Source organism: Rhodospirillales bacterium (assembly GCA_028824295.1).
Lineage (GTDB): Bacteria > Pseudomonadota > Alphaproteobacteria > TMED109 > TMED109 > VXPW01.
Window position 1 is genome coordinate 115,344 of record JAPPED010000001.1, and the last position, 57,186, is coordinate 172,529.

57 protein-coding genes, 1 tRNA gene and 1 pseudogene (2 of these 59 running past the window's edge) are annotated in these 57,186 nt (G+C 63.5%); 19 read left to right on the forward strand and 40 right to left on the reverse strand.

The window, feature by feature from the left end; genetic code table 11:
- From gltA to glpK, 18 genes and pseudogenes are all read right to left on the reverse strand, one after another.
- Positions 1-709: the 5' portion of a citrate synthase gene (gltA, locus tag OXH60_00560; protein ID MDE0710611.1), read on the reverse strand. The gene continues 593 nt to the left of window position 1, outside the view; 709 of the gene's 1,302 nt are visible here — the first part of the coding sequence; it begins with the start codon at positions 707-709; the stop codon falls past the left edge of the window.
- 103 nt (positions 710-812) lie between these two features.
- Entirely contained in the window at positions 813-1,190 is a 378-nt protein-coding gene (gene gloA / locus OXH60_00565; GenBank protein ID MDE0710612.1) for a lactoylglutathione lyase, read from the reverse strand.
- A gap of 26 nt (positions 1,191-1,216) precedes the next feature.
- Entirely contained in the window at positions 1,217-2,383 is a 1,167-nt protein-coding gene (gene lpxB, locus OXH60_00570; GenBank protein MDE0710613.1) for a lipid-A-disaccharide synthase, read from the reverse strand.
- Between the two features lie 4 nt (positions 2,384-2,387).
- Entirely contained in the window at positions 2,388-3,233 is an 846-nt protein-coding gene (lpxI, locus tag OXH60_00575; GenBank protein ID MDE0710614.1) for a UDP-2,3-diacylglucosamine diphosphatase LpxI, read from the reverse strand.
- 5 nt (positions 3,234-3,238) lie between these two features.
- Positions 3,239-4,054 (reverse strand): acyl-ACP--UDP-N-acetylglucosamine O-acyltransferase, encoded by an 816-nt coding sequence (gene lpxA / locus OXH60_00580; protein ID MDE0710615.1) that lies wholly within the window; start codon positions 4,052-4,054, stop codon positions 3,239-3,241.
- Positions 4,051-4,533 carry a 3-hydroxyacyl-ACP dehydratase FabZ gene (gene fabZ / locus OXH60_00585; GenBank protein MDE0710616.1) on the reverse strand — a complete coding sequence of 161 codons (483 nt, stop codon included), beginning with the start codon at positions 4,531-4,533 and terminating at the stop codon, positions 4,051-4,053. Before fabZ ends, lpxA begins: the two co-directional genes overlap by 4 nt.
- Positions 4,530-5,576 (reverse strand): UDP-3-O-(3-hydroxymyristoyl)glucosamine N-acyltransferase, encoded by a 1,047-nt coding sequence (lpxD, locus tag OXH60_00590; GenBank protein ID MDE0710617.1) that lies wholly within the window; start codon positions 5,574-5,576, stop codon positions 4,530-4,532. The genes fabZ and lpxD overlap by 4 nt, the downstream gene beginning before the upstream one ends.
- Positions 5,577-5,582: 6 nt before the next feature.
- A complete protein-coding gene (locus tag OXH60_00595) occupies positions 5,583-6,158 on the reverse strand; it encodes an OmpH family outer membrane protein (GenBank protein ID MDE0710618.1) in 576 nt (191 codons plus the stop codon).
- Positions 6,159-6,228: 70 nt separating this feature from the next.
- Positions 6,229-8,520, reverse strand: coding sequence for an outer membrane protein assembly factor BamA (bamA, locus tag OXH60_00600; protein ID MDE0710619.1), 2,292 nt, complete (start codon positions 8,518-8,520; stop codon positions 6,229-6,231).
- A 14-nt stretch (positions 8,521-8,534) separates the two neighbouring features.
- A complete protein-coding gene (gene rseP, locus OXH60_00605) occupies positions 8,535-9,635 on the reverse strand; it encodes an RIP metalloprotease RseP (GenBank protein MDE0710620.1) in 1,101 nt (366 codons plus the stop codon).
- A gap of 14 nt (positions 9,636-9,649) precedes the next feature.
- Complete coding sequence (gene dxr / locus OXH60_00610; protein MDE0710621.1) at positions 9,650-10,813, reverse strand: 1-deoxy-D-xylulose-5-phosphate reductoisomerase; 1,164 nt, start codon at positions 10,811-10,813, stop codon at positions 9,650-9,652.
- Position 10,814: 1 nt separating this feature from the next.
- Positions 10,815-11,609 (reverse strand): phosphatidate cytidylyltransferase, encoded by a 795-nt coding sequence (locus OXH60_00615; protein MDE0710622.1) that lies wholly within the window; start codon positions 11,607-11,609, stop codon positions 10,815-10,817.
- Positions 11,602-12,360: an isoprenyl transferase gene (locus tag OXH60_00620; protein ID MDE0710623.1), complete on the reverse strand. Its 759-nt coding sequence runs from the start codon at positions 12,358-12,360 to the stop codon at positions 11,602-11,604. Before OXH60_00620 ends, OXH60_00615 begins: the two co-directional genes overlap by 8 nt.
- Positions 12,357-12,914 carry a ribosome recycling factor gene (gene frr, locus OXH60_00625; protein MDE0710624.1) on the reverse strand — a complete coding sequence of 186 codons (558 nt, stop codon included), beginning with the start codon at positions 12,912-12,914 and terminating at the stop codon, positions 12,357-12,359. Before frr ends, OXH60_00620 begins: the two co-directional genes overlap by 4 nt.
- A 5-nt stretch (positions 12,915-12,919) precedes the next feature.
- Positions 12,920-13,753, reverse strand: coding sequence for a UMP kinase (pyrH, locus tag OXH60_00630; protein ID MDE0710625.1), 834 nt, complete (start codon positions 13,751-13,753; stop codon positions 12,920-12,922).
- Between the two features lie 41 nt (positions 13,754-13,794).
- A complete protein-coding gene (tsf, locus tag OXH60_00635; protein ID MDE0710626.1) occupies positions 13,795-14,718 on the reverse strand; it encodes a translation elongation factor Ts in 924 nt (307 codons plus the stop codon).
- Positions 14,719-14,954: 236 nt separating this feature from the next.
- Positions 14,955-15,680 (reverse strand): annotated as a pseudogene (gene rpsB, locus OXH60_00640) (30S ribosomal protein S2).
- Between the two features lie 193 nt (positions 15,681-15,873).
- The gene (gene glpK, locus OXH60_00645) at positions 15,874-17,373 is read right to left on the reverse strand and encodes a glycerol kinase GlpK (protein ID MDE0710627.1); all 1,500 of its coding nucleotides are present in this window, start codon (positions 17,371-17,373) and stop codon (positions 15,874-15,876) included.
- Positions 17,374-17,795: 422 nt separating this feature from the next.
- On the opposite strand from glpK, the gene OXH60_00650 reads away from it, so the two are divergent.
- Entirely contained in the window at positions 17,796-18,536 is a 741-nt protein-coding gene (locus tag OXH60_00650; protein ID MDE0710628.1) for a hypothetical protein, read from the forward strand.
- 131 nt (positions 18,537-18,667) lie between these two features.
- Here the strand turns inward: OXH60_00650 and OXH60_00655 are convergent, their stop codons facing one another.
- Positions 18,668-20,350, reverse strand: coding sequence for a thiamine pyrophosphate-binding protein (locus OXH60_00655; GenBank protein MDE0710629.1), 1,683 nt, complete (start codon positions 20,348-20,350; stop codon positions 18,668-18,670).
- Positions 20,351-20,471: 121 nt separating this feature from the next.
- On the opposite strand from OXH60_00655, the gene OXH60_00660 reads away from it, so the two are divergent.
- Positions 20,472-20,561 (forward strand) — tRNA-Ser (locus OXH60_00660).
- Positions 20,562-20,569: 8 nt separating this feature from the next.
- Here OXH60_00660 and OXH60_00665 read toward each other — a convergent pair.
- The 8 genes from OXH60_00665 to OXH60_00700 form a co-directional block, all read right to left on the reverse strand.
- Positions 20,570-21,550 carry an aldo/keto reductase gene (locus OXH60_00665; protein ID MDE0710630.1) on the reverse strand — a complete coding sequence of 327 codons (981 nt, stop codon included), beginning with the start codon at positions 21,548-21,550 and terminating at the stop codon, positions 20,570-20,572.
- A 31-nt stretch (positions 21,551-21,581) separates the two neighbouring features.
- Positions 21,582-22,862, reverse strand: a complete 1,281-nt coding sequence (serS, locus tag OXH60_00670) for a serine--tRNA ligase (GenBank protein ID MDE0710631.1) — start codon at positions 22,860-22,862, stop codon at positions 21,582-21,584.
- 11 nt (positions 22,863-22,873) lie between these two features.
- Positions 22,874-23,764 carry a twin-arginine translocase subunit TatC gene (tatC, locus tag OXH60_00675; protein ID MDE0710632.1) on the reverse strand — a complete coding sequence of 297 codons (891 nt, stop codon included), beginning with the start codon at positions 23,762-23,764 and terminating at the stop codon, positions 22,874-22,876.
- Between the two features lie 9 nt (positions 23,765-23,773).
- Positions 23,774-24,310: a Sec-independent protein translocase protein TatB gene (tatB, locus tag OXH60_00680; GenBank protein MDE0710633.1), complete on the reverse strand. Its 537-nt coding sequence runs from the start codon at positions 24,308-24,310 to the stop codon at positions 23,774-23,776.
- 30 nt (positions 24,311-24,340) lie between these two features.
- Positions 24,341-24,589 (reverse strand): twin-arginine translocase TatA/TatE family subunit, encoded by a 249-nt coding sequence (tatA, locus tag OXH60_00685; GenBank protein ID MDE0710634.1) that lies wholly within the window; start codon positions 24,587-24,589, stop codon positions 24,341-24,343.
- An 84-nt stretch (positions 24,590-24,673) separates the two neighbouring features.
- Positions 24,674-25,753: an ABC transporter ATP-binding protein gene (locus OXH60_00690; GenBank protein MDE0710635.1), complete on the reverse strand. Its 1,080-nt coding sequence runs from the start codon at positions 25,751-25,753 to the stop codon at positions 24,674-24,676.
- 226 nt (positions 25,754-25,979) lie between these two features.
- A complete protein-coding gene (locus tag OXH60_00695) occupies positions 25,980-27,662 on the reverse strand; it encodes an iron ABC transporter permease (protein MDE0710636.1) in 1,683 nt (560 codons plus the stop codon).
- 2 nt (positions 27,663-27,664) lie between these two features.
- Entirely contained in the window at positions 27,665-28,693 is a 1,029-nt protein-coding gene (locus OXH60_00700) for an extracellular solute-binding protein (GenBank protein ID MDE0710637.1), read from the reverse strand.
- Positions 28,694-28,901: 208 nt separating this feature from the next.
- Here OXH60_00700 and OXH60_00705 point away from each other — a divergent pair, with 208 nt between their 5' ends.
- Positions 28,902-29,378, forward strand: coding sequence for a nuclear transport factor 2 family protein (locus OXH60_00705; GenBank protein ID MDE0710638.1), 477 nt, complete (start codon positions 28,902-28,904; stop codon positions 29,376-29,378).
- Between the two features lie 233 nt (positions 29,379-29,611).
- On the opposite strand, the gene OXH60_00710 is transcribed toward OXH60_00705, so the two are convergent.
- From OXH60_00710 to OXH60_00720, 3 genes are read right to left on the reverse strand one after another with little or no spacing between them, the layout of a single operon-like run.
- A complete protein-coding gene (locus OXH60_00710; GenBank protein ID MDE0710639.1) occupies positions 29,612-30,862 on the reverse strand; it encodes a molybdopterin molybdotransferase MoeA in 1,251 nt (416 codons plus the stop codon).
- Positions 30,852-31,361 carry a molybdopterin-guanine dinucleotide biosynthesis protein B gene (gene mobB / locus OXH60_00715; protein ID MDE0710640.1) on the reverse strand — a complete coding sequence of 170 codons (510 nt, stop codon included), beginning with the start codon at positions 31,359-31,361 and terminating at the stop codon, positions 30,852-30,854. Before mobB ends, OXH60_00710 begins: the two co-directional genes overlap by 11 nt.
- Complete coding sequence (locus OXH60_00720) at positions 31,358-33,010, reverse strand: 4Fe-4S binding protein (GenBank protein MDE0710641.1); 1,653 nt, start codon at positions 33,008-33,010, stop codon at positions 31,358-31,360. Before OXH60_00720 ends, mobB begins: the two co-directional genes overlap by 4 nt.
- Positions 33,011-33,338: 328 nt before the next feature.
- Here OXH60_00720 and OXH60_00725 point away from each other — a divergent pair, with 328 nt between their 5' ends.
- The 3 genes from OXH60_00725 to OXH60_00735 are packed head-to-tail and all read left to right on the forward strand — an operon-like array spanning position 33,339 to position 34,956.
- Entirely contained in the window at positions 33,339-33,791 is a 453-nt protein-coding gene (locus OXH60_00725; protein MDE0710642.1) for a DUF3305 domain-containing protein, read from the forward strand.
- Positions 33,788-34,312: a DUF3306 domain-containing protein gene (locus tag OXH60_00730; protein MDE0710643.1), complete on the forward strand. Its 525-nt coding sequence runs from the start codon at positions 33,788-33,790 to the stop codon at positions 34,310-34,312. The genes OXH60_00725 and OXH60_00730 overlap by 4 nt, the downstream gene beginning before the upstream one ends.
- Positions 34,309-34,956 carry a molecular chaperone TorD family protein gene (locus OXH60_00735; protein MDE0710644.1) on the forward strand — a complete coding sequence of 216 codons (648 nt, stop codon included), beginning with the start codon at positions 34,309-34,311 and terminating at the stop codon, positions 34,954-34,956. Before OXH60_00730 ends, OXH60_00735 begins: the two co-directional genes overlap by 4 nt.
- On the opposite strand, the gene OXH60_00740 is transcribed toward OXH60_00735, so the two are convergent.
- From OXH60_00740 to tpiA, 6 genes are read right to left on the reverse strand one after another with little or no spacing between them, the layout of a single operon-like run.
- Entirely contained in the window at positions 34,950-35,393 is a 444-nt protein-coding gene (locus tag OXH60_00740; protein MDE0710645.1) for a DUF4396 domain-containing protein, read from the reverse strand. The genes OXH60_00735 and OXH60_00740 overlap by 7 nt on opposite strands.
- Positions 35,394-35,402: 9 nt before the next feature.
- Positions 35,403-36,692: a phosphopyruvate hydratase gene (gene eno / locus OXH60_00745; protein ID MDE0710646.1), complete on the reverse strand. Its 1,290-nt coding sequence runs from the start codon at positions 36,690-36,692 to the stop codon at positions 35,403-35,405.
- Positions 36,692-37,522: a 3-deoxy-8-phosphooctulonate synthase gene (gene kdsA / locus OXH60_00750; protein ID MDE0710647.1), complete on the reverse strand. Its 831-nt coding sequence runs from the start codon at positions 37,520-37,522 to the stop codon at positions 36,692-36,694. The genes eno and kdsA overlap by 1 nt, the downstream gene beginning before the upstream one ends.
- Entirely contained in the window at positions 37,522-39,174 is a 1,653-nt protein-coding gene (locus OXH60_00755; GenBank protein ID MDE0710648.1) for a CTP synthase, read from the reverse strand. Before OXH60_00755 ends, kdsA begins: the two co-directional genes overlap by 1 nt.
- 57 nt (positions 39,175-39,231) lie before the next feature.
- Positions 39,232-39,579: a preprotein translocase subunit SecG gene (gene secG, locus OXH60_00760; protein MDE0710649.1), complete on the reverse strand. Its 348-nt coding sequence runs from the start codon at positions 39,577-39,579 to the stop codon at positions 39,232-39,234.
- Positions 39,576-40,355, reverse strand: a complete 780-nt coding sequence (gene tpiA, locus OXH60_00765; GenBank protein ID MDE0710650.1) for a triose-phosphate isomerase — start codon at positions 40,353-40,355, stop codon at positions 39,576-39,578. The genes secG and tpiA overlap by 4 nt, the downstream gene beginning before the upstream one ends.
- Before the next feature lie 100 nt (positions 40,356-40,455).
- On the opposite strand from tpiA, the gene OXH60_00770 reads away from it, so the two are divergent.
- The 9 genes from OXH60_00770 (at position 40,456) to gltX (ending at position 50,281) form a co-directional block, all read left to right on the forward strand.
- Positions 40,456-42,351, forward strand: a complete 1,896-nt coding sequence (locus OXH60_00770) for a SurA N-terminal domain-containing protein (protein MDE0710651.1) — start codon at positions 40,456-40,458, stop codon at positions 42,349-42,351.
- A gap of 14 nt (positions 42,352-42,365) precedes the next feature.
- On the forward strand, positions 42,366-43,874 hold the full coding sequence (gene trpE / locus OXH60_00775; GenBank protein MDE0710652.1) for an anthranilate synthase component I: 1,509 nt from the start codon (positions 42,366-42,368) through the stop codon (positions 43,872-43,874).
- Positions 43,875-43,902: 28 nt separating this feature from the next.
- Positions 43,903-44,487 carry an aminodeoxychorismate/anthranilate synthase component II gene (locus OXH60_00780; GenBank protein MDE0710653.1) on the forward strand — a complete coding sequence of 195 codons (585 nt, stop codon included), beginning with the start codon at positions 43,903-43,905 and terminating at the stop codon, positions 44,485-44,487.
- Positions 44,484-45,512: an anthranilate phosphoribosyltransferase gene (gene trpD / locus OXH60_00785; GenBank protein MDE0710654.1), complete on the forward strand. Its 1,029-nt coding sequence runs from the start codon at positions 44,484-44,486 to the stop codon at positions 45,510-45,512. Before OXH60_00780 ends, trpD begins: the two co-directional genes overlap by 4 nt.
- The gene (gene trpC, locus OXH60_00790) at positions 45,509-46,315 is read left to right on the forward strand and encodes an indole-3-glycerol phosphate synthase TrpC (GenBank protein ID MDE0710655.1); all 807 of its coding nucleotides are present in this window, start codon (positions 45,509-45,511) and stop codon (positions 46,313-46,315) included. The genes trpD and trpC overlap by 4 nt, the downstream gene beginning before the upstream one ends.
- Positions 46,312-46,791, forward strand: coding sequence for a cyclic pyranopterin monophosphate synthase MoaC (gene moaC / locus OXH60_00795; protein MDE0710656.1), 480 nt, complete (start codon positions 46,312-46,314; stop codon positions 46,789-46,791). Before trpC ends, moaC begins: the two co-directional genes overlap by 4 nt.
- Positions 46,788-48,005: a molybdopterin molybdotransferase MoeA gene (locus tag OXH60_00800; GenBank protein ID MDE0710657.1), complete on the forward strand. Its 1,218-nt coding sequence runs from the start codon at positions 46,788-46,790 to the stop codon at positions 48,003-48,005. Before moaC ends, OXH60_00800 begins: the two co-directional genes overlap by 4 nt.
- A 118-nt stretch (positions 48,006-48,123) precedes the next feature.
- Positions 48,124-48,777 carry a transcriptional repressor LexA gene (lexA, locus tag OXH60_00805; GenBank protein ID MDE0710658.1) on the forward strand — a complete coding sequence of 218 codons (654 nt, stop codon included), beginning with the start codon at positions 48,124-48,126 and terminating at the stop codon, positions 48,775-48,777.
- A 106-nt stretch (positions 48,778-48,883) separates the two neighbouring features.
- On the forward strand, positions 48,884-50,281 hold the full coding sequence (gltX, locus tag OXH60_00810; GenBank protein MDE0710659.1) for a glutamate--tRNA ligase: 1,398 nt from the start codon (positions 48,884-48,886) through the stop codon (positions 50,279-50,281).
- 11 nt (positions 50,282-50,292) lie between these two features.
- On the opposite strand, the gene OXH60_00815 is transcribed toward gltX, so the two are convergent.
- Positions 50,293-51,054 carry a glucose 1-dehydrogenase gene (locus tag OXH60_00815; protein ID MDE0710660.1) on the reverse strand — a complete coding sequence of 254 codons (762 nt, stop codon included), beginning with the start codon at positions 51,052-51,054 and terminating at the stop codon, positions 50,293-50,295.
- 721 nt (positions 51,055-51,775) lie between these two features.
- Here OXH60_00815 and OXH60_00820 point away from each other — a divergent pair.
- On the forward strand, positions 51,776-52,870 hold the full coding sequence (locus OXH60_00820; GenBank protein ID MDE0710661.1) for an Ldh family oxidoreductase: 1,095 nt from the start codon (positions 51,776-51,778) through the stop codon (positions 52,868-52,870).
- Positions 52,867-53,337 carry a hypothetical protein gene (locus OXH60_00825; GenBank protein MDE0710662.1) on the forward strand — a complete coding sequence of 157 codons (471 nt, stop codon included), beginning with the start codon at positions 52,867-52,869 and terminating at the stop codon, positions 53,335-53,337. Before OXH60_00820 ends, OXH60_00825 begins: the two co-directional genes overlap by 4 nt.
- On the opposite strand, the gene OXH60_00830 is transcribed toward OXH60_00825, so the two are convergent.
- From OXH60_00830 to msrB, 3 genes are read right to left on the reverse strand one after another with little or no spacing between them, the layout of a single operon-like run.
- On the reverse strand, positions 53,334-54,497 hold the full coding sequence (locus OXH60_00830) for a DegT/DnrJ/EryC1/StrS family aminotransferase (GenBank protein MDE0710663.1): 1,164 nt from the start codon (positions 54,495-54,497) through the stop codon (positions 53,334-53,336). The genes OXH60_00825 and OXH60_00830 overlap by 4 nt on opposite strands.
- Positions 54,497-55,480, reverse strand: coding sequence for a Gfo/Idh/MocA family oxidoreductase (locus OXH60_00835; GenBank protein MDE0710664.1), 984 nt, complete (start codon positions 55,478-55,480; stop codon positions 54,497-54,499). Before OXH60_00835 ends, OXH60_00830 begins: the two co-directional genes overlap by 1 nt.
- A 30-nt stretch (positions 55,481-55,510) precedes the next feature.
- A complete protein-coding gene (gene msrB / locus OXH60_00840; protein ID MDE0710665.1) occupies positions 55,511-55,942 on the reverse strand; it encodes a peptide-methionine (R)-S-oxide reductase MsrB in 432 nt (143 codons plus the stop codon).
- Between the two features lie 333 nt (positions 55,943-56,275).
- Here msrB and OXH60_00845 point away from each other — a divergent pair, with 333 nt between their 5' ends.
- On the forward strand, positions 56,276-56,731 hold the full coding sequence (locus OXH60_00845; GenBank protein MDE0710666.1) for a MaoC family dehydratase: 456 nt from the start codon (positions 56,276-56,278) through the stop codon (positions 56,729-56,731).
- Positions 56,732-56,881: 150 nt separating this feature from the next.
- Positions 56,882-57,186: the 5' end (the start) of a hypothetical protein gene (locus OXH60_00850; protein MDE0710667.1), read on the forward strand. It continues 313 nt past the right edge of the window; only the first 305 of its 618 coding nucleotides appear in the window; its start codon is at positions 56,882-56,884; its stop codon lies beyond the right edge, outside the window.

Sequence of the window (57,186 nt, forward strand, 5' to 3'; positions counted from 1 at the left end):
CGTTCTGCTCATGATCGGCGTGGAGGATGAGAATTCGATTCATCGCCCGCGCCAACACGTCGTCGATGACGTACTCCTCGGCTGGCACCGCAAACATCATGTGCAAGAAATTCTCCGCGTAATCGAGGTCATTGCGCGGATAGATAAAGGGCTGGCCGATCGAATACTTGTAGGCCATCGTGGCAATCGTCGGGATTTTTGCGATCAATCGGTGCGAAGCGACCATCCGCTGGTGAGGGTCGGTAATGTCCGTACTGTCGTGATAGAAGGCTGATAACGCTCCGACAACGCCGCACAAGATCGCCATGGCATGGGCATCGCGTCGAAAACCCCGAAACAGATATGTCAGCTGCTCGTGCAGCATGGTATGCCGACTAATCGTGTAGGCAAAGTCCTCGTTACTGGCCGGGTCAGGCAATTCACCTCGTAAAAGAAGGTAAGCCACTTCCAGGAAATCGCAGTGCTGAGCCAGATCCTCGATGCGATAGCCGCGGTGCAGCAGTATTCCGCGTTCACCATCAATGAACGTGATTTTAGATTCACAAGAACCGGTCGAGGTGTAGCCCGGGTCGTACGTAAACACACCGGCACTGCCATAGAGGGAACGCACATCGACCACATCGGGCCCGATCGTTCCCGATAGTTCCGGCAACTGAAGACTTCGGCCGTCACTAAGTGTCAGTTGCGCCGTCCGTCGTTCCGTATCCATGGCCATGTGTCTCTCTCTCACGTCCAGGCGATTAGCAATCCAGGATCAAGCAGTACCGTACCTAGGCCCCCAGACGGGGGCAAATGAACGACCGTGCAGCCGCTCACCGTTCAATCAATTCGATCTTGTAACCATCTGGATCTTCGACGAATGCGATCACCGTACTGCCGTGCTGCATGGGGCCGGGCGGGCGCGGGATGCGAACTCCGTCAGCCTCGAGGCGCTCGCATGTCCCGTAGATGTCCGGGACACCGAGAGCGATGTGCCCCCACGCGTCGCCCTGGGCGTAGTCTTCTTCTTGGTCCCAGTTGTGGGTGAGTTCTAGGACCGTGTGGTCTTCCTCGGGGCCGTAGCCCACAAACGCAAGCGTGAAGCGGCCGCCCGGGAAGTCCTTGCGTCGGAGCACCTGCATGCCCAAGGCACCGGTGTAAAAGGCCAGCGAGCGTTCAAGGTCGCGGACACGGATCATCGTGTGAAGCATGCGAAAGGTGTCTGGACGGGCTGCTGTCAACGGTTTTCCCCCTTCTGTGGATCCGGCTGGGGATCAAGCGTAGCAAGGATTGCCCGGGCTGCACGCTGGCTGGGTGGCAGGTCGCCATTCCGGAGATCCTCGATGGCAGCTGACGTGATTTCGATTTGCCGCGCCCGCGCCTTTGGGTTTTGCAGGAGCGAGTCAACCGCGCGCGCCAGTCGATCCGGGCGGCAGGACCGCTGGAGAAACTCCGGGATCGCCTCGACATCCCGCATCACATTGATGAGATTCGCGTACTTGATGGTCGCCATCCGCTGGACAATCTCCCAGGTGACAGGAGCCATTCGGTAGGCGACCACCATGGCCGTCTGACAACGCGCGAGTTCGAGGGTCACGCTTCCTGACGCTGCCAAGGCGACATCGGCAGCCGCATACCAACGCCGCTTGTCGGAGTCCCCGTCGACAAGGATGGCGGGCAAGCCGGAAAACTCGGATTCGATTTGTCGCTTCCGCCCCGGAGCCACGCCGACAACAATCCGAAGATCATGTCGGCGCTGCAGGAGGATTCGAACGCAGCTTGCGAAACGTGGCGCCAGCCGTTGCACCTCCCCTGCCCGACTTCCCGGTAGGACCAGAAGAACCGGTGCGTCAGCGCTGATCCCCCACCCTTGGCGAAAGTCGGGAGACAGGGTGGGAATGGGCGTTTCCACGACCGGGTGTCCGACAAACGTTGCCGGCAGCCCTTCTTGTTCGAAGTAGGGAGGTTCGAAGGGGAACAAGGTCAGCATTCGATCTAGGAAGCGGGCAACCTTCCGAGCTCGTCCGGGTTTCCACGCCCATACCGTCGGAGCGACGTAGTGGATGAGGGGAATCCCTGCCCCACGAAGCCGCGCACCCAACCGGAAGTTGAAGCCGGGTGCATCGATGGTCACCACGGCATCGGGTCGAAGCGCACGTACCTGTGCTTCCACGCTGCGCAGCCGGCGGAGAACACGTGGCACACGCGGCAGGACTTCCGCAATTCCCACTAGGGCGATTTCATCGGCCGGAAACAACGGCGACAAGCCGGCAGCCTCCATCTTGGGTCCACCGACCCCGTTTAGACGAAGCGCTCCTGCCGTCTCTGCCGTCAGGGCTTGAATCAGGCGTGCTCCGAGCTCGTCTCCCGAAGCCTCACCGGCAACCAGATATACGTGCGGCACCGGATCAGTCGTCGACGCGGCAGCCGAGCAGGAAAAGGCCGTGCGCGTCGGCGCGCCGGATGACTTCTTTCCGGCGGATGACAAGGACAGAACCGGCCTCCACGGCGATTCCGGCAAGTCCGGCCGCCGCGACGTCAGCCACGGTGTCAGGACCAATTGTCGGTAGGTCGACGCGCCGCTCCTGACCTGGTTTGGCGACTTTCACGAGCACTCCACCGCTTCCAGCCCGCCGTTGCAGCCCGGCCCGGCGAACCATGGCAGCTGTCCCTTCGGAAGCCTCAACCGCCAGCACATGACCACCCTGGACCACGGCGGCCTGGCCGACGTCGACCGCTCCCAGAGCACGCGCAACGGCGGTTCCCCGGGCGATGTCAATGTTGTCCTGTTCGTCCGGCTTGCTCGTGGACCAGAGGCCGATCGGGGCCAAGAGTTCGTTCACGAGACTGTCGGCCCCGACGATCCGAAATCCCTCACGCTCAAATTCGTCGACGATGGCGCGCAGCAGCCCGTCGTCGCCCAGCGCGAACCGGGCTGCCCGGGCAAGTACGCGCAACGCACGGGCATCCGGGCGGAGTTCAGCCAGCGACGGGCGCCGCACGTGTCCTGCCAGCACCACGGTCTCGACGGCGGCGTCGCGAAGGATTCCGAGCAGTTCTTCGGATGCCCCGAGACGGACCCAGGCGTCGGGTTCGAACCCGCTCGCAGATTGATCTGCCTGCCCTGCCAATGCCAGCAGGAAATACGGTCGGCCGCCTGAACGGCAGGCCTCGGCGACCAGCCCCGGCAACAACCCTCCGCCGGCAACGATCCCAACCGGAGACCGAGCGTCTTCAGCGCCGGCGTCGGACACGGATGTCAGAGGCGGCCGTCTCGGGGCAGGCACATACCGCGCCTGGCGAGTTCCGGCACGTGTTCGATCTCACCGCAGAAGCGCACAATCTCGGCAACTCTTTCAGATCCGTCGAGTTCGATCTGAAGATTCGCAACCTGCAGACGGAACAACTCGTCGCCGGAGAACAGAAACCCGTACGCCTTTCGCAAGTCGTCAATCTCGTTTTTGCTGAAACCTGCCCGTTGCAGTCCGATGATGTTGAGCCCCCGCAACCACGCCCGGTTGCCGGTCGCCAGCACATAGGGGATCACGTGTTTTTCGACGGCGGAGCAACCGCCGATGAAGGCGTACGCTCCGATGCGCACAAACTGGTGCACACCAGTCAGTGCGCCGATCTGGGCGAAGTCACCGATGACCGCGTGACCACCGACCTGGGCACCGTTTGCCAAGACCACGTAGTTGCCGATCGAACAGTCATGGGCGACGTGAGTGCCAACCATGAAAAGCACGTTGCTGCCAATCCGCGTTACCCCTCCGCCCCGGGGGGTGCCGGTATGGAGGGTGACGTGTTCGCGCATCACATTGTTGGAACCAATCTCAATCCGCATCACATCCTCCACCGGAGGTCTCACCTGCGCGGGACAGCCGATGGCAACGAAGGGATAGATCAGATTGTTGGTGCCCAGAGTCGCGTTGCCATCGATCGCGACGTGCGAGATGAGGCGGGTACCGGACCCGATCCGCACCCCTGGACCGATGGTGCAATACGGCCCGATGTCCACTCCGTCAGCTATCTCTGCCTGCGAGTCCACCACCGCAGTGGGGTGCCAGCGCTTCATCCGTCTTCGGTCCACTGGTCACGGTGCCGGATCATTGCGGTGAGGACCGCTTCCGCCGCGCGTTCCCCGTCGACTTCCGCCGTAGCCCCGACGCGCCAGACATTCTCACGGATTCGCTGCTTCTCCACGCGAATCCAAAGCTGATCGCCCGGTACCACGGGGCGACGAAACCGGACGTTGTCAAGCCCCATCAGGTAGACGATGTGATCCTGTCCCTCTTTGCCGATCGAGCGAACGGCGAAGACGCCGGCCGCCTGTGCCATGGCCTCAACGACCAATACGCCCGGCATCACGGGATGCTCGGGGAAATGCCCTTGGAAGAAGCCCTCATTGATCGTCACGTTTTTCAGCATCACCGCGTGCTCGTATGCGACATATTCGGTGATCCGATCGATGAGCAGAAACGGATAGCGGTGCGGAATCGCCTCCAAGATGGCTGAAAGGTTGGCGCTCGCTTCTTGTTCGCCCGGCTTCCTCATGATCCGGCCCCCCCACCTGTCTGCCTCCGACGCGTTGCCAAGCGCTCAAGAGCGATCGTCTGACGAAGATAGCGGGCTAGCGGGACTGCGGGCATCCCGGCAACCTTGGCGTCGTTATCAAGATCGCGCGTGACCCCGGCCTTGGCGCCGATCTGGCACCTGTGCCCAACGGTGATGTGGTCGGAAATCCCGACCTGGCCGCCCGCGGCGCTAAACGCGCCGATGGAACTGCTGCCGCCGATACCGCATTGACCGGCAAGTACGACGTGCGGCCCCACCTGGACGTTGTGGCCGACGTGGACGAGATTGTCGAGAAAGGCGCCTTCGCCGATCACCGTGTCTCCGAGAGCTCCGCGATCGATACAGGTGTTCGCCCCGATATCGGCCCTGTCTTCAATACAGACCCGGCCAAGCTGAGGTACTCGTTCGTATCCCTCATCCGTACTGGCGAGTTCGAGCCCGAAACCATCCTGACCAATTCGAGCACCTGCGTGTATTCGGACGTCAGCGCCAATCACCGCACACACGATCGTTACATTGGCGTCGACCCGCGTACGCGGTCCCAGCACAACTCCTGGACCGATCGTCGTATTGGCTCCTACCCACACTCCAGCGCCGATTTCAGCGTTCGCTCCGATCACTGTCCCGGCCTCAATGCGGCAGTCCTGACCCAACGATGCATCAGGATCAATAACCGCCCGTTCGCTCACGCCGGGCTGCAGCGGCGGCGGCGGAAACAACACCGCGGCCATACGAGCAAACGCCAGGCGGGGATTAGCCGCCGTCAAGCAGGCAATTCCACGGGGTATTTCCACCGCCAATGCTGGGGTCGTCACACAAGCGCCCGCATCAATCGAGAGCCGCCGAACTGCTGATTTGGAAACGCAATAGCTCAAGGCGTCAGCGGCAGCGCCCGTGCCGTGCGAAACTGTGGCGATCAGTCGGTTACCATCGTCTGGGCGCACCAACTGGGCCCCTCCCACTTCCGCGAGTACTGCGAGCGAGAGCGGCCCTCTGGATGAGAAAAAGCGTGAGTCCGGCATCGTCGATCAACCGTCCTCGCCCTCGACCTCCTGCGTAGATCCGGCCTCAGGAATCTCGAGTTGTGGGACCCGCTCGTTGAGTCGTTCGACTACTTCATCCGAGATGTTGATCTGTTCCGCGGCGATCACGAGTTGGGAGGCATCGAACACCAGCGCGAAATTCCGTTCCAGTGCGATCTCTGCAACGATCCGTACCGTTTCCTCCTGAACCTGCTGCTGACTTTGGGCCATGATCTCCTGAAGTTCCTGGCTGCGCTCGTTCACCCGCTTCTGCAAGCCCTCCACCTCACTGCGAAAACTGGCTTCCTCGACCGCATATTCTTGCGGAGACAACACCCCGCGTTTTTGCGAGAGCTCCTCTTGCTGTTGGCGCAAACGTTCCTCGGCGGCCGTGATTTCCTCTCGATAGAGCTGCTCACGGGCATTGACCTCTTCCCGCACCCCGTTCAGCGCGGTGGAAAGGCGGAAGATGCGATTGATGTCAATAAGGCCGATCGCAAAGTCTTCGGGCACGGCAATGGTGGGCGGCGGGGAGGCCTCGTCTTCCTGGGCTTGCGCCGCGATGGCGTGCGCGACCAACACGGCAGCGGCCAGAGCCCGTAGGCAGGGATGTAGCATGGGGAATCCTTCAGGGAAAATTGCAGGTACGAGGTCAGAACGTGCTGCCGAGACTGAAGAGGATTGTTTCAGTCCGATCGTAAGATTCTTTGGCCAGCGCAGTCGTCCAGTCGATCCGGACCGGTCCTACCGGAGAACTCCACGACAGGCCCACTCCAGCAGATGCCCGCGCCGAACCGGAATCCACCACGGTTCCCCCGTTGGTGACGACCGTTGCACGATCAATCCCCGTCAAGGTTCCTACGATACCGAATATGCGTCCGTGCATTCCGAGTTCCCGCGGCAGGCCGAGGTCGACTTTCAGTTCGGCCGTCGCTGTCGCAAACATGTTTCCGCCCAGGCCGCTGGAGCGCCCGGTTCCTAGGTAGCGTGGGCCGATACCGGCGTACTCGAACCCCCGGAATGTTCGGTCGCCCAGCAGAAATCGATCGTAGATGCTGACGTCCTGGCCGATCCCCTCGATGAATCCGGCGCTCACCAGCAATCCCAAGACCCACTCGTCCCACAGGACATCGGTGTAGTAGCCGCCGTTCAGGGTCACTCGGGCGTGTCGATCGTCGCCACCAAGGCCGGCCAGGGTTGTCGAGAGACCAACGTTGTATCCCTTTGAGGGAAGCAGTGCGCTGTCGCGGCGATCGTACGTCCACGAGGAAGTGACGGCGGAAATCACCCTGCGGCCGAGATCGACCTGGACTTCCTCCCGACCGGTCACCCGTACCCAGGTGAGCCCGTACGTCAGCCGCTGACGGAGATATTCCCCGAGGCTGAAGCCAAATCCGATGCGGGCTCCCTGCTCATCCGATTCGTACGCGGTTCCGATTCGATCGGTATTGGACGAGAACACGCTCGTACTGAGGGACAGGTCCCGTTGGCGGAAATATGGCTGGGAGTAGGCCAGGCTGTAGTGCCCACCGGTTCGTGCATTTTCCAGGGCAACCGTGAGACTGCTGCCGGTGCCTAGCAGGTTGCGCTCACGGAGCGAGATGCTTCCGATCGCACCGCGACTGGTTGAATATCCCAGACCGAAGCTGATCTCTCCGGTCGAGCGTTCCTCCACCGTGAGCTCGATGTCGCGCTGGTCGGCCGCACGCCCCAGAACCTCCTGAAACTGCACGTCAGAGAAAAACCCCAGGTTTCCTACCAAGGTTCGCGAGCGGGCAAGCAAGCCCCGGTTGAGAGGGTCTCCTTCGGACAAGCGGAGGTACCGACGAACAACGTGGTCATGCGTGCGGACATTTCCCTTGATCTCGATGCGGTCGACGTACAACCGCTCCCCCTCAACCAGGTGGTAATGCAGCGCGACCGTTTTGGCGTCGTCATCAACGTCGGGTTCGACGTCCACCTGAACGAACGGGAATCCTGCTGTCACCACAGCATCCGAGAGGATTCCAATGGTGTCCTGAATTGCGGTCCTGTTGTACTCGTCTCCGGTCTCTGTTTCGATGAGTTCCAGAAGCGAATCGACATCCACCTCGGGAAGTGCTGATGTCGCAGTCACGTCGCTGAAGGTGTAGCGGTCGCCTTCCTCCACAGCAATCGTGATCAGGAACGCTTCCCCATCAGGCAGCAGTTCGGCCGACGAAGACAAGATCTTGAAACGGAGATAACCTCGGTCGAAGTAGTGTCGGCGTAGCAACTCTTCGTCAAAGGCCAGCTGGTCGGGATCGTAGCGGTCGCTCGATGATAGAAACCGCCACCACCGGCTTTCCCGTGTGCGCATCACATCGCGCAAGTCACCATCGCTGAAACGGCGGTTCCCGACGAAATTGATGCTCTCGATGCCGGTGAGCGGCCCTTCATCGATCTCAAAGATGACGTTTACCCGGTTTTGATCCAGCAAGATCACCTTCGGTACCACCGCGGCTCCGTACCGCCCGCTGCGGCGATAGACGGTCAGGAGGCGTTCCTGATCGGTGCGGACCCGGCTTCGGGTGAAGACCATGCGCTGCCGGAGGTTGATCTCGCCGACCAGATCCTCGTCGTCGATCCTCTGGTTGCCCTCGAACACGACCTGGTTGACGATTGGATTCTCCACTACACGGACAATCAATGTCGTGCCGTCGCGGACAAAGGTCACGTCGGCAAATAGTCCCGTCTGGAACAGGGACTTGAGTGCGGTGTCGAGCAGCAGCGGGTCGAACGGGCTGCCGGGTTCGATCTGCTGGCCGGCGCGAACGGTCAAATTCGACAAGATTGTGGAGTCTTCGATGCGCTGGTTGCCTTCGACCCGAACCTCAGTGATGGTGTTGTCTTGGGCCTCTCCGGTTCCTGGGCTCCCTGAGACCAGCACCGCTCCAACGACGAGCATGAGCCCAAGGGTTCTCACAGTTCGACTTCCCGTCATTGAAACAACCCGCTAACAAAATTCACCACACTCGGCCGACTGAGGTCATTCGCCAGAACGAAGAGCATGAGCCCTCCGACTGTCACCAGGCCGGTCATTTGGAACCAGTACATGAAGCGTTCGCTGAGCCTCCGACCGCTTGCGAGTTCGGCCACCGCTACGACGATCTGGCCACCATCCAACATCGGAATCGGGAACAGGTTGATGATTCCCAGGTTGACCGAAAGAAACGCGATAAAGCCGAACAGCGGGAGCAGGCCCTGTTCGGCAAAGTCTCCGGATACCTGTGCGATCATCACCGGACCACCCAGCTCATCGGTACTGCGGCGGCCGGTAAGTATTTCGCCGAATGCTTCCAGCACAGAACTCGTCAGGTACCACGTCTCTCCGAAGGCGTCCCTGGCGGCCTCAAAGACGCTCGCCGGTTCGCGCTCGGGCAGCGCAATGGCCACCCCCACCCGGCCAACCTGATGCACCGTGCCGAGTGGATCCGTCCAGTCGACCATGACCGGGGTCACGTCAAGCTCGGTCACGCGACCGTCCCGCTCGATGACAAACGTCAACGGGGTCCCGGGATACGGGCTTACCGCGTCCCGGATTTCCTGGGCACGCGTCACGATCTGTCCGTCGATGGACAGGATGCGATCCCCTGGAAGGATGCCCGCGCTCGCGGCCGCGCTGTCCGGAAGCACCTGTTCCACGGTAGTCGAGGTGCCGGCCTTTCCGAAGGCAAGGAAAAGCGCGAAAAAGACCACGACAGCAAAGAGGAAATTCGCTCCGGGCCCGGCTGCAAGAATCGCGATTCGGCGGATCGGGGCGTGCGCCTGTAGGCTCTCGTCCGGCTCTGGTTCCGCTTCGCTGCCGCCTTCTCCCTGTTCCGGCGGATTCGGAAAACGCACATATCCGCCGAGCGGAATGAGGCTAAACCGCCACCGTGTGCCCGCACGATCGGTCACACCGAACAGCTCGCGCCCGAAACCGATCGAAAACACCTCCACCTTCGCGCCATTCCAGCGAGCAATCAGGTAATGCCCGAGCTCGTGGACGAATACCACGACGCACAGGACCAGCAGGAACCAAAGCAAGGACGAAATCACGAACGCTACGAATCCTAGTGCACACTGGTCAGTGCGCGGGCGGACGCACGGGCCTGTGCGTCGACCGCGACGACGGCAGTGAAGTCATCAATGGGAGTATCCGGGAGCGTCGCCAAGACCTCCTCGGACACGGCGGTAATTCTCGGGAACGGCAGCGTGCCGTGGAGAAATGCGGCTACAGCTTCCTCGTTGGCAGCATTCAAGATCGTAGGAGCCGACCCCCCTTGTTGCAAGGCTTCGCGCGCGATTCGAAGGGCTGGAAAGCGCTCTGGATCCGGCTTCCGGAAGGTGAGGCAGCCTTGATCCGCCAAGTCAAGGCGAGGAAGTTCCAGCTCCATCCGATCCGGCCAGGCAAGTGCGCAAGCGATGGGTACGCGCATGTCCGGAATGCCGAGAACGGCACACAAGGTCCCGTCGACGTACTCAACCAGTCCATGGACGAGTGATTGGGGATGGATAAGAACGTCAAGCTGGTCGGGTCGGACCGGAAACAGGTGCGCGGCTTCAATCAGCTCCAGCCCCTTGTTCATCATGGTGGCTGAATCCACCGAAATCTTTGCACCCATATTCCACACGGGATGGGCAACCGCGTCCTCGGGCGTGACCGACGAAAGACTGTCCGGGCTGCGATCGAGGAACGGGCCACCGGATGCCGTCAGGACCACCGCACGCACGCGTTCCGGCCGCTCCGAATCGAACACCTGGAAAATTGCGCTGTGCTCTGAATCCACCGGAATGATGCTGCCGCCTGACCGGGCGGCCACTCGCTTGAGGAGCGCCCCGGCACAAACCATGCTTTCCTTGTTGGCGAGGGCCACGGTAGCCCCTCGCTCCAAGGCCTTTGCAGTCGGCGTGAGCCCCGCTGCCCCGCCGATCGCCGCCATGACCCATTCCGCCGGTCGCGCACCAGCTTCGATCACAGCGTCTGCCCCGGCACCCACTTCGATCCCGGTACCCGCCAGTGCTTCCTCCAGGACCTTGGCCTGGCCCGTGTCCGCGATGGCTGCATACCTCGCGTTCAGCAGGCGGGCCTGCTCCGCCAGCTTGATGGCATTGGATCCCGCGGCCAGTGCCGCGACGTCCCATCGTCCGGGGTGCTCAAGAAGCAGGCTGATGGTGCTTTGCCCCACCGAGCCGGTGGAACCGAGAACCGTGACCGTCTTCCCCGGCTGTATCACCTCAGGTTCCTTTGACGACCAGCTTCCAAATCGCCACGAGCGTGACGCCGAACAAGAATCCGTCAACCCGATCGAGGACCCCGCCATGACCGGGTATCAGCCGGCCGGTATCCTTGCACCCATGCGCGCGTTTCACCGCGCTCATGACCAAATCACCCACGATCGTGGCCATCCCAACGCTGACGGCACTGATAACCGCTGTTTCCGCAGGGAATCCTAGCATTATCCCGACAAGACCGCCTGCGACACCCGCTGCGAAGATGCCGCCAAACAGTCCGCTCCAGGTCTTGCCCGGGCTGATCGTCGGTGCCAGACGTCGACCCCGAAGCACGCGTCCGCACAGATAGGCAAATGTGTCGGTGGTCCATACAACGAGCAAGCACCACAGCAGCAGGTTGCGCCCTTCGTCGCCGTCACCGCGAAGCTCCCAAACCAAGGTCAGCGGAAACGCAAGTATCGGGACACCGAGTAAGCCGTTAGACCAAGTGCGGTCGGGCCAGCGGATGCAGATCCTCGCTACGGCAGCTCCGACAAATGCGGCTGCCACGGCCCCGACGGGTCCGGCGGCGTAATACGCTGCCCCCCCGATGGCAGTTGCGCTCAACGGCGGCCCATACGCCTCGAGTCCGCGGCAGCCCAGCATTCGGAACCATTCGTGGCCGATCTGCCAGCCTGCAGCGACCAGCAAAATTGCGAGCGGCCAATTCCCGGTCCATGCGGGGATCAGTACCAAGGGCACCATTACTGCCGCCGACGCAGTTCGAACGGCAAGCTCCCGCGTCGCTACTCTACGCATCGATTCCGCCGAACCGGCGGCGGCGGCAGTTGTATGCCGCGATCGCGTCCTGAAAGTCCTGTCTGGTGAAGTCCGGCCATAGTACTGAAGTGAAATACAGTTCCGAGTATGCGATCTGCCATAGCAGGAAGTTCGAGATTCGGTGCTCGCCACCGGTTCGGATGACCAGGTCAGGATCCGGTACGCCTGCCGTCATCAAGCGCTGGCTGAGGGCCGTTTCGTCCACCTGCGAAGCGTCAATACGCCCTGCCACTGCGTCCTCCAGCAGCTGCCGAAACGTCCACGCGAGCTCACTGCGGCCACTGTAGTTCAGTCCGACAATCACTCGCAAACCTTTGTTTGCAGACGTCCTATCCTCCATCATCGCCATTCCTTCCGCGACTTCTGGCGGAAGTTTGGCCCGGTCACCGATAAACGTTACGCGCACGTTCTGCTCTGCCAGCGCGTCCATCTCCGTGTGCACATGCCGAACCATGAGTGACATGAGGACCTCGATCTCACGACGAGGCCGTTTCCAATTCTCGGTCGAGAACGCGTAGAGCGTGAGGTACCTCACCTCACAGGCAATTGCTCCGGCGATCGTTTCACGAACTGCATCCGCGCCCTTGCGGTGCCCATCAACACGGGCCAGCCCGCGCTGGACCGCCCAACGGCCGTTGCCGTCCATGATCACGGCAACGTGCGACGGTTGCTCCCTCGACTGGTCAGCCCGCGCGCTCTCCGAAAACCGAGGGCTGATCGTACACCTCACACCTGAAGAATTTCCTGACGCTTGACTGCTACCAGCTGGTCAATCTGTCCAACGAAATCGTCCGTGAGCTTTTGTACCTCTTCGCCTTCCCGGCGGTGCTCATCCTCCGAAAGTTCCCCCTCCCGCTGTGCGCTCCGAAGACTGTGCATCACGTGCTGACGGACATTTCGAACGGCTATGCGCGCCTGTTCGGCGTACCGGTCGGCGGTTCTGGCGAACTCCTTGCGCCGGTCTTCCGTCAGTTCCGGCAACGGAACGCGGAGTAACGTCCCTTCCGTGATCGGATTAAGCCCAAGATCTGATTCACGAATTGCCCGTTCAGCCGACTTCACGTTTCCTTGATCCCATACCTGGACGGTCAGCAAACGTGCTTCCGGCGCGCCGACGGTCGCCAGCTCCGAAAGCCGCATCGTCTGTCCGTAGGCCTCGACCTGAATGGGCTCCAACAGACTCGTGTGCGCCCGGCCAGAGCGGAGTCCGGAAAACTCTTCCTTGAGAACGCGAATGGCGCCTTCCATGCGACGTCTGGCATCGGCGAGATTCGAGTCGGTCATCGGATTCAGCCTTCCTCAGCTTCCATCATACCGAATGCCCTCTCGCCGACACGGCGGTCATGCAGCACCAAGTGGCGGGGCTTGTCACTGACCATGGTAAACGTTCCTTGGCCCTGCACGGCGTCAACGAGCGCGTTCGTGCCTTCAAGCGAAAATACGAGAATCGGTATCTCCGCATCTCTGGCGATCGACAGGGCAGCTGAATCCATGACCTGCAGATTCTTGGCCAGCGCATGCTGGTAGGAAATCCAAAGAAAGCGTTTGGCGTTCGGGTTGCGATGCGGGTCGGAATCGTAAACCCCGTCCACTTGTGTGCCCTTGAAGATCGCGTCGCACTGCAGTTCCGCGGCACGCACAGCAGCCGCGGTATCGGTGGTAAAAAGCGGAGATCCGGTTCCTGCGGCGCACACCAAAACCTCTGACTGCTCAAGGTAGGCGTGCGCTTGCCAGCGAACAAATGGCTCACAAATTTCCGGCATTGATATCGCCGACATCACATGGGATTTGATGTTTTGCGCGCGCAGGGCACTGTGCAGCGCCAGTCCGTTAATGACGGTAGCCAACATCCCCATCTCGTCTGCCGTAGGACGATCGAGGTATCTCAGCTTGCTTTCGGTGCCGCGAAAAATATTGCCCGCCCCGATCACGATGCAGACCTGGATTCCGAGGCGATAGACAGATCGGATCTCTCTGGCGATGTGGCTGACCTTCTCGCCGTCGATCCCGTGCCCTTGCGCGCCGGCAAACGCTTCGCCGGACAGCTTGACTAGGACGCGACGGTAAAAGGGCCCGGGCGGCAACGCCAGGCCCCCCGTCTTTTTCCCGTCACGCGTACCCATCAGTCAGTTTCCTGTTTCGCGAACGGCGTCCGCGGATGCGCTTAGCTCCTTAACGTGCCTGCCACTTCCGCCGCCAAGTTCGACACGCGTTTTTCCACCCCCTCGCCCAGCACGAGACAGGCAAGGCCGGACAAGTGCGCCGCCACACCAGCGCTCTCGGCAACCGATGCAAGCACATCGGCAACCTTAGACTTGTTGTCGATCACCCATATCTGCTCCGTCAGCACCACCTCGCCATAGAACTTGCGCATACGGCCTTCAACCATCTTTTCGATGATGTTGTCTGGTCGGCCGCTTTCTCTGGCCTGTTCAATGAGCACGGCCCGTTCGCGCTCGACGGCGGCCGGATCCAGGTCATCGCGGCGAAGCGCCTGCGGTCTTGCCGCGGCCACATGCATCGCAAGCTGTTTCGCAAGATCCTCGAAACCCTCGGCGGCTCCGTCCGTTTCGACCGCCACGAGCGTCCCGATGCGTCCCAGGCCCGCCGCAACGGCCCCGTGCACATAGCTACCGATCAAGCCGCGTTCCACCGTCACCGACTCCGTACGGCGGACCACGATATTCTCGCCCGTCTTGGCGCTCACCTCGATTGCGCGCTCCGCCACCGTGGCGCCACCGGACAGCGTCGACGCAGTTAGCGCTTCCAGGTCGCCTCCGGCGTCCAAGCCTGCGTCCGCCACCTCGCGCACGAACGCCTGGAATTCGGTGTTCCGGGCCACGAAGTCGGTTTCGGCGTTAACCTCCACCAGCGCCGCGCGCCGGCCATCCACCGAGAGACCCACCAGTCCTTCAGACGCCGCGCGCCCCGCCTTCTTCTCGGCGCCGGCAATGCCCTTGGCGCGCAGCCAGTCCTGCGCTGCTTCGAGGTCACCGCCCGTCTCGGAAAGCGCGCGCTTGCAGTCCATCATTCCCGAGCCTGTCTGCTCGCGCAGCTGCTTGACCAGTGCGGCAGAAATCTTCGTCATGGGGTTGTCTCCACATCCGTTTCCGATGCGGTTGGATCGGACGGCGCGGGTTCCGACGGTGCGGCTTCGCCTTCGCCATCGTTGGCGCTACCGCCGCTGCTGTCGCTGGCGGCCGCGGCTGGCTCGGCGGCATCGTCAGCCGGCCCGGATGCATCTTCGGCCGGCTCCTCTTCGGCAGCAGCGCTCTCGCCGCTCGTCTCGTCGATTACCTCGAGGGATGCGTCTCCGACGCCACCTTCCTCCGATGCCCCGACGTCCACTCCGGCCAGTTTCTGTTCTTCTTCCAGCCCGCCCAGCACGGCGTTGGCGGCCAGCTCGCAGTACAAGATCACGGCACGGGTCGCGTCATCATTGCCCGGGATCGGGTAATCGATTCCGACCGGATCGGAGTTCGTGTCCAGAATCGCCACAACCGGAATGCCGAGCGATTTTGCTTCGGCCACCGCTATGCGTTCGTGGTTGGTATCGACGACCACCATCGCGTCCGGCAAGCCACCCATTTCGCGGATTCCGCCCAGAGACCGGAGAAGCTTCACACGCTGACGCTGCAGGTTCAGGACCTCCTTCTTTGGCAGGTTGCCTTCATCTTCCTCCAGTCGCTGTTCCATCTGCTTCAAGCGGTCGATGGACTTCGAGATGGTCTTCCAGTTGGTCAGCATGCCGCCAAGCCAGCGCTGGTTGACGTAGTGTTGACCGCAGCGTCTGGCATGTTCCTCGACCGGGTTCTGCGCCTGCCGCTTGGTGCCGACGAACAACACGCGGCCCCCCCCGGCTGCGATTTCTCGTAAGAATGCCAGGGCGGCATACAGCATTGGTACCGTCTGCTGCAGATCAATAATGTGAATGCCGTCACGCTCGCTGTGGATGTACGGCGCCATGCGCGGGTTCCACCGGCGAACCATGTGGCCGAAATGCACTCCAGCTTCCAGGAGCTGGCGCATGGTGAAATGGGGAATGGACAATTGAGAACTCCTTTATCCGGTTGAACCACCACGGGAGAAACCGAAACTTCGGCACCGGAAGGCCGGGCATGGAAAACACCGGGCCGTTCCCGTGTGAGTACTGGCCTTCCTCTAGGCCGAATGCGTCAGATTTGCAAGCTTGATGAGGCTGAGACTCTTCGAGACCTCAACGTTTTGGCCGCCGTCGGAGCGATCAGATGTTCGTGGAGGCGATGCCGGGGCGCTTCCGTACCCTTCGGACCGCTTCCTGCCAGAGGGTCAGGTGCGGGGCACAATCGGCATCGGACGGGGTGAAGCAACGTTCTTCTTTCCAGAGCCTGCCGACGGCATTCGTGTCGTCATAGGTTCCCGCACCAAGTCCCGCCAGAAATGCCGCTCCGAGCGCGGTGGTCTCGGTTACGGCAGGCCGTTCCACTGGCACGCCAAGCACGTCTGAAAGAAACTGCATGAGCCAATCGTTCTTCGCCATGGCTCCATCGACGCGAAGCCGACCATACTGCCCGAGGCCGCCGGCCGCCTCGAGGAGATCATGCGTCTGATAGGCGACTGCTTCTAGGCCCGCTCGCACGATGTGGGCCGGCGTCGTGTCACGTGACAATCCAAAGATCCCGCCGCGTGCCTCCGGGTCCCAATGCGGTGCTCCCAGACCGGTAAACGCGGGCACGAGAACCACTCCTCCCGAGTCCTTCACGGTTGCCGCCAGTCCCGATGAGCGGACGGGATCGGCAACCAGCCTCAGGGTCTCGCTCAACCACTGAATGGTACTTCCGGCATTGAAGATCGTGCCTTCGATGGCATAGCTGGTCTCACCGGCCAACCGGGAGCCAACCGTTCCCAGCAAACCGTTCGCAGGTTTCGGCTTGCTGCCGCCGACGTTGATCAGCAGGAATGCCCCGGTTCCGTATGTGCACTTGGCCATGCCTGGCTTGAAGCATGTCTGCCCGACCGCCGCCGCTTGCTGATCACCGGCGATTCCCCGGATCGGTATTTCGGCCCCAAGAAGGTCAGCAGAAATTGTCCCATAGTCGGACACGCTGTCCCGTACTTCCGGCAAGATCACACGCGGCACCCGGAACAATTCCAGCAAGTCAAGATCCCATTGCTGGGTGGCAATGTTGAACAGCATGGTCCGAGAGGCGTTCGTGGCGTCGGTGGCGTGCACGCGCCCACCGGTCAACCGCCACAGTAAGAAGCTGTCGATCGTTCCGAAGGCCAGCTTCCCGGTGGCGGCCGCCGCGTCAGCGTCCTCGACGTGCTCGAGCAGCCACTGCAGTTTGGTCGCTGAAAAATAGGAATCAGGGACCAGGCCGGTCGCCTCCACGATCGCGGATGCCAGTCCCTGTCGTCGCAGTTCGGAGCAGCGCCCGGCCCCGCGGCGATCCTGCCAGACGATCGCGTTGTAGACCGGCCGGCCACTGCTGCGCTCCCAGACCACCGTTGTCTCGCGTTGATTTGCGATGCCGGCAGCTGTGATCTCCAGCCCACGGTCCTGGGCGACGCCAACCGCCTCCCGGCACGTCTCCAGCGTGGTTCGCCAGATTTCCTCCGGGTCCTGTTCCACCCAACCGTCCGGCCCGTATCGAGACGCAAGCTCTTTCTGGGAAACGACCAGCGGGACCGCGTCAAGAGTAAACACGATGGCCCGGCTGCTGCTGGTGCCCTGATCTATGGCGAGGAGTGCAGGCTGGCGCATCGCGGGGACAATTCCTTTGCACGCGTGGCTTGAGCCGGGAATCTACCGTCCAGCAGGATGGACGGAGCGATCGGGGGACCCATTCCGTCAGCAGCTGTCCGAAGCTGGTTTTGACCGCGGAAGACAGCCGTGGCAGTGCCGAGAAGGCACTTGGCCTTCGATGGTCGAATTCGGTCCATATGAACCAATAGGTCGCCCCCTCGCATCCCGGGAACCGACCTTCCCTGGGGGACTGCAGTCACTGAACCCGTCTCGGGCGAAACCTGTGTTCGGGATGGTCGGCAACATGGGCCATCGACAGGATGCAAAGTGATCTTGGACGGTCAGCGTTCCGGGACAACGTCAGCTAGGACGACAGATGTCAGTGGTCCTGCCAACCGATACAATCGGTCACGTCCGAGCCACAACATCAGAGGTGTCCGGTGGTCAACGTTTCAAGACTCATCGCGTTACTCGCGATTCCCGTACTGTTTCCCGGCGCCGCTGCGGCCCAAACCGTCGACGAGGTGTTGACTGCCCGCTTTGACGGCAGGTTCCTCGAGGCGGCTGACCTCGCCGAGGGCCTTGGCACCTCCGAGGGATATGCCTTGGGCGCGCAAGCTTTGGCCATTTACGGGCATCATCTCGCCCCGACCCGGGAAGAAGCGCAGTCGACGCTGCTAAGGGCCATCGATCTTGCGGAAAAGGCGGTTGAGCTTGACGACTCCAACCCGCTTGCCCACCAGGAATTGGCCCACGCCATGGGCCGTTACGCCGAAACCCTGCCTACCACCGAGGCATTGAGCGGCGGCTATGCGGAAAAGACGATCGCCTCCATGCGGCGGGGCCTCGAGCTCGATCCGGACTTCCTATACGGGCACTTGGCCGTGGCCGGCTGGCATGCCCGGATCATCAACGCGGCCGGGTTCTTGGGCGCGTTGATCTACGGCGCCAGCGAAGATGAGGCCATCGCCCACTACCAGCGGGCCACGGAACTTGGTCCCGACAATGTCATCGTGATGGCCGGTCACGCTATCGGCCTGCTGATGCTAGACGATGATGACTACCGCGGTCAGGTTGAAGAACTGCTCGCGCGCATCGAGGCTGCGCCGAAGGAAGACGCGTACGAGCGACTGATGCACGAGGAAGTCCTGAAGCATCTCGAGGCCATCGACGGAAGCTGAGCGCGGCATCGGCAAGTCCTCACGCAGAGCCGGGGGTCGGCCTGCGGGGCGTCGACGGACAGCGCCAACACATGATCGCGGAACTCTTCGCAATCAGTGCTGAATAGGCCAGGCTGCAGCCTCGTTTCCGCTCACGCTGCTTCTTTGCGCTTCTGCCGCGTGTACGGCGGGGGCTTGAAGTAACGAGGGTACTCGCCGATCGACGCCATATCGACCTCGACCAGTGCTGGGCCGCGCACTGCCAGTGCTGCTTGCATGGCCGTCGTTAGTTCATCGGACGTTTCGACGCGCGCATAGTGAAGCCCGGCAAGTTCAGCCAGCTTCCCGAAGTCGGGGGCGAGCAGGTTATCGAAATAGTGCCGTCCGCCGTACAGCGCGTCCTGAATGTGGCGAATGACCCCATACCCGTTGTCGTTCATGACAACGAAGACGACATCCGATTGTTCCTGCACCGCGGTCCACACCTCCGCCAGACTGAGGCAAAAACCGCCGTCGCCGCACATGGAGACGACCTTGCGACCGTTGGCCCCGATTGCCGCTCCGATACCGAACGGCAGGCCCGGACCGATAGCGGCGCTCACCGGGAACACGTTGGTGCGCGGATCGTTTAGCGGGAAGATTCGATTTCCCCAGGTGCTGTTCGCAAGCGTGATGTCCCGTACCCAGATGGCGTCCGGCGGCATGACATCCCGCATGCGGGCGGGGAACTCCCGGTAGGCATCGAGGGCGTCCGCATAGCTCGTCGCTGCCTCATCCTTGCTGGCCGCAGCATCGGTGCCGTGGTCGGGTGCGATCGAAAGCGACATCTGGTCAAGTCGGTCGGCGATCGAGTCGAGCGCTGCCCCGGCTTCGGCAACGTGGAACAGATCGGCCGGGTAAGTACGTCCCGAAGCGGACGCCTCGATATCAATATGAATCCGGCGGTCAGGTAGCGTGAGACTCATGTCGACGGTTTCCTGTCCGCGCAGCCGGCACCCGACCACGACCAACAGGTCAACCGACTTCAGGAATTCGAGTCCTCGAGGGGTGGTCACCAAGGGCCCGAGCACAAGGGGGCATTGCTCCGAAACGACACCGCGTCCGTTCCAGCTGGTTGCCAGCGGAATACCGAGGTCGATCCAGCGTTTCACGGCGTTTCTGGCGTGCTTGGCCCCATTGCCGGTCCACAGCAATGGACGACGGGCACCGGCCACCTGGGCCGCGATCGCGTCGAGACCGGCGTCAGTGCCCGGGTTGGGTTGCGGTACCGGCAGGCTCAGGAAATCGAGCCCCCCGGGGCGGGCGATCACGTCTCGTTGAATGTCGATTGGAATCTCGACACTGACCGGGCCTGTCGGCGGGCTCAATGCGAGGGTGGCGGCCTTTACCAATGTCCCGAACGCTGTCTCCGGGCTCCGCACCCGAAACGCCCCCTTTGATACGGCTTCAAGCATGCCAAGCTGGTTCGGCGCGTCATGCACCGGACCCTGGGCGCGTTCCAGGTATCCGCTGGCGGTTTGACCCGTCAGATGGAGCAGCGGGGTGCCGGCGAAGCCGGCCTCCACCAGGGCACCGGCGGCGTTTGCAGCCCCGGGACCGGTGCTGGTGATCAGTACACCCAGTTCACCGGACACGCGGGCGTACGCATCGGCCATGTGCCCGGCTCCGGCCTCTCCGCGCCCCATCACGAATCGAATCGCGTTTCGGCGTCCGATGGCGTCCAGCATCGGAATGTTGTGAATCGAGACCACGCCAAAAACCGTGGTCACTCCGATTGCGTCGAGGAATTCGGCAACCAAATCACCGATGGGGATGGCGTATTCATTGCTGTTCATGGTCGTTGGTCGAGGCTCGCGGTTGATGTACTCAGGTCGCGTCCGGTGCAGGGTCACCAGACGACCGGAGGTTGGCAGGCGTCGTGTTGTGGCCGTAGTCTCCGCAGGCGATGGCCGAAGTGGATGGGTGGCTGAGTGGTCGAAAGCACCGGTCTTGAAAACCGGCGATTCCGCAAGGAATCCGGGGGTTCGAATCCCTCCCCATCCGCCAGTCCGGACTCATGAATGACCGGCGACGGCGCGCGGTTCGTAGAGTTCTTCCAGATACTCCATGTCGCTCGCGTCGAGCGACCGATCGACTGCCTTCAACAGCGTGTCCAGCTGTTCCTGGCTCGACACCCCGACAATCGGCGCGGTCACGGCTGGTTTCGCCAGCAGCCAGCCAAGCGCCACTTCCGGTCGGGAAGCCCCCAGACGCTCTGCAACTTCTCCAACCCGGTCGGCAATCGCAAAGTCGATATCCCGGTAGTACATGCTCTGGGCGATGTCGTCGGTCTTGGCGCGCACGGTGCCGCCGCCGCCCTGGCGGTGTCGATTGCCGACAAGGAAGCCTCTGGCAAGCGGGCTCCACGGGGTGACCGCAATACCCTGGTCAGTGCACAGCGGGATCATCTCCCGCTCTTCCTCTCGATAGATCAGATTGTAGTGATTCTGCATTGACACGAACGGCGTCCAACCATTCTGCCGCGCAACGGCCTGAGCTTTCATGAACTGCCAGGCGTACATGCTGGAGGCACCGAGATACAGAGCCTTGCCGGCTCGCACCACGTCGTGCAGCGCCTCCATCGTTTCCTCGATGGGAGTTTCGCGGTCCCAGCGATGAATGATGTAGAGGTCAACGTAGTCGGTGCCGAGTCGACGAAGCGAGGCGTCGATACTCTCCATGATGTGCTTGCGTGACAGGCCGCGCTCATTCGGACCATCACCCATGCGCTGAAAGACCTTGGTCGCCAGCACGTACTCGTGACGCCGGAGAAGGCTTCCTAACACCCGGCCTGTCACTTCCTCACTGCCTCCCAGCGCATAGACGTCCGCCGTATCAAAGAAATTGATTCCGGCGTCGACTGCCGCCTTGATGATCGGCCGACTGGGTCCCTCCTCCATCACGTAGTCCCGCCAACCCGGGGTGCCGAACGTCATCATGCCCAGGCAAAGCTTTGAAACTTTGGTACCCGTACGTCCAAAGCTCACGTATTCCATCATGGATCTCCTGTTGATGAAGGTCTGATTGTCAGGTTGAAGTGGCGGAAATCCGCTCGAGGTGACCAAGGTAGGGTCGCAGGGCGACAGGAACGGTGATGGATCCGTCCGCTTCCTGGTAGTTCTCCATCACGGCGATCAGCAATCGTCCGGCTGCCACACCGGATCCGTTCAGCGTGTGGACATACTGCAGATCTCCGGAATCCGGATGACGATACCGGGCGTTCATGCGACGGGCCTGAAAGTCACCACAGTTGGAACAGCTGGAAATTTCCCGGAACGCCTCCTGACCAGGCAGCCAGACCTCGAGGTCGAGAGTCTTGCGCGCCGAGAAGCCCATGTCGCCGCTCGAGAGCAAGACCACGCGGTAAGCAAGGCCCAGTTGCTGCAGCACAGTTTCAGCGCAGCGCGTCATGCGTCGCAGTTCAGCGTCCGAATCTTCGGGGCGAGTGATCGATACCAGTTCAACCTTGCTGAACTGGTGCATCCGGATCATGCCGCGATTGTCCCGGCCGCCGGCGCCGGCTTCAGCCCGATAGCACGGCGTTAAGGCGGTGTACCGCCGAGGGAGCGTGGTGCCGTCCTGAATTTCTCCGGCAACCAGATTCGTGAGCGGCACCTCGGCGGTAGGAATGAGCCAGTACCCGTCGGTGGTCTGAAACAGGTCTTCCGCAAACTTGGGTAGCTGACCCGTCCCGAACAGGGCGGCCTCGCGTACCAGCGCGGGCGGACTGACTTCCTGGTAGCCGTGTTCCTGGGTCTGCAGGTCCATCATGAAAGTAGTCAGGGCTCGCTCGAGGCGGGCGAGCGCGCCCGTCAGAATCACGAACCGCGCCCCGGACATGCGGGCGGATCGCTGGAAATCCATCAAGCCGAGCGCTTCTCCCAGGGTCACATGGTCACGGGCCTCAAACGCGAACGTAGGCGGCTCGCCCCAATGCCGGAGTTCCTGATTCGCGCGCTCGTCGGGGCCGTCCGGGACGTCAGCGTCGGGCAGGTTCGGGAATTCCGACAGCATGGTCTGAACCTGAGCGTCCAGCTGGTCGGCGCATGTCTGGAGCTCGGAGATCGAGCGCTTGAGGTCACCTACCTGCCGCACGAGATCCGCCACATCCTCGCCGGCAGCCTTCCGCGCCCCGATGTCGCGACTGGCCGCGTTCCGCTCTGTCTGTGCGGCTTGCAGGTCGGTCAGGCACTTGCGCCTGCGGGTATCCACTTCGAGCACTGCGGTTGCCTGCGGTTCGAGCCCGCGCCGTGCTAGACCCGCGTCAAACTGCTCCGGATTCGCCCGAATCCACGACATCGCAAACATGGAACGTCAGCCTATCTGCCCATGTGATAATCGGTTTCAGGAATGTCATCGTCCGGCCCGTCATCGGGTGGCGCGTCGTCGCCGTCGTTGTCGTCATCCGGGAGATCGTCATGTTCTCGCGCGTAGCGCCGCTCCATAGCGGCGGCCAACAGGATGGAGATCTCAAACAGCACGATGATCGGGATCCCGAGGCCAACTTGGCTGATCAGGTCCGGCGGCGTCAGGAGGGCAGCGCCGACAAACGCAATGACCACCGCATACTTTCGCCGCTTTCGCAGGGCGGCGGCGGTCGTGAGCCCCGCCCGGGCTAGCAAGGTGATGGCGACCGGCAATTGGAATGCCAGGCCGAAGGCAAACATGAGCTTCAGGACGAGCGACAGGTACTCGTTGACCTTGGCCTCAAGCTCAATGGCCAGACCGGTATCGACTCCGGCGGTTTGGAACGAGAGGAAAAAGGACCAGGCGAGCGGAAAAATGAAGGCGTAGACCAACGTGGCGCCCAGGGCGAACAGCACGGGCGTGGCGACCAGAAACGGCAGAAATGCACGGCGCTCAGTGCGGTACAGTCCCGGTGCGGCGAACTTGTACAGCTGCGTCGCGATGACGGGAAACGAGACAAAGAGTGCGGCGTAAAATGAGACCTTCAGGTAGGTGAAGAACGCCTCGGTCAGCGCTGTGTAGATCATGCGCGGATTCTCGACGCCGCGCTCCTCGTAAATCTTCGCGAGCGGTCTGACCAAGAATGCGTAGATGTCTTCGGCGAAGACATACGCGATCACGAAGCAGACGAAAAAAGCGACGACCGCCCACTTCAGGCGGTCGCGCAATTCGATTAGATGGTCGATTAAGGGTGCCCTGGAGGCCTCGATCTCCGCTTCATCCCGGTCTGTTCGCGACGCCATCTCCCGAAACTAGGCCTCGTCGCTGCCTTGTTCGGGATCGCCGGCGCGGACATGGCGGAGTCCTACCGGGCGCGAAGCGGGCTCCTTGGGCTCCGACGCGGTGCGGGCAACCGTCCCGGCGGGCTGTGCCAAGGGAGTTCCGCCCGGCATGGTCGGCGGGCGCGCCGGGGGCGGGCTCGGCGGGATTGGCTCCGGCTCGACCGTCTTCGGTGTCTCTTCCTCGACGGCCGAATTGGCGGATCCGTTCGAATCGGACGGTACTCGGATGTCCTGCAGCGACCGGGTGAGTTCGCCGCCCGGATCTATCGTGGATCGGATCTCGTGCCGGAAGCCGCTCCGGGCGGATTCCACCGTCTTTCGGACCTCGTCGAGCTCGGCCTCGCGGACCGCATCATCCACCGATTCACGGAACTCCTTGGCCAGCGCGCGAATCTTTCCTGCCCACTGCCCCACCGTGCGGAGAACTTTCGGGATATCCCTCGGCCCAACGACAAAGAGCACCACCACACTGATGACAAGGACTTCCGTCCAGCCAATGTCCAGCATCAAAGCCTCGGTGCACGCCGGGCCGTGCCGTTACGATTTGGCCGATTCGTCGGCTTTCGCGGTGGCGGCGGCCGCAGGTGCGGCATCTTCAGCACCCGTCGCTTCGTGCGCTACTTCCTTCGGCCCGTCGGCATCAGCCGCGACCTCTTCCTTCATGCCGGAACGGAAACTCTTGATCCCTTTGGCCAGATCGCCCATCACTCGGGGCAGCTTGCCGGCGCCAAAAAGAATCAGAACGATCGCAAGGATCAGAATGACTTGCCAAATGCCAATGCCCATGGCCCTAGAACCTCCGACTGCGCCATGGTTGGGGGACGCAACCCGCGATGCTCAGTATGGCAAAGATGGGCCGTTCCGCAACAATCAACCGTCTGTTGGAAACACGAACGCCCGCGCGGGATCCAGCCGCACGAGGATCTCGGCACCTTCAGCGGGCGCCGAATCGGCCGGCACGCGGGCATGCAGAATTCCGCTGTCATCTCGTGGCTGGATCGCGACCACGGCGAGCGCCCCCAGGCTGCGAACGCTTCGAACCGTCACGGGGGTTCCGTCACCGAGCAGCAACCCTTCTTCCCGCACCAGCAGCTCGGCTGCACTGCCTTCCGAAAATCCGGGCGCTCCGAGCGGCCCGAACGGCGTGGTCACCTGTCCACCCTGCACTTTCACCGGTATCCGGTTTACATGCCCCAGGATCCCCGCACAAAAGGCGTCGTTGGGATGCGAATAGATTTCCTCCGGCGTACCAAGCTGTAGGACCCTCCCGTCGTGCATCACACTGATGCGGTCGGCAAACCGCATCGCATCTTCCGGATTGTGGCCGACGAGGACCGCGACGGTCCCGGAATCACGAAGAACCCGGCAAACCGCGGCAGCCAGGTCGGTCCGAAGTTGCGGGTCAAGGCCGGCAAACGGCTCGTCGAGCAACATCACGTCCGGATCGGTGGCGAGAGCTCTTGCAAGCGCAACCCGTTGTGCTTCACCCCCGGACAACGTGTGCGGCAGGCGCTCGGCAACGTCGGCAAGTTCTACGCGCTCCAGCATCTCCTGCGCCCGCGTGGCACGAGTCGGGCGGGCTCGCCCGTTGAGGCCGAACGCCACGTTGTCTGCGGCGCTCAGATGCGGGAAGAGCGCGGCATTCTGGAACACCATCCCCACCCGGCGCTGTTCCGGTGGTACTTCGATGGACCTGTTGGCCAATACGCGGCCATCAACGACGATGGAGCCACCGTGAATGTGTTCGATGCCGGCGATGGCCCGCAGCAACGTGGTCTTGCCCGCTCCGGACGGTCCGACAATCCACAGCACCTCTCCGTGCTTGGCATCGAGGAAAATGTCAGTAATCAGCGGCTTTCCACTGGCCTGCGATCGAACCGACAGGCCCCGGACTTCCAAACCGCGCTTCGATTCACCTGCCATCATTCTCAGGTCCGCGCTGTCGAACATGCCACCATCGCATCTATCTGACCCAAGAAGCAATGGCAAAGTGCGCAAGTTCCGGAACCTTGCACGTCTTCCACGGGCGGTTCGGCTCGTTGGGTGACCGGCACATCGTGGTGGTTTGCGTGATGAACTCGCGCCGTACCGTCCAAGATGGTAGGTCGCCAGCAACGGAACGGGGCAGGACCAGTGCCGATTCGACGGTGGCAACGGTCCGGGCAGCCTCTTTCGGTCAGGATGAGGTCTCGGCCGCAACGCTTGGCTGCAGGAAGCGCCGCGACAGCACGATCAGGGGAACCAGCCCAACGGCAACAATCGCAATGGCAGGGAGAGCCGCGTCCGCCATCCTTTCTTCCTGCGCCATTTCGAACGCTCGCACTGCCAACGTGTTGAAATCAAATGGTCGCAGGATCAACGTGGCGGGGAGTTCCTTCATCACCTCAACGAACACCAGGGCCGCGGCGGTGGCAATGCCCCCACGGAGAAGTGGCACGTGCACCCGGACCAACATGCCGCGAGGGAACACTCCCAATGTCCGCGCAGCCGCGTCGAGAGTGCCTGGAATGCGGTGGTACGAACTCTCGAGCGCGTTCATCGATACGGCGAGAAAGCGGACCGCATAGGCAAACAGCAGTACGGTCACGGTCCCGGACAGCAGCAGGCCGGTGCCAGCCCCGAATATCATCCGGCTCACGTCATCCACAGCGTGATCGAACAACGAGCACAATCCCAATACGCCAACCGCCACGACCACGCCTGGCACCGCATATCCCGCGCCGGCAGTCCGGGCAAACGGGCGAACGATGGCTGGATCAAGGCGCAGGCCGAACACCACCAACCACGCGATCGCCACAGTCAGGGCTGTAGCGGCGAGTGCCAGGCCCAGAGTGTTCAGCATGATCGCAGGGAACGCGGGATCGATCGGGGCGCCGGCGCGCAGATGCCACCAAGCGAGAAAGGCGGCGGGTAGCACGAAGCCAAGTAGTACCGGCAACCCGCAGCCGAGCATGGCCATCGCCGCCCGCCGGCCGCGCAACACATACCGGATAACGGGTCGGCTCCGATCGTTTTCCGGATGGTAGCGGAGCGACTTGCGCAGCCGTCGTTCCGCCCACAAGACCGCAAGGACCACCAGCAGCAGGACGGTAGCCAGCCGGGCCGCGGCACCGATATCCCCGAACCCGAACCATGCTCGGTAGATCCCCGTCGTAAAGGTTCCGATGCCAAACAACTCCATGACGCCGATATCATTCAGCGTTTCCATGACTGCCAGCGCACAGCCGGCGACCAAGGCGGGACGCGCCAGCGGCACCGCGAGAGTGCGAAAGATTCGAACCGGCCCCCGGCCCAGCAAGCGGCCGGTTTCAATCAATGTCGCCGACTGGGTTGCAAACGCCGTCTGGACGAGGAGGTACGCGTAGGGATAGAGCACGAGGGAAAGCACGACGGTCGCCCCAAGCGGTGAACGCACCGAGGGAAACCAGTAGTCGTCCTTGCCCCAGTCGAAGTAATCCCGCAACGCTGTCTGGATGGGCCCAGCGAACTCGAGCAGGTCACCGTAGACAAAGGCTGCGATGTAGCCGGGCAGGGCCAGCGGCAACACCAGCGCCCAACTGAAGAACGCACGTCCCGGGAAATCGCACATGGCGATCAGCCAAGCCGTGCTGACCCCGAGAATCGCGGTCCCCAACGCCACTCCCAGGGCGATCCCGACCGTGTTGACTATGTAACCAGCGAGTACCGTATCAACGAGGTGCGGCCACAGATCGTTGGCTGGTGCCGAGAGGCCGAACACCACTACCAGGAGTGGCCCGACCAGCAGCAGCGATGTCACCGACGCGGTCCACGTCCAGCTGTTCAGCGTACGGATGCGGCGCCCGGCGCTGCTCAGGCGGGCCAGGGCGGCGCCCATCATGCCTACTTCCAGCCCGCGCGATCGGCGATCCGGACCGCATCAGCATTCAACTTGCCGAATTCCACCACGGGAACGTCATCGGGTGTGAAACTCTGCCATTTGGCCACTTCGCCGCTCGGCTGCACATCGGGATGTACCGGGAACTCGTTGTTGATCTCTGCGTACAGAGACTGGGCTTCCGGAGAGGCAAGGAACTCGATAAAGGCGAGTGCCAGCTCGGGATGGGGCGCGTGGCGGGCAACACCGGCGCCGCTGACATTGACGTGCGTGCCCATCCGATCGTCGGCCGGGAAGTGAAGCGCCGTATTGCTGATGGAATCAGATTCTTCCGAACCGAGCATCAATGCGTAGTAGTAGCTGTTGACAATCGCCACATCGGCTTCGCCCGCGGCCACGGCCCGGATCTGGTCGCGGTCACCGCCACTCGGGGGGCGGGCAAGGTTGCCGACAACACCGCGGGCCCATTGCTCCGCCCTCTCAGGCCCAAAATTGGCAATGACCGCCGCGATCAGTGACTGGTTGTAAATGTTGCTACTGGAACGCACGGCCACCCTTCCCTCCCAGGTGGAAGCCGCAAGATCAATGTAGCCACCAAGGTCTGTGGCGATGCTGTAGGAACTGACCCGGTCCGTTGCGTAGACGACGGCGCGGGCGCGCAGGCTCAATCCAAACCACTGGTTGCCGGGATCCCGATAGTCAGAAGGGACCACGCTGTGGAGAAACTCCGAGTCGACCGGTTGCAGCAAGCCTGCGTCGACGGCCCGCCACAGGTTGCCGGCGTCAACCGTCAGCAGGACGTCGGCCGGCGAATACTCGCCTTCCGCGATCATGCGCTGGATAAGCTGCCCGCCGGATGCGGCCACGATCCTGACGTCCGCACCCGTTTTCGCCGTGAACGCGTCCAGGAGCGGGCGCATCAATGCTTCCTTGCGCGACGAATACAGATTGACTGACTCGGCGGCTGCCGGGGTGGCAGCCAAGATCGAGGAGCCGGCAATTGTGAGCGTCAGCGCAAGGGTCAGGACACGCATTGAGCATCCATTGCAAGTAACAATTATTCGCAGGTTCATAGCCGATGAATCAAGTGGCCGCAACCCACTTCGACCTCTTGACGGAAGTTCCGGATACCGGTGATGCGGCTGGCTCAGCCCGTCGACCTACGCGTTATTGTGGGCGCCGCTGATCACACGCTCGGATGGCACGTCGACCGCACCGAAGACCACTTCTCAGAGGATGGCTATGACCCTTTCTGCTGACAATCCCGATGATCTCGCCGCCTTCATCGCGCGGTTCACCCGTGCCGCCTGTACGGGCCCCGGCGCCAAGCTTGCGGAATGCTTCACTGACGACGGCGTGTATCACGACGGGTTCTACGGGGCGTTTTGCGGACGTGAAGCGATTGCGGCCATGATCGACGATCATTTCCACGCGCATTCCGAGAATCTGGAGTGGGTCTACAAAGATATTTGTGAGGGAGCAGGCCTCGCCTACGGATCGTACCGCTTCCATTACGATTCCCTGCTGCCAGGCGCCAAGGGAACGCGCGTGACCATGGAAGGAATGGGCAGGTTCCGCTTTCAGAAGGGGCTGATCGCCGACTATTCGGAAATTTTCGACGTCGGGATTGGAATGACCCAGCTCGGATTTCCGGCCGAACGGATCGCACGCTCGCTTCAGAAACGCGCGGCAGCCGTGGTGAACGGCCCCATCCTCTAGCGGCCCTGTACGCAAATCGCGGGAACGTTCTGCGGTATCGCGGCAAGTTCGGGCGGCCCCCTCCGGGATGCGTCACCAGCATGGAATTCGCCTGCGCATGGCGTCCGCCTACCGCCAATGTGGCAAGTCTCCGGCCCGCATCATGTGCGAAATCCTCCCCGCCAGGGCATCCGGCACCTGTCGGTTGCCGTCGGGTCAGGCCTGTCGGTGCCGTCGTCCGGACCGACGCTCAATCAATCCAGCAGTCCGCGAAACGGCAGCCAGTTCACCGGCTGACCGGGCCGCACTTCGCTGACGTTCTCCGGCAACACCGCGAGTCCTTCGGCCCAAGCCACCGACGAGAGGATGCCGGCGCCGGAGCGCGGAAACAGTTCAAGCACCTCAGGGTGCTCCGTAGAACGGCGGCGGACCCGCAGGAACTCGCGACGACCAGTTTTTTTCTTGTACGTGAAGCCACACTCGGCCGGCACGCCGGACGGGAACTTCCAATCCTCCCCAGCCAGCCTAGCGATGACCGGCCGCGCAATCACCAGGAACATCACGAAGGCAGCAACCGGATTGCCCGGTAAGCCAACGACCGGAGTCTCGGCAAACTGGCCCAGGCCGACCGGGCGTCCCGGCTTGACCGCGAGGCGCCAGAAGTAGAGGGAACCGGCGTCGCCCAGCGTCCGCCGTACATGATCCTCCTCGCTTTCCGACATTCCTCCGGAGACGATCAGCAGATCATGGAAACTTGCCGCCCGCGCGAGCTCTTCGTGCACGTCCTTGGCGCGATCGACCACGATGCCGAGATCACTGACGTCGGCGCCGGTAGCGCGGGCGAGCGCGCAGAGCATGGTCCGGTTGGAATCGTAGATCTGTCCCACTTCAAGGGCGCGCCCAGGGTCAGCGAGCTCATCCCCTGTTGACAGCACCCCGACGCGCAGCCGACTCCGTACCTTGACCGACGCGCGTCCCAGAGCCGCCAGGATGCCGGTTTCTGCGGGCCCGATTCGCTGACCTGCCCGCAGCACCGTTGCCCCTGCCTGCAGGTCTTCACCAGCAGAGCGTGCGTTCGCTCCCCGCCTCAGCCCGGCAGGTACGTACACGCGTTGGCCTCGGAGCTCCGCGTCCTCCTCCATCACGACCGTGTCGGCATCCGAAGGAAGCACGGCGCCGGTGAGAACCCTCACGGTGCTCTCGTCAGGCAGGTCACCAGCCCAGGGATGCCCCGCACCTGCACTACCGATCAGCTTCAGCCACCCTTCACCTTTCCCTGCCAAGTCAGCGAACCGGAACGCATAACCGTCGACGGCCGTGTTTGCGTGCGGCGGCACGTCGCGGTCGCTGGTGATGTCTTCAGCGAGAGTCCGTCCCGGGGATGACCCGACCGGCACGTCGACCAGCAAGGTCGACGGCTTGAGTCGACGCCCCAGCTCGGCATGAGCATCCGCAAGCGGAATCAGCCCACCGCCGAAGGCGAAGCAGTCGTCCTTAAGCTGCACGGTTCGAGATGCCGAGTTCGACGAGAATGAAGTCGACGATCGCGGTCTCGTCGTTCAGCGGAAGGACCCTTCGATCGAATTCCGAAACCGGGGCATCGGCAGCAATGGCGATGATCATGGGGTCGTCGGCAGCGAGCAACGGACGTCTCAAGGCAGGACGATGCACTTCGATCTTCTTGTGGGCCCCGCCCTTCCAGCCTTCGATCAGCAGGACGTCGACCGTTTCCATCCGTGCGATCAAACGCTCAGGGGTGCGGTCAACATTGCGCTCTTCATGGATCAGCGCCCAGCGCTGTCCCGAGGCGACAAGGACCTCGCGCGCACCGGCTTCGCGGTGAACAAAACTGTCTTTCCCCGGCCGGTCAATTTCAAAGCTGGCGTGCGCGTGCTTCAGGGTCGAAACCGTATGGCCGCGCCGGTTGAATTCCGGGATCAGGCGAGCGATCAGCGACGTCTTTCCGCTTCCCTGCCATCCAACGATTCCGATCCTGGGAATCATTTTCGCTCTCCGTCCGAGCCCTTGCCTCCTGGCCCCTCACCTGAACCGGACCGGTAGTCGTCCGTTGTGCGGACCCTGGGGCGGGCCGTTTCGCCGGCGGCGAGGGGATCACGGAACTGGTCGATGACCCGGCAATCCGCACACATTTTCACACGCTGCTCCAGCCGGGGATCCATCGCCAACATGGGATGGCCGGCAAGCCTTTGCAGTGTCCGTTCGATGGACTGACGCACACCGAACGGTTTTCCGCAAGAGATGCACGCAAATGGCTGCTCTTCGTGCAGCGTGCGCCCGGCGCCGGGACCAAGGTCCGGCCGCAGTCTTGCCTGCAGCGTGATCGCGTCCTCCGGGCAGGTCGCGCGACACAGGCCGCACTGGACGCACGCGTCTTCCTGAAATCCCAATCGGGGAGTGTCGGGATCATCCTGCAGCGCGCCGGTCGGGCAAGCGCCGACGCAGGCCAGGCACAAGGTACAAGCGTTCGGGTCAACCTCGATGGTGCCGAAGGCCGCATCCTTGGGCAGAATGATCGTATCGGCGGCAACCGCGGCGTGCGCGTGCAGGTGACGGACAGCCTGCAGCGCGCCGGCGCGTCGTTCGCCGAGCGCCAGGAATTCGGCCGATGGCCAGTCTGCTCCGCGTTCGAGGGATTGCAGGATGGCGAGCAGGGTGTCCGGGTCCGCCGTGGCGGAATGGACCGCGCGGCCCCCGAACCCAAGAGCCTCAGTAATGGCGTTCACCACTGCCATTTGCTCGTCAATGGGACGGAGAGTATCCGGACGGGCCGGGTTGCTGACGCACACGACATGGGAAGCGCCCCAGGCCAGGGCCATCGTCATCAATTCGGCGCCCGCTTGTGAAACGACTCCCAATGAGAGCGGTAGCAGGCGGGAAAGATCTTGGCCGGCCTGTTCCCGCGCCGCTTCGATCAGGTCGGCTCCGAATCCGTCGCCGTGCAGGACCAGGATTGGAGCGTGTCCGGCATGCTCGTGCCACGCCCGCAACGCGGCGCGCAGTCGTCGCAAGGATGCGTCTTCGGCCGGTAGGTCGTAGCGAAGCGCTCCCGTCGGACAGGCACCGACGCACAGACCGCAACCGGCGCAAACCAGCGGGTCCAGCGCCACGTGGTCGCCCGCGGGTGCGATCGCCCCGAGGGGGCAGAGGTCAAGGCAACGCGTGCAACCCGAAATTCGGCTGCGCGCGTGCGCGCAGTATTCGCTACGAACGTCGACGAATAGCGGGTACTCAAGGTCGCCACGGCACTCGGCGACCGCTTGCAAGCCGGCCTTCAGGGCCCGCGGGTTCCGCGGATCACAACGCACATACCCTCGTCGGAGCTCGTGAGCCTGGACCGGTGGCGGACCGCGCGAGAGATCGAGGACCGCATCCGCCTCCAGCCGTTCGTCACTGTCTCGCAGCGTCACGATCCAGGCGCCCACGTGCCCGGCCACCTGCGCTGGCCTGCCCACCACGACACGAACGGACGCCTGCACCGGATGGTCGGCGGTGTCGCCCGGGCCATCGGCGGACAAGACCGTCACCGCATTGCCGTCAGCCAACTCTCGGGCAGCCGGCACCGCGTGTGCCCACGTCCCGATGATCAGCACCCTTCCGTGCCCGTGCACGTGGAGCGCGCGTCCTGGCGGCACGGACTCCTTCGTCCACGCGTCCGACGCGGCGTCCAGAGGTGAACGATTCGTTGCCACTGCAGCCGGCACCTCTCAGGCAGGCGGAAACGACATCTGTACAGCTTAGCGCCAGAACACTGCGCGAGGTGTCGATAAACCGTCCTCCCACGTCTTCAAGCAGGAATGCCGCAATGGTTCGGCAGTCCCAGGGGATCGGCGGCCGCAGCCGAGCGGCTTGCTCGCACTGTCGAAGGAACAACAGAGATTCAATTCCTTGGGGCGGTATCACCTCGGCTTCGGGCAGTCGCGTAGTATTCGGACTCCTCAGTGGATAGCGAGGAGAGGCGCGATGCGGACCCGACTGCCGGTGCGAATCACGCTTGAGCGCCGTGAAGGTTCAGGGCGATGGGCCTCCACCGTCTGGCAAGCGGTGGCAGTCGTGCCCGAAAGCGACTCCTCGGTTTCCGAATCGCCGCAGCTCGTGTTGGAACTTCATCGCAAGGAAACAGAAGGGTACAGAACAAATCTCGCTGCCAATCGTGCCGTCTACGTGGTTCTCCGGCCTGGTCCTGACGGCACCGTCTCTGAACCGTTCCTGGCGACCGTCTGCCCATTCGAAGCACAGGATTACGCGGATGACGCCGATTCGCGCGTCGACGCCGTTCCCATGCCGACTTCGGTTGCAGCCTGGGTTACGGCCTTCGTGCGCCGCCATCATGTCGAAGAGCCGTTCCGGAAACGCAAGCGGGGACCCAGGTCGTCGCCGGAATCCTTTGCCCGACCGCCCCGGTCTCAGCGATGAGAAACTTCTTCAGCCGATGGTCGAAGCGGGCTGTGGAGGCTCGACGGCCGGAGCCGCCTGATGCCCCGTCCGATGAAACCGCAGCCGATCAAGCCGCTTCGCCGACGATAAGCCGAGATCCCGACGATACCGATCTCGCGCAGCCAGCCGACTTGCCCAATGTGGCAGAGCTGGGACCGGAGGCGGATTATCGCCCCTTCCTGAAACGCTCCGTTGCACCTGCGCTACGGCGCCTGGCGCTTCGACGGTTGTGGCAGAGCGACCCTGTCCTCGCCAACCTGGACGGGTTGAATGACTACGATGAAGATTTTGCGTCTCTCCACAGAACCGGCGCGGAAGCGATCGCCGACGCAGTCCGGGCGGGCCGGCGGTACGCCCGTGAGCCGATCGCGGCACGCGATGCTCCCGACGCCCCGCCGGCAGAGCTGCAGGCTGATTCAGGGACAGAATTGGCCACCGCCGAGTCCGAGGCTGCAGCCGTGAATGCGGACGATCCTGAGGTCCCGGGGGAACCGGCTTGAGCACGGGCCCGGTCGGCGACGACACCGCGCCCCATCTGGACGCCGAAGATCACTCGCGGTCGCAGTGCTACCTGCTGTTCTCCGGGCTCCTCCACGCGCCGCCGGCGCAGGACTTGCTGGCCGCAACCGCCGCACTGCAGGGCGACGCCGGCCTGTCGCTGCTCGGCTCACTCAACGAACTGGGTGCGTGCACCCGCCAGATGACCGAGGAGGCCATTCGCCACGAATACGAAGATCTTTTTCTAGGCTTGGGTGAGGTTGGGATCAATCCGTACCAGTCGTATTACCTCACCGGGTTCATGTACGAGAAGCCGCTGGCTGAACTCAGGCGCACGTTCCAGATCCTTGGGGTCCGCGCGACGCGCTCCACCGGTGACCCGGAGGATCACGCTGCTGCCATCCTCGAAGCAATGGCCGGGCTGATTGCTGGTGCCTTTGGACCGCCCGCCCCCCTGTCATCGCAAAAGGATTTCTTTGACCAGCACATCTGGACCTGGATGCCGGCCCTGTTCAACGACCTCGCCGTCCATCCGGGCGCCGTGTTCTACCGGGCCGTCGGGTCCGCCGGCGCCGCGTTTCTCGACACGGAGCAGCGCGCGTTCGAGCAGGTTTCGCCGATGGTCCGAGATCATGGATCTCAGTGACAGGATTTTCCCAGAACCCGCAAGCGCCAATAGTTGTACGGGAGCGGCACCAGGAACCCGGCCGCCAGCATCGGCGGGATCACCCACCATGTCAGCCGCGCCCCTCCCGTCAGCAGAATGTCCACGGCATTCATAGCCACTTCCATCCCGAGCATCGACAGCAGCGACATCCCGAAGGCAGTCCGCATCGCCTCGCGCAACCGCATGATCCGCGCCAGCATCACGGTCTCGATGGCGAAGCTGGTGATAATCCCGTTCACCATGGCGAGGCTCATGATCAACCAGACGGGCCAGGGAACGGCCAGCAGCTGGCATACCCAAATGGTTCCCAGGTCGCCCAGCGCACAGCCGAACAGGCAGCCCGCGGTATTGCGGCAGGCCAGGCGGAACACCTGCCAGCGTGAACTCCCAACCGGGAGGGTGCTCGAAACGCTCATCCCCACTATTTAGCGTCCTCGCCGCAGTGCTTGCCAGCCCGCGTACTGGGCTCCAGACCCGAGTTCGTCCTCGATCGCCAGGAGCCGGTTGTATTTCGCCGTCCGTTCTCCGCGGGCCGGAGAACCGGTCTTGATTTGGCCACATCCGGTGCCAACGGCCAGGTCCGCGATCGTCGTGTCCTCGGTCTCACCCGACCGGTGCGACACGATCACGCCGAAATCTGCCGCCGCAGCCGTACGGATCGCGTTCAGCGTCTCACTCAAGGTTCCGACCTGGTTCAGCTTTGCGAGCAGGGCGTTCGCCGCCCCGTGGCGAATGCCTCTGTCCAGGCGTTCGACGTTCGTCACGAACAGATCATCCCCAACGATCTGCATCCGTTTCCCCACGGTTGCAGCGAAGATCTGCCACGCATCCCAGTCGTCGTCGCCAAACGGATCCTCGATCGACACGATCGGGTACCGGTCGACGAGGGTTGTCCAGTACGCCGCCAGACCGTCGGCTTCCAGCGTGAGGTCTTCTCCCTTCAGCCGGTACCAACCGTCATCCAGCAGTTCACCGGCCGCCGCATCCAATGCAATTCCGACCTGCGCACCGGGCTGATAGCCCGCTCGCTCGATGGCCCGCAGCAGAAATTCGATCGCGTCTTCGGTGCTGTCGAGCGACGGCGCAAACCCTCCCTCGTCCCCCAGACCGATTCCGTGCCCCGCCTCAGCTAGCAGGTCCGCCAGTACATGGAAGATCTCGGCCCCCCAGCGCAGTGCCTCGGCGAACGTCGCCGCTCCGGACGGAACGATCATGAACTCCTGCACGTCCAGCCGGTTGCGCGCGTGGGCGCCGCCGTTGAGCAGATTCATGAACGGAGCCGGCAGGATCCGGGCGGTGAGCCCGCCGAGGTGCCGGTAGAGCGGGATGCCTTGGCATCGAGCGGCCGCCCGGGCTGTCGCCAGGCTCACACCCAGCAGCGCGTTCGCGCCCAGACGGGACTTGTCCGGCGTGCCATCGAGCCCGTTCAGCGCGTCGTCGACGACGCGCTGGTCCATCGCGTCCAGGCCGATAACCGTGTCCTGAATCTCGCCTTCGACGGCCTGTACGGCCTGGAGGACGCCGCGGCCGCAATACCGCTCCTGATCGCCGTCGCGCCGTTCATGCGCCTCGTGCGCCCCGGTGGACGCCCCCGCAGGTACGGCAGCCGTCGCCCGCGTCCCCGCCCCAAGCGTGACTTCCACCGCGATCGTGGGGTAACCGCGGCTGTCCAGTATCTCGCGGGCCCGTAGCGAGCGCAGCGCCGTAGCCGCCATCATTCGCACTCCTTCGCCAGACGATCGAATGCGACCAGTGTGCCGAGCAGTAACGGCAAATCCGACAACGGCAGCATGTTGGGACCGTCGCTGGGCGCGCGGTCGGGGTCAGGATGCGTCTCCATGAACACGGCCGCAACTCCTATGGCACAGGCGGCCCGCGCCAGAACAGGAACAAACTCACGGCGTCCGCCGGAGCGCGTCCCCTCGCCGCCAGGTTCCTGAACTGAATGCGTGGCATCGAACACGACGGGGCAGCCAGTCTGACGCAGCACGGGCAGCGCGCGCATGTCGTTCACCAGGCGGTTGTATCCAAATGATGTGCCGCGTTCGCAAACCAGCACCTGGCCGTTGCCTGCCTGACGCAGCTTGTCGACCACGTTCTGCATGTCCCACGGCGCCAGGAACTGCCCTTTCTTGACCATGACCGGTCTGCCCGTCACGGCGGCCGCTTGCAGCAGGTCCGTCTGACGGCACAGGAATGCCGGGATCTGCAGCAGGTCGACGTGCTCGGCCACCGGCGCGCACTGCCCGCGCTCATGAACGTCGGTGACCACGGCCACCCGGAGTCGCTCGCGAAGTTCCGCAAACACGTCAAGGGCTGACGCCATCCCCAGTCCGCGCGGACTGGTGCCGCTGGTCCGATTCGCCTTGTCGAACGAGGTCTTGTAGACGAAACCCAGCCCTGCCTTGCGGGTCATCTCCTGCAGGGCAGCGCAGGTCTCGAGCGCGTGGTCCCGGCTTTCCATCGCGCATGGTCCGGCGATCAACGTCAGCGGCTGCCGGTTCCCGATTGCCACGTCGCCGACCATGACCGGTCCGGACGACATCAGATCAGCCGTTCCTGCCGGATGGCGGCATCTATGAACGACGTGAACAACGGATGCGGCGCAAACGGACGCGACCGCAGTTCCGGATGGAACTGCACACCGAAGAACCAAGGATGGCCGCTGAGCTCGGCAATCTCGAACAGCGAGCCGTCCGGCGACTTGCCCGAAAACCGAAGGCCTGCCTCGCGCAACCGTTCCTCATACGCCGGATTGACCTCGTAGCGATGCCGGTGCCGTTCCCGGATCCGATCCAGGCCATAGATTTCCGACGCCCGGGTGCCGGGATCGATCACGCAGTCATAACCTCCGAGACGCATGGTGCCGCCCAGGTTGTCGCTGGGGCTGCGGGTCTCCACGGTACCCGCATGAATCCATTCGGTCATGAGCCCCACGATCGGTTCCGCACAGGCGCCGAACTCAGTCGACCCCGCCTCACGGATACCGGCAAGCGTACGCGCGACCTCGACCACCGCGAGCTGCAGCCCGAGGCAGATGCCGAGGTAGGGCACCTTCCGCGTTCGGGCGAATTCGATCGCGCGCATCTTGCCGGTGATCCCGCGGTCGCCGAAGCCGCCCGGCACCAAGATGCCGTGCGCCTGCTGCAGCGTCGCGACCGCCTCTCCCGCCGGATCATCCTGTTCCAGGAGTTCAGCATCCAACCATTGCACCCGAACACCGACCCGGTGGGCCACGCCACTGTGCACGAGCGCCTCGATAAGCGACTTGTAGGCATCCTGCAGGCCCGTGTACTTGCCGACCATCGCGATGTTGACCTCGCCCGCGGGAAGCCGGATGGATTCGACCACGCGGTGCCAACGACCAAGATCCGGAGCCGGTTTGCCGGGCAGTCCGAAATAGTCCAGCACCTTTGTATCAAGCCCCTCGTGACGATAGATCGCTGGAACCTCGTACACCGTGTCAGCGTCGATCGCCGGTACCACGCACCCGGGATCCACATTGCAGAACAACGCAAGTTTTGCGCGTTCCGATTCCGGAATGGGCCGGTCGCAGCGGCACAACAGCAAGTCTGGCTGAATTCCGATCCCGCGAAGCTCCTTCACCGAATGCTGGGTCGGCTTGGTCTTCTGCTCGCCGACAGCCTCCAGGTACGGCACCAGTGTCAGGTGCAGGTAGAGCACCCGGGACCGGCCCACCTCGTTACCAAACTGGCGAATCGCTTCAAGGAACGGCAGGCCTTCGATGTCACCGACCGTGCCGCCGATCTCCACCAGTACGAAATCCTCGTGCTCGGTGTCCGCCCCGATGAATTCCTTGATCGTGTCGGTCACGTGCGGGATGACCTGGACGGTCCCGCCCAGGTAGTCGCCGCGCCGTTCCCGGGCAAGCACCCGCTCGTATACACGGCCCGACGTCACGTTGTCGCTCCGGCGCGCCTCGACTCCCGTGAATCGTTCGTAGTGCCCGAGGTCCAGGTCGGTTTCGGCTCCGTCGTCGGTGACGTAGACCTCGCCGTGCTGGTACGGGCTCATTGTCCCGGCGTCGACATTCAGGTACGGGTCTAGTTTGCGCAGGCGCACCCGATAGCCGTGGGCCTGCAGCAAGGCCCCCAGGGCAGCAGCGGAAAGCCCCTTGCCGAGGGACGAAACGACGCCGCCCGTGATGAACAAGAACCGCGGGCTGGCGCTGGACATCACGGCGAGCCGGGGCTCAAACGGTCCGGTCCGAACATGCCGGCGCCTCGAAGGCTGTCAGTCTCCCGTCGGTGGTGCCGGTTCGGAGTCCGCTTCGTCAGTCACGGGCTCCAGGATCCCGGTGGGCAGCGCCTCGTCAGTCACCGGCACCAGCGGAAGCAGGTCGTCGTCGGGCATGCTTGCCAGCACCGCCAGGAGCAGGCTGATCCCCATGAATGCAACGGCCAGCACAGCGGTCGTCCGTGTGAGCAGGTTCGCCGAGCCGCGGCTGCTCATAACCCCGCCGAACGGGTCGGAGCCACCCCCGATGCCGCCCAATGCCCCGCCATCACTTCGTTGCAGCAGGATGGTGCCGACCAGAGCCGCGGCAACGCATACGTGAATGACGAGCAGGAAAGCAGTCATGGCAGGACGGTCCGGGCCGGGGAGACAGCCTCGCATATGCCCCAGAATTCCCCGGGTTGCAAGGATGCGCCGCCGACGAGCAACCCGTCGACACCGATTCCCCCCCCGATCCGGCCGGCATTGGCGGCCTGCACTGAGCCGCCGTACAGGATTCGCCAGGGTCCCGGACCGTAGGTTTGCTCAAGCGCTCCGCGAATTGTCGCGTGCATGGCCTCGATCTCGGCCCGACCGGGAACGTTGCCCGTACCTATCGACCATACCGGCTCGTAGGCCACCACTGCGGCCGCGCAATCGAGTTCAGGTGGCAGCGATGCAAGGACTTGAGCGGTGACCTGCGCTTCCGCCTGTCCGTTCGTCCGGGCGGCAGCGCTCTCACCGACGCACACGATCGGTGTCAGGCCCGCGGCCTTCGCCGCGATGACCTTCGCCCGCACATCCTTGTTGCTCTCGTGATGATGGGCTCGCCGTTCCGAATGCCCCAGCAGCACGAACGTGCAGCCGGCGTCGCGAAGCATCCCTGCCGCCACCTCGCCGGTACGGGGACCCGGCGGTGCACTCGAGCAGTCCTGTGCGCCCAGCTGAAACGGTGTCTGCCTGATCTGCCGGCCCACTAGATCGAGCAGCGTGTGGGGCGGGCACAGCACGATCTCCGCGCCGGGTGCGTCCTGCCGGCCGCGGCCGGTCAGCCGCTTCAGGCCGTCCACCAGCGCGGTCGCTTCGGCACGGGTGCCGTGCATCTTCCAGTTGCCGACCACCAGACAGGATGATGCGGACAATGCGAAGCTCTCTTGGAAAACTGACAGCGGCGCGGGTGGCCGGAGCGCTACGCTCCACTATAGTCTCGCCGTCACTGCATTTCCGTCGAGAGAATCCATCATGCTGCAGGCGCTGCGCCGCCATGCCGGGTCCTGGGTCGCGAAGGGGTTCCTGCTGTTACTAGCGGCGAGCTTCGGGCTGTGGGGAGTCGGCGACATCTTCAGTGGCTACCAGGATCCTGTCGTCGCCGAAGTTGGCGACCGGGACATTCATGCGTCGGCGTTCTTCAATCGCTACAACCAGCGGCTGTCGGAACTCCGACGATCCTTGGGCGGCAATGTCGACGAGAATCTGATCCGACAGCTCGGGCTGCCGGAGCAAGTCCTGAACGACATGGCAAGGCGCCTGCTGATCCAGGTGGAGGTGTCGGAACGCGGGCTGGCTGCCGGCCAGAACGATCTCGGCAGCTGGCTGCAAGATCAGGATATGTTTCGAAACAGCCTCGGCCAATTCGATCGCAACCTGTTCAACTATGCCGCGCGCTCCCAGGGCCTTCAGCAGGAAGAGTTTCTCGCTTTGCTCGGAGAAATGCGGACCAGCGAGTTGCTGCTCGATGCCGTGTCGTTCGGCGCCCATCCGCCGGACCGCTGGCTGAAGACCTTCCACGCGCTGGACAGGGAGAAGCGCAGCGCCCGGGCGGCAGTCTTCCTGGCCGCCGACTCCGATTTGCCGAAACCCGCCACGGACGAGGCGGTCCGGGCCCGCCACGAGGAGCAGACCGATCGCTATCAGACGCCGCGCCGGCGTGACCTGACGTTCGCGGTGTTGGATCCGGAGACCCTGACGAGCGCTGTCCGGATCACGGAGGAAGATCTGCTGGAAGCCTTCGACCAGCGCCGCGACGAGTACTTCGAAACCGAGCGGCGCCATGTCCGGCAGTACCTGGCGGATGCCAGGGAAGAAGCGGAACGGGTCCTGGCACGGGCCCGGGAGGGCATCGGTCTGGCCGCCGCGGTCGAGGAGACGCTGGACGGCCAGGTCATCGACCTCGGTCCGGTGACGCGTGACGAGCTCGATGCCGACTATGCGGAGGCCGTTTTTTCGGCCGGCGCCAACACCCTGCACGGCCCCTCGGAGACAGCCTTCGGCTGGCGGGTCTTCGAGGTGGCCGATATCCAGGAAGCCAGAACGCCGTCGCTGGATGACATCCGCGACACCCTTACCGATACCCTGCAGCTCGAACGGGCATTCGACTTGCTGCATGAGCGTGCAGAAGTGTTCTACGACGAGCGTGCCGGCAACGCATCGCTCGAGGAGGCGGCCAGGGCGAGCGGCGCGTCGGTGCTGTCCGTCGTCGATATTGACGCTCAGAGCCGTGACAGCACAGGCTCCGCGCATCCGGACGCTCCCGGCCGGGCACTCGTGACGCTGGGCTTCAACGTCAATGCTGACGGGACCTCGGATCTGGAAGAACTCGATGACGGTCGCATGGTTGCAGTGCGGGTCGACCGGGACGTGCCGGCCCGCGCCATGACGCTGGACGAGGCCCGCGAAGACATCCTGGAGGACCTTGCGGAGGAAGCCCGCATGGCCGACGCGCACCGACGAGCCGAAGCGTACGCCGCGGCAGCATCCGGCACCGCTAGCCTATCCACGCTGGCTACCGTACATGGCGGCGTGCTGCATACGTCCGAGTCGTTTACCCGCAGCGGGGAAGGTGCGGCGGCCGATTTCCCGGACATCGCCCGGCAGATCGCATTCGAACTCACGATAGGGGGCACCAGCAGCGCCGAAGAATTTGGGGGCGGCTATGCCGTGGTCACGCTCGACCAGATCGTCGACGCCCCGGAGCCGACCAGTGAAGATCTGGACACCAGCCGCGCCACGCTTGGGGCAGCACTCGGGAACGACGTCGTGTTGTCATTTATCGCGTCGCTCTGGAGCGCCCATCAGGTGAGCATCAACCAAACGGCGCTGGATCGGGTTCTCACCGATAACACCGGCTCGTCGTTCTAAGCGAGGCATAAGGCATGCCGGTTCAGCCCGCGCGCGGCGCGTTCCGGCAAACGTACGACGCGGGGACGCCGCAGATCGTCTGGCGGACACTGATCGCGGATCTGGAAACCCCCGTGTCGGCAATGCTGAAGCTGGCACGCCAACGCCCCAACAGTTTCCTGCTCGAGTCGGTCGAGGGTGGCGACACGCGCGGCCGGTACTCAATCATCGGATTTGCCCCCGACGTGATTTGGCGGTGCAGCGGGAATCGGGCCGAAATCAACCGACAGGCGCACCTGGATCCGGACGCCTTCGAGCTCGAGCCGCAGGAAGCGCTTGGTTCGCTCCGCAAGCTGCTAGCCGAGTCGCGCATCGACCTCCCGGAAGACCTGCCTCCCATGGCTGCCGGGCTCGTCGGCTTCATGGGATTTGACACGGTGCGTCTCATCGAACGCCTGCCGACTGACCGCCCCGCTGCCCTCGGGCTGCCAGACAGCCTTCTGATCCGGCCTACCGTCATGGCCATCTTCGACGCGGTGTCCGACACGGTCACGGTAGCGACACCCGTCTATCCGGACGACGTCGTGACAGCGGGCGCCGCGTTTACTGGAGCCGAACGACGGCTGGAAGACGCTGTTGCGGCACTGGGCACGCCGCTCGAACCCGAACCCGAGCCGGCCACAGACCAGCTCTCGCCTCCCTCCCCCGTCTCGAACATGACGCCAGACCATTACCGGGCCATGGTGACGCGGGCACGCGAGTACATTCTGGATGGCGACGTTTTTCAGGTGGTCCTCGCGCAGCGGTTCGCCGCTTCGTTCCGGCTGCCACCGTTTGCGCTCTACCGCGCGCTGCGCCGGCTCAATCCTTCCCCGTTTCTGTTCTACCTGAACCTGGATGGCGTCGCGGTCGTCGGATCCAGTCCGGAAATCCTGGTGCGCGCACGTGACGGGACGGTCACGGTCAGGCCCATCGCCGGGACCCGTCCCCGAGGGGCCGACCGGACACGCGACCTGGCCTATGAACGCGAGCTCCTCGCTGATCCCAAGGAGTGTGCCGAGCACCTCATGCTGCTGGACCTCGGCCGCAATGACGTGGGCCGGGTCAGCGTGCCCGGCACCGTCCGCGTGACCGAGCAAATGATCGTCGAACGGTACAGCCACGTGATGCACATCGTTTCCAACGTCGAAGGTGATCTCGACCCCAGACACGACGGCATCGACGCCCTGATGGCGGGATTTCCGGCCGGCACGGTCAGCGGTGCACCCAAGGTGCGTGCGCTGGAAATCATCGACGAACTGGAATCGGAACGCCGCGGCATCTATGCCGGTTGCGTCGGCTACTTCTCCGTCAACGGGTCCATGGATTCATGTATTGCGCTCCGTACCGCAGTGGTGAAGGACGGCACGATGTACGTTCAGGCCGGGGCAGGGATCGTGGCGGACAGCGATCCCGAGGCTGAGTACATGGAGACGGTCAACAAGGCACGCGCGCTGTTTCAAGCCGCCGAAGAGGCCGTGCGGTTTGCCGGCGGCCAGGGCTAGGCCCGCCGACCGGCACCGGAAGTCACCAATGTATGTCCTGATCGACAACTACGACAGCTTCACCTGGAACCTCTGGCACTATCTGGAGGAGTTGGGAGCGTCGGTCGAGGTCTATCGGAACGACACCTTGACGGTCAACGACGTACTCGCTCGCAAACCGGCCGGAATCGTGCTTTCACCTGGGCCGTGTACCCCCAACCAAGCGGGTATCTGTCTCGAGCTGGTGCGCGCGGCCGCCGGACAGACGCCGGTCCTCGGAGTCTGTCTGGGCCACCAGTCGATCGGACAGGCTTTTGGCGGTCGGGTGGTTCGTGCCCGAACGGTGATGCACGGCAAGACCAGTCCGATCCAGCACGACGGCAGTGCGATCTTTCACGGTCTCCCCTCCCCGTTCACGGCCGCGCGGTACCATTCGCTGATTCTGGAACGGAGCTCCATGCCCGATTGTCTGCAGATCACGGCAGAAACCGGCGATGGCGTCATCATGGGGATCCAGCATGTCCGGCACGCACTGTTCGGCGTCCAGTTTCATCCGGAGAGCATCGCGTCGGAGCAGGGTCACGCATTGCTGAGGAATTTTCTCGATGCGACACGGACGGAGCGTTCGGTGTGAGTGAGGGCCCCCCGTTTCACGACATCCTTGCGGCGGTCGCGGACGGCCAGACGCTTACCCGAAACCAGGCGCAACACGCGTTCTCGCTCCTGATGGAGGGGCAGACCAGCCAGGCGCAGACCGCCGCGTTCCTGATGGCCCTGCGCGTTCGAACGGAGCAGGTCGAGGAGATCGCGGGTGCCGCGCAGGCCATGCGCGCGAAGGCCACGCGCGTCCGCGCCCCGGCAGGAGCGATCGATACCTGCGGTACAGGTGGTGACGGGCTGGGTACCGTGAACGTCTCGACGGCAACCGCCCTGGTAGTCGCAGGGTGCGGTGTGCCGGTCGCGAAGCACGGCAACAGGGCCGTCTCCTCCAAGTCCGGGTCCTCGGATGTGCTGGATGCGCTGGGGGTCAATGTCGCCGCTCCCGTCGACGCCGTGGAGCAAGCCATGCGAGTGGCCGGCGTCGGATTCCTCCTGGCCACGGTCTACCATCCGGCCATGCGGCATGTCGGACCAGTTCGGGCCGACCTCGGTCTGCGCACCGTCTTCAACCTGCTCGGGCCGCTCGCCAATCCCGCGGGTGTGCGCCGGCAGGTCATCGGTGTGTTTGCCGACCGATGGCTGGAGCCGCTCGCCAGGGTGCTCCATGAGCTGGAGTCGGAGCATGCATGGATCGTCCACGGCGCCGATGGCATGGATGAACTGACCACCACCGGCGCAACCCATGTGGCCGAGCTAAAGGGGGGACAGGTTCGCACGTTCACGGTGGCCCCCGAGGATGCCGGCCTTTCGCGAGCAGCTCCTGCCGAGCTGGTCGGCGGGGACGCCGCCGCCAACGCCGCGTCCATTCGGGACTTGCTCGACGGGAGGCGGAGCCCGTATCGCGACATCGTCGTACTCAACGCCGCCGCTGCCCTGATCGTGGCGCAGCGGGCCGACAGCCTGGAAGCAGGCGCAGCACAGGCCACCCATTCGATCGATTCCGGCGCCGCCGGCACGGCACTGGATCGGCTGGTCGCGTGTACGCAGGCACAGCAATGAACGACCGACTCCGCTCGATCCTTGAGGCCAAACGGGACCGCGTGTCGGCACAACGTGTGGCGGTGCCGGAAATCGAACTGGAGCGACGGGCAACCGCGCAGGAGCCCCCGCGTGGGTTTGCGTCCGCGCTGCGACAGCCAGTCGCCCGTGGCACCTACGGCCTGATTGCAGAAATCAAGCGAGCGAGCCCCTCCAAGGGACGCTTGCGGGACGATTTCGATCCGGCAGTGCTGGCCGGCGCTTTGCATGACGGGGGGGCAGCCTGTATTTCGGTATTGACGGACGAACCGTTCTTTGAGGGTTCGGACGCGCATCTCATGGCTGCGCGTGCCGCCACTCCCGTCCCGGTGCTCCGCAAGGATTTCATGCTCGACCCGTATCAGATTCTCGAATCCCGCTCCCTCGGAGCAGACTGCGTGCTGCTGATTCTGGCCGCGCTGGATGACTCGGAGGCATCGATAATGGCGCGCGACGCAAAGGCGCTCGGGATGGACGTCCTGGTCGAGGTGCACGACGAGCGCGAACTTGATCGTGCCGGTCCGCTCGGAGCGGACCTCGTCGGAATCAATAACCGCAACCTGCACACGTTCGAGGTTGATCTGGCGACTACGGAACGCCTGGCGGCCCTGGCGCCAGCTGGGGCTGACCTCGTGGCGGAGAGCGGTCTCGGCGGGCCGGATGATCTCCACCGTCTGGCCAATTGTGGTGTCCGACGCTTCCTGATCGGTGAAACCCTGATGCGCAGTCCGGACGTCACGGAAGGCGTCCGCGCCCTTCTGGCCCGCACGGCGGACGCAGCGTGAGCGAACGGTTTACCCATCTGGACGAGTCCGGCCGCGCGCGCATGGTGGACGTGGGCGAGAAGGCGGTCACCCGCCGGACCGCCACAGCGGCCGCACGCGTCACGATGTCGGCATCCACGCTGCGGATGATCCTGGACGGCGGCCACCAGAAAGGCGACGTGCTTGGCGTCGCGCGGGTTGCCGGAATCATGGCGGCCAAGCGCACCCACGAACTGATCCCCCTGTGCCACCCGTTGCCGCTCGACTCCGTTGCCGTGGAACTGAGCTGCCGACCCGAGGAGGAGGCAGTGGAGATCCGGGCGACGTGCGCCACCTCCGCCAAGACTGGCGTGGAGATGGAGGCGCTGTCGGCGGCGAGCGTAGCCGCCCTCACCGTGTACGACATGTGCAAGTCGGTGGATCGTGCGATGCGAATTGACGCTGTCCGGTTGCTCCACAAGGCCGGCGGCAAGTCAGGAACGTTCCGCGCATCATGATTTCGGTCACGGACGCCCGGCAACGGATTCTTGAAGCCATGCCGCTGGTGGCCACCGAGCGGGTTCCGTTGACAAATGCGCTGGGCCGGGTGCTCGCCACCGATGTAACGGCACGTACCGACCAGCCGCCGTCGGCGGTTTCCGCGATGGACGGCTACGCCGTACGCTCGGCGGACGTGCAGGCGACCCCTTGCGACCTGATCGTCGTCGGCGAGGCCCCTGCCGGCCGTCCGTTTGACGGATCCGTCGAAGCCGGCGAGGCGGTGCGCATCTTCACCGGCGCCCCGCTTCCCGACGGAACCGACAGCGTCGTCATCCAAGAAAACACCGAACCTGTGCAGAGCAGTGCAGTCCGTGTCCTGAACGGAGTCGCCTGCGGAAAACACGTCCGTGGTCGGGGCATCGATTTCAGGCAGGGCGATCCACTGGTGACGGCAGGGAGCCTGCTCACAGCCCGCGACGTCGGTCTGTCGGCAGCCGCCGATTGGCCTTGGTTGAGTGTCCGGCGCCGCCCGCGGGTGGCCCTCCTCGCCACGGGTGACGAAATCGTCCTGCCGGGTGAAGCACGCAGATCGGGACAGATCGTCTCGTCCAATACGTTTGCGCTGGAATCCATGATACGGGCCGTTGGTGGCGATGCGGTCGATCTGTCGCTTGTTCCCGACGACCCGGCGGCGCTTCGCGCGGCAATCGACGGGGTGCGTTCATTTGACCTGCTGGTGACGACCGGCGGCGTGTCGGTCGGCGCCTACGACCTGGTCGGCCAGGCCCTCCAATCGGCAGGCCTGAATCGACATTTCTGGAAGATCGCCATGCGTCCCGGTAAGCCTCTCCTGTTTGGGACGCTTCCAGAGGGTCCACCCGTCCTGGGATTTCCCGGCAATCCGGTATCCACCTACGTGTGCGGCCTCGTGTTTCTTCTGCCGGCATTGCGGACGATGCTGGGGCTCGACCCGGGCCCGCGCTTAGTGCAGGCGGAACTAGGCCGCGATCTGCCCGCGAACGACGTGCGGGAAGACTATCTCCGGGCGTCCACCAGACGGGATGACACCGGCTCGATCACGGTCCATCCCTTCGAGCTTCAGGACAGTTCCGTGCTTTCACTGCTGGCCCGGGCTGACTGCCTGGTCATTCGTCCCCCGCACGCTCCCGCGGCCCCCGCCGGAACGCCCGTCACTGCGCTTCCTTTCCCGGCTGCTGCCGGCAGCACGTGATCGCCGCGCATTTGACCCGGGTGATCGCGGGAGAGGACGCAAAGTGCTCACATTGACTTCTTGTTGCGAACAAAGTAGAACATAGAAGCAAGGCACGCAGCCGCTCTGGGTTCACCGCATGCTCACTCGCAAACAGCACGAACTCCTCGTCTATCTGAACAAGCGGATCGAGGAGACCGGGATCTCGCCCTCGTTCGAGGATATGAAAAATGCCCTCGGACTCAAATCGAAATCCGGGATCCACCGGCATCTGACCTCCCTCGTGGAGCGCGGATTTGTCGAGCGGTTACCCAACCGGGCCCGCGCGATTCGCGTGGTTCGAAAGCCTGAAGAAGCCGCTGCGACGGTGGACAACAGCAGTCCCGGCCAGTGGGGAGCCCTGATCGATCTCCCGTTCTACGGAACAATTGCAGCAGGCACCCCGATCGAGGCCATCCAGCACGAGTCCTTCATCAAGGTTCCGCCGACGATGAACCTAGGCACCGGGAGCGGCGAACACTTCGCGCTCAAGATCCAGGGGGACTCCATGATTGATGCCGGAATCTTGGATGGGGACATGGGGATTTTTCGACGTCAGCAGACAGCCGAATCGGGCCAGATTGTCGTCGCGTTCATCGATGGTCGCGAGGCAACGCTGAAACGGTTCCGGCCGCAGGCCGATTCCATCCAACTGCTGCCAGAGAACAAGGCCCTCGAGCCGATCGTGGTGCACCCGAGTCAGCTTCAGATCCAGGGCATCATGAAAGGGCTGTACCGCACCGTCATCTACTGAGGCTTTGCCTCCCGCTGGACGGGAGGCGCCAACCGCGTGCCGTCAGCCGGCGATAACCGCCGGCCATTCGCGCGCGTCCCCCGTCGTCCGTCCCGAGGCCTTCACCATGACCGTAGTGACCCGCTTTGCCCCGTCGCCGACCGGGTTCCTGCACATCGGAGGTGCGCGGACGGCACTGTTCAACTGGCTGTACGCCCGGGGTCGAAAGGGCAAGTTTCTCCTCCGGATCGAAGACACTGACCGGGTCCGGTCGACTCCTGAGGCAACGCAGGCGATTCTCGATGGACTCTCCTGGCTGGAACTCGATTGGGACGGCGAGGCCGTCTTCCAGTCAAAGCGATCTGATCGCCATCGCGAGATCGCCGAGACGCTCCTCCGCAACGGCGACGCCTATCGCTGCTACTGCACTCCGGAAGAACTTGCTGCCATGCGTGAGCAGGCGACCGCCGAGAAACGTTCGATGTGGTACGACGGCCGATGGCGCGACCGTGATCCCGCCGATGCGCCCGCCGGGATCGAGCCCACGATTCGCATCCGGACACCCACGGCCGGGAGTACTTCCATCGCGGATCGCGTCCAAGGCGGCGTGACCGTCGAGAACAAGGAAATCGACGACTTCGTGATTCTGCGCGCCGATGGCACGCCGACCTACATGCTGTCGGTGGTGGTCGACGACTCCGACATGGGAGTCACACATGTCATCCGGGGCGACGATCACTTCACCAACTGCTTTCGTCAGTGCCAGATCTACGACCTCCTCGGCTGGCCGCGGCCCTCCTTCGCCCACATCCCCCTGATTCACGGCGATGACGGCAGGAAGCTCAGCAAACGGCATGGTGCGCTCGGAATCGAACACTACCAACAGGCCGGATACCTTCCCGCAGCGCTCAGGAACTACCTCCTGCGGCTAGGATGGGCTCACGGCGATGAGGAGGTCATCGGCACATCGGACGCGGTCAGATGGTTTGACCTCAAGGGGGTCGGGCAAAGCCCTGCCCGTTTCGATCTCAGGAAACTCGACCACCTAAACGCCATTTATCTCCGTGAAACTGCCGATGCCGACTTGGCGGCGATCATCGCGTCACGCCTGACCGCGGACGGCGTGCCGGCCGACCCGGAGCACGTCGGGCGCCTGACCCGCGGCATGCCCGATCTGAAGGCACGCGCCCGCACCCTCGACGAACTGGCCACGGTTGGCCGGTTCTACGTGCTCCCCCGCCCCCTTGCGCTCGACTCGAAAGCCGAACGCCAGCTTGATCCCGCTGCGCGAGCACTCCTGCGGGACGTGTCCGAGGTCCTTGCTGCGACTGACGACTGGTCGAACGCCGGCCTAGAGACGCGGATTCGCGAGTACGCCGCGCGTACTGACACGAAGCTGGGCAAAGTGGCCCAGCCTCTCCGGGCGGCGCTGACGGGGGCCACGACTTCCCCGCCCATCTTCTCGGTTATGGACGTCCTGGGCCGCGCCGAGACGCTGGGCCGGATCGGTGACGTCGTCGACTGAGGCGCGTCAGCTCAGATACAGCGCCCGCCGTCCACCTCCAGCATCACCCCCGTCAGGAACTCTGCCTCGTCCGAAGCAAGGAACAGCGCCGCGTTCGCCACATCCGACGGTGTCGAGAGCCGTCCCATCGGTACCGTGGCGCGGAACCGCGCTCGGGCTTCGTCCGGGTCTCCGTCGCCGAGGAAATCCGGCAGCATCGCGGTTTCTCCGGCGACTGGACAGATCCCGTTCACCCGAATGTTCTCCGGCGCGAGCTCAAGCGCCAGCGTGCGGCTCAGCGTCAGCAGGGCCCCCTTCGTCGAATTGTACGGGGCGAGACCCGGCCGTGGCGCCAGCGCCGCCGTCGATACTGTATTCAAGATCACGCCGCCGCGTCCCTGCCGGCGCAGGACCGGCACGGCGTGCTTCGCGCCCAGGAAGCAACTCTTCACGTTGACTCGGAAAAGCTGGTCGAAAAACTCCTCGTCCACCTCAACGAGCGGCGTGGGTCTCATCCCGATGGCGGCGTTCTGAACCAGGATGTCAAGCTGCCCGAACGCATCGACGGCTGCTTCGATCATGCGCTTGGTATCAGCATCGCTGGCCACGTCCGCACCGCATGCGATGGCACCGCCGCCGGAACCTCGGATTGTCTGGGCGACCTGCTCGGCCCCGTCGCCGTTGATGTCAGCGACCACCACGCGCGCCCCTTCCTCCGCAAAGCGGTGCGCGATGCCTTCCCCAAACCCGCTGGCACCTCCGGTGACGATCGCGACTTTGTCCTGGAGTCTCATGGCAGTCCTTTCCGGCCCGTGCCTGAATCGTGTTGCAGACGCTCCAATAGGTATTGGGGAAGACCGCTGACCGCAAGATTACAGCCGCGTCCCGCCGGGAACGTGCCAAATGCCCGACCAATGCACGGCGGCGGATTTCTGGTTGGCTCAACGCTGCCTTCCCGCGGCACTCGGTTGCGAAGCGGCCCAATCCCGTTCCGGTCAACCTGTTTCCCCCTCCGGGGAGGAACCTGCTGCTATCGCGGCCGAGGCACAGGCTCTTCGCGGGACTTGCGCAAGCAACTCGTGGGCGCTGCTGAAGCTAGCTCAGCGCTCACCCGGTTTCATGCCGTGGGCTGTTTCGCCGAATTTCTTCAAATCCAGCACGCGCCGCATCATGCTGCTCGCAACGTGCCGCGATGAACCGTACTTCCCTCGGTCGCCGTGTCCGGCAGCTTGTTCCACGGGCCCGACATGCATCCTCGATCGTGCGCCCTACCACTTCACGAACCGCTGCAACGGCGTCGGTTTGGCGTTGGCGGACCGGTTCGCTCGATGACGGTCCGCTCGAGTTCCACAGCTAATCCGTTGCAGACTATCCTGTAGCTGAAATGCACCGCGCTGAAAGGTGCGCAATCTGCACCCGTGGTTGCTAACGGCCCGAGGGTCTGCGTCGCCGGGCCTCCCCGGAAATCGCTACCCTGCCGGCCGCACTCACGACCTTCGCCAGGAGCTCTTCAACATGCGTATCCCTGCCCAATTGCTTGAAACTTATGTTGCCGAGATCTTCAAAGGCGCAGGTTGCCCCGATGATGAGTCCGAACGCATCGCGTTCTACCTCGTCCGAGCCAATCTGGCAGGGCATGACAGTCACGGGGTGATTCGGGTTCCGCGGTACCTCTCCTGGATGGAAATCGGGTCGGTCAAGGCGGGTGTGCAACCCGACGTGGTTAGCGAAGGTCCCACGCATGCCGTAGTGGACGGCTGTTTCGGATTCGGGCAGTCGGTCGGACCGTTCTGCGCCGACATTGGAATTGCCAAGGCCGAAGAACACGGTCTTTCCATCGTGGCAATCCGGAATTCGGGACACCTGGGGCGTATCGGCGACTGGCCGGAGCGCGCGGCCGACGCGGGAATCGCCTCGCTTCATTTCGTCAACACGTCCGGCCTCGGCCTGCTAGTCGCGCCCTACGGGTCATCTGATCGCAGATTCTCAACCAATCCCTTCGCGGCCGGCGTTCCCATCCCCGGCGAGGATCCGCTCATTCTGGACTTCGCGACATCGGTGGTGGCGGAAGGCAAGGTCTTGGTTGCTCACCAGGGCGGCAAACCATTGCCGGACGGCGCCCTGATCTCCTCGGAAGGAGAATTCTCGACCAACCCTGAGCTCATTTACGGTGTCGGGACCGCGGCAAATCCCAACGACATGCGCGGCGGTGGAGGTGCCATCCGGGCCATGGGCGAGCACAAGGGATCAGGTCTGGCGTTCCTCTGCGAGGTACTGGCGGGCGCCCTCACCGGCTCGGGCTGCGCAACCCCCGAGCAATCCAATCTCGCCAACGGCATGCTGTCCTTCTACTTCCGTCCGGATGTGCTTGGTTCCGAAGACGTATTCGCTGCAGAGATGGAGCGTTACCTCGCTTTCTTCCGGACCGCGCGCCCGCTTGACGGAACGGATCGTGTCATGATCCCGGGAGAGCCTGAGAACCGGTCCCGTGCCGACCGACTGGCCAACGGGATTCCGCTGACCGACACCACATGGGAATCCATTTGCTCCGCGGGCGACGGCTACGGCGTACGCGCACCCGCGCTTGTTTCGGAAGCCATCGCATCGTGATCCGCGGCATCCGAGACGCGACGCTGCTCATCACACTGCTGGCTGCGCCATCGGCTCTGGCCCAGGAAGTGGAGTGCACAGCGGATACGGCGGGGGATCCTGTCTGCGAGCTTCGGATACAGAGCGGTGGAAAAGAGGCATCCGACCTAGGTGTCTACAACGTTGCCCTGCTGCTGCAACGCCTGGCTCCCGCCACCGAGCAGGCGCTCTCGTTCTCGATTGCGATCGACGCCGCCGAATGCGGAAATCCTCCGCGGCGATTCATCAAGGAACCTGCGGGGTTTTCTGGAGGAGAGGCGAAACTCAAGTTCAACTTTCCGCTGTTCCTGCACACTTCCGACGATGGAGGAGAGTACTGCGTTCGCGTGACCGCATTCGGTTGCGAGGGAGGTTGCACCGGCCATATCGAGCTCAAGGTTGGCGATTCGGCCGTCATGCGTCAGGACACGGATCCTCTCCTTCGCTAGCGCTGTGTGCCCGGCCGGTGCCGGAGAACATCGCGCAGGGCGGCAATGACTCTCGCTACCATTGAATCGTCGAGCTCCGAGTGCATGGGAAGATTGACAACACGGGTCGTGATGTCTTCGGCCATCGGACAGGGAAGACCCAGTCGGGCGGAGTCGCGAAATGCCATCTGAGCAGGCAGGGTGCGCGGGTAGTACACGCGCGTCGGGATCCCGCGTTCGGTGAGCGCAGCCCGGACGGCATCCCGGCGGTCCACCAGCAGGGAATACTGGGCCCAGACACTGACGTTGCCGTCGGGGACCACGGGGATCTCCGCCAGATCACGTAGCGCCTCCGTATAGGCATCGGCGATCGCGTTTCGTCGTGCGATTTCATCCTGGTAGGCGGGAAGTTTGGCTAGCAGCACCGCCGCCTGCAGCGTGTCGAGCCGGGAGTTGGTGCCGATCCGCTGGGCGTCGTAGGGGTCCCCGGAAGTTCCGTGCGCGCACACGACTCGCCACTGCTCCATGCGTGCCCGATCGTCGGTGAACATCGCACCGCCATCGCCCCATGCGCCCAGCGGCTTGCTGGGAAAGAAACTCGTGATCGTCGCGTCCCCAAACGCTCCCACCCTGCGACCGTGCTGGCTGGCGCCAAAGCTCTGGGCGCCATCGACCAGTAGAAAGAGACCCTCCTCCCGGCACAGCGGTTCCAGGCGCCCGTAGTCAGCCGGTAGCCCAAAGAGGTCAACCGGCATCACGGCGCGGGGGACGAGATCCCCTGCCGAACGCACGTGGCGGATCGTGTCAGCCAACACGGACGGATCCATCACGAACGTCCGAGGATCAATGTCGACAAAGATCGGGGTCGCGCCGTTCAGCGCAACGGCACCGCCGGTCGCCACGAAACTGAACGCCGGGACGAATACCGCATCACCGGGCCCGATTCGTTCCGTGCGTAACGCGATGTTCAGCGCGTCCGTGCCATTGGCAACTGCAACGACATGCTTTGCGCCTGACCGGGCAGCGAGCACGGTTTCCAGTTCCGCCACCTCGGGCCCATTGACGAAACGGCCATGCCCCAGGACCGTCGCGATGCGCGCGTCGATCACCGGCTGCAGTCGTTTGTACTGCCCTACGGGGTCAAGTAGACTTACAGGGGGCTGCGGCGACGAGCGGCTCATCATCCGTTCTCCGGCGTCTGCAGCAGCACCGTCCGTTCCTCGTTAAGCGAACGGAAACAGGCGTCCAGCACGGTCATGACACGTAGTCCCTCGGATGCTCCGCTCAGTGGGGCCACACCGGTCTTGACAGCTTCCACGAAAGCGACGCATTCGGCAGCCAGGGGCTCCTGCTCGGGAAAGCGGATTGCGCACGGGGGCTGACCGGCAGGTGTCAGCCTCAACTTCGTTCCCGGGGGCGCCACGTCGTCAAATACCGCCGAACCGGAATCGCCTCGCACCTCGAAGCGCTGCACCTTTGAATCGCTGCGCCAGGAAACGGTCGTCCGGGTCCTGAGACCGGTCCTGAAGCAAAGCTCGATTGCGCATTGCACATCGGACGAGCCACCCGAATGGGGACCGGTGCCAGAGCAGCGAACCGATGTTGGCAGCGCGCCGGTACAAGCGAGGATCATCGCGACATCATGTGGAGCGAACTCCCACAGGACGTGTTCCCGCGGGACTTCTGGCCCCGGGGCGAGCCTGCTGGTCACGATGCTGTGCAGTGTCCCGAGGCGGTCGCTGCGCACCAACGACAGCAACGACTGAAACGCCGGGTGATAATGCAGCAGGTGTCCTGTCACCAGCTGCAATCCTGAACAGCTCGCATCGGCCACCAGCGCCTTCGCGGCGGCAAGGTCGGTGGTCATCGGCTTTTCGACGAACACGTGCAGGCCTGCAGCCAGAGCCGCCGCGGCGATATCGTGATGGGTGCCGGCCGGTGTCGCGATAGCAACTGCATCCACCTCCCCGGAACTGATGAGCTCATTCGCATGACCATGGCCGGGCACCGACGGACACGCGCGCGCAGCTGCACGAAGCGCTTCCGAGGCCGAATCGCATAATCCCGCCAGGCACCCGATCCCGTGAAAGTTTCGCGCCAGGTTCCGGCCCCAGCGGCCGGTTCCCACGACACCCACGCGAACCCGCGTGTCACGCAACGTCAACGACAACTCTTTGGGGGCAGGCCTGCTGAATCAGCTGGGCTGATCAGGCGGCGATCCGTCTGAAGGGTGCAGTACCAGTGCGGCGGAATTCAAGCAATATCGCTGTCCAGTAGGCGGAGGGCCATCAGGAAAGACATGGCCGAGGTGCGCGTCACATGCCTGGCACAGCACCTCGGTTCGAACCATTCCGAAGCTCGTGTCCGTGCGTTCCGTCACACAAGTCTTGGCAAGAGGTTCCGCGAAGCTCGGCCACCCTGTCCCGGAGTCAAACTTCGCATCCGAGGCAAACAATGAAGCTCCACAGCAAACGCAAACATAAGTGCCCGGACGCTTCTCATTGCAATAACGCCCGCTGAAAGCGCGCTCGGTCGCGGCCCTGCGGGTAATGGCGTACGTCTCGGCCGACAACCGCTCGCGCCAGTACGCATCCTGATCTGCTGCGTCCTTCCAGTCGTGGTCCATACGCCAAGCTCCTGCTGCTGCAGCACTATACCCGCTAGACCGGGAAAGGCGCGCCTTTGCTTCCGGGACGGAAACACGAGCCCGAAACCGGCACTAGCCATGCCATTTCACCTGCTTGGTAATCGGATCGGGGCTGCAGGGGTAGTCGGCATCATTGGCATCCAGGCCACCCTAACCTTCGCACTGCGTATCGGACACAGCCCGCCACCATGACAGGTGTCCTGCTAGGATTCGCGAACGACGGGAGGTGGACCCAGGTCCGCAGGACCGCGGCAGGGAGCCGAATCAACCAGCCTTGCGTCACTGCCAATCATGCTTCGGAGCAAAGCCACGATGCCGACTGTTATTGCGCTTGCAGATTTACCCCGCTTTGCAGGGAAAGAGATCGGAACCAGCCAGTGGCTGGAAATGGACCAAGACCGCATCGACCGATTTGCCGAAGCAACCGCTGACTACCAATGGATCCACGTCGATGCCGAGCGCGCTGCATCGGGCCCGTTCGGGACGACGATTGCGCATGGTTTCCTGACGCTTTCGATGATCAGCTCCTTCACGTCGCAGATCCTCAAGGTCGAGGGAATCGCTCGCACCATCAACTACGGCGCCAACCGCCTGCGATTTCTCACACCGGTTCGACCGGGCGACAAGATTCGGAGCCGCCTGGAAATCCTGCGTGTGGAAGACTTCAAGGGGGGAGTCAAGGTGGAGAATCGATCCACCGTGGAAATCGACGGTGCGGAACGGCCTGCTTGCATCGTGGAAGGGATCGCCGTCCATTACCCGGCATGACCAATCCCCGGCCGGTCAGCCGGATGACTGGACCAAGTACCGCAGAGAACACTTGCTTTAGGCAAGAGATACTGGACGGCAGATCGGATGAACCCGTCACTACCAGCTAGGCAGCCAGGATTGTCCCCTGTTGGTCCCCGGACAATACGCATGGTGCTTGCCGGCCAATCGAATGCCACGTTCGCACTGACGCGTGCACGAAGTTCGTGCCCCGGCGTCGACAGGCTCAAGGGGCGCAGCCGGCAGCTGGTGGCGGTGATCCTCCTGGTGCTCGCAACAGTACTGGTACGCGGCCCGGGAGAAGCGCTTGCGGACGACGGGGATTCAGGTGGGCGCACCGCCGTTCCCGAAGCTCGCCTGATCCCCAACTGCGCCCGGACTGGCGGCGGGATCGCGATCGCCGAAGCCCAAGGCCGGATCTACTACTGTCTGCAACGCGTCGTGGCCATCGAACG

Coding starts and splice junctions, on each gene's coding strand:
- gloA (MDE0710612.1), bottom strand. CDS start 1,190: ATGCTTCACACGATGATCCGTGTCCGCGACCTTGAACGCTCGCTGGCC.
- lpxA (MDE0710615.1), bottom strand. CDS start 4,054: ATGAAGCGCTGGCACCCCACTGCGGTGGTGGACTCGCAGGCAGAGATA.
- fabZ (MDE0710616.1), bottom strand. CDS start 4,533: ATGAGGAAGCCGGGCGAACAAGAAGCGAGCGCCAACCTTTCAGCCATC.
- lpxD (MDE0710617.1), bottom strand. CDS start 5,576: ATGCCGGACTCACGCTTTTTCTCATCCAGAGGGCCGCTCTCGCTCGCA.
- OXH60_00615 (MDE0710622.1), bottom strand. CDS start 11,609: ATGCGTAGAGTAGCGACGCGGGAGCTTGCCGTTCGAACTGCGTCGGCG.
- frr (MDE0710624.1), bottom strand. CDS start 12,914: ATGACCGACTCGAATCTCGCCGATGCCAGACGTCGCATGGAAGGCGCC.
- pyrH (MDE0710625.1), bottom strand. CDS start 13,753: ATGGGTACGCGTGACGGGAAAAAGACGGGGGGCCTGGCGTTGCCGCCC.
- tsf (MDE0710626.1), bottom strand. CDS start 14,718: ATGACGAAGATTTCTGCCGCACTGGTCAAGCAGCTGCGCGAGCAGACA.
- glpK (MDE0710627.1), bottom strand. CDS start 17,373: ATGCGCCAGCCTGCACTCCTCGCCATAGATCAGGGCACCAGCAGCAGC.
- OXH60_00655 (MDE0710629.1), bottom strand. CDS start 20,350: ATGAACAGCAATGAATACGCCATCCCCATCGGTGATTTGGTTGCCGAA.
- OXH60_00665 (MDE0710630.1), bottom strand. CDS start 21,550: ATGGAATACGTGAGCTTTGGACGTACGGGTACCAAAGTTTCAAAGCTT.
- serS (MDE0710631.1), bottom strand. CDS start 22,862: ATGTTTGCGATGTCGTGGATTCGGGCGAATCCGGAGCAGTTTGACGCG.
- tatC (MDE0710632.1), bottom strand. CDS start 23,764: ATGGCGTCGCGAACAGACCGGGATGAAGCGGAGATCGAGGCCTCCAGG.
- tatB (MDE0710633.1), bottom strand. CDS start 24,310: ATGCTGGACATTGGCTGGACGGAAGTCCTTGTCATCAGTGTGGTGGTG.
- tatA (MDE0710634.1), bottom strand. CDS start 24,589: ATGGGCATTGGCATTTGGCAAGTCATTCTGATCCTTGCGATCGTTCTG.
- OXH60_00690 (MDE0710635.1), bottom strand. CDS start 25,753: ATGTTCGACAGCGCGGACCTGAGAATGATGGCAGGTGAATCGAAGCGC.
- OXH60_00695 (MDE0710636.1), bottom strand. CDS start 27,662: ATGATGGGCGCCGCCCTGGCCCGCCTGAGCAGCGCCGGGCGCCGCATC.
- OXH60_00700 (MDE0710637.1), bottom strand. CDS start 28,693: ATGCGTGTCCTGACCCTTGCGCTGACGCTCACAATTGCCGGCTCCTCG.
- OXH60_00705 (MDE0710638.1), top strand. CDS start 28,902: ATGACCCTTTCTGCTGACAATCCCGATGATCTCGCCGCCTTCATCGCG.
- mobB (MDE0710640.1), bottom strand. CDS start 31,361: ATGATTCCCAGGATCGGAATCGTTGGATGGCAGGGAAGCGGAAAGACG.
- OXH60_00725 (MDE0710642.1), top strand. CDS start 33,339: ATGCGGACCCGACTGCCGGTGCGAATCACGCTTGAGCGCCGTGAAGGT.
- OXH60_00730 (MDE0710643.1), top strand. CDS start 33,788: ATGAGAAACTTCTTCAGCCGATGGTCGAAGCGGGCTGTGGAGGCTCGA.
- OXH60_00740 (MDE0710645.1), bottom strand. CDS start 35,393: ATGAGCGTTTCGAGCACCCTCCCGGTTGGGAGTTCACGCTGGCAGGTG.
- eno (MDE0710646.1), bottom strand. CDS start 36,692: ATGGCGGCTACGGCGCTGCGCTCGCTACGGGCCCGCGAGATACTGGAC.
- kdsA (MDE0710647.1), bottom strand. CDS start 37,522: ATGTCGTCCGGACCGGTCATGGTCGGCGACGTGGCAATCGGGAACCGG.
- OXH60_00755 (MDE0710648.1), bottom strand. CDS start 39,174: ATGTCCAGCGCCAGCCCGCGGTTCTTGTTCATCACGGGCGGCGTCGTT.
- secG (MDE0710649.1), bottom strand. CDS start 39,579: ATGACTGCTTTCCTGCTCGTCATTCACGTATGCGTTGCCGCGGCTCTG.
- OXH60_00770 (MDE0710651.1), top strand. CDS start 40,456: ATGCTGCAGGCGCTGCGCCGCCATGCCGGGTCCTGGGTCGCGAAGGGG.
- trpE (MDE0710652.1), top strand. CDS start 42,366: ATGCCGGTTCAGCCCGCGCGCGGCGCGTTCCGGCAAACGTACGACGCG.
- OXH60_00780 (MDE0710653.1), top strand. CDS start 43,903: ATGTATGTCCTGATCGACAACTACGACAGCTTCACCTGGAACCTCTGG.
- trpC (MDE0710655.1), top strand. CDS start 45,509: ATGAACGACCGACTCCGCTCGATCCTTGAGGCCAAACGGGACCGCGTG.
- OXH60_00800 (MDE0710657.1), top strand. CDS start 46,788: ATGATTTCGGTCACGGACGCCCGGCAACGGATTCTTGAAGCCATGCCG.
- lexA (MDE0710658.1), top strand. CDS start 48,124: ATGCTCACTCGCAAACAGCACGAACTCCTCGTCTATCTGAACAAGCGG.
- gltX (MDE0710659.1), top strand. CDS start 48,884: ATGACCGTAGTGACCCGCTTTGCCCCGTCGCCGACCGGGTTCCTGCAC.
- OXH60_00815 (MDE0710660.1), bottom strand. CDS start 51,054: ATGAGACTCCAGGACAAAGTCGCGATCGTCACCGGAGGTGCCAGCGGG.
- OXH60_00820 (MDE0710661.1), top strand. CDS start 51,776: ATGCGTATCCCTGCCCAATTGCTTGAAACTTATGTTGCCGAGATCTTC.
- OXH60_00830 (MDE0710663.1), bottom strand. CDS start 54,497: ATGAGCCGCTCGTCGCCGCAGCCCCCTGTAAGTCTACTTGACCCCGTA.
- msrB (MDE0710665.1), bottom strand. CDS start 55,942: ATGGACCACGACTGGAAGGACGCAGCAGATCAGGATGCGTACTGGCGC.
- OXH60_00845 (MDE0710666.1), top strand. CDS start 56,276: ATGCCGACTGTTATTGCGCTTGCAGATTTACCCCGCTTTGCAGGGAAA.